Below are 56094 nucleotides of genomic sequence, written 5' to 3'. Positions count from 1 at the left end.
GCGCGCATAGTCGAGCTTCACCATGCGGTCGAGTTCGGCGCTCGTGAAGCCCACGCTTTGTTGCAACGACGGCGGCAGGTTCGCGTTCTTCACGGTCGGCGCGTAGCCCATCGTCTCGGCAAAACCGATCTGCGCACGCGGGTCGAGCATCGCGTCCAGGTAGTTGAAGCCGCACGGCTTGGACTGGGAGTTCTTCGGCACGGCGGCTTCGAACGTCACCGGCACCGCGCCTTCTTTCGGCACCACGTAGTCGATGGGCACGCCCGCCTTCTTCCACTGAAGCGCGCGCGCCTTCCACATGCACGTGAACCAGATGTCGCCGCTCTTAAGCGCCGAGGCCACCGCTTCGTTCGACGGATAGACCTTGGGCTGCTGCGTCTTGCGCAACTCGCGCAGGAACTGCACGCCACCGGCCATATCACCGTCTTTGTGACCGGCCGCGAGCGAACTGCTCACCACGTTGAAGTTGTAAAGAATGTCGGAGAAACCGACTTTGCCCTTGAGCTTGGGATCGAGTGCGGCGGTGAACGAATCGGGCTTCGTGCCGAGCTTTTCCGGGTTGTAGACGATCACCATCGCGCTGAAGATGTGCGGGATCGAGTACGGACGGCGCAGCGCTTCGAGCGTGTTGGCCAGATTCGGTACGAGCTTCGCGTCGACGGTCTCGAGGATCCCCGAGCGGTTGATGTCGTACATGTCGAGGTCGGCGAGACACGCCACGTCGAGCGAGCCGCGACGCGATGCCTTCTCGGCGCGCAGCTTCGTCATGCGTCCAACCTGATCGGCGGAGTCGTACGTCACCTTGCCGCCTGCGGCTTCGATGATCGGCTTGCCGATGTTCTGTTCGAGCAGGTTCAGATAGTCGCCGCCCCAGGTGCCGACCACCACGTTCGGACACGCGTCGGCGGCATACGCCGAGAGAGCATCGAGTCCGAGCGCGGGGGCGATTACCAGACCGGAAGCGGTCTTCAGGAACGTGCGGCGGTTCAGGGCGTGCGTCATGTCGTCATCCTTCTAAACGTCGGCCGTCAAGGGGCCTTGGCATGGATCGAAGCGTGCGTGGAACGTGCGTGGAATGTGCGTAGGTGATGGCTTGGGTTGCAAATCAGGCGTTGAAAAACAGACAGTCGGCGCTCGCGAAGCACGCCTTGAGCGCGCTGCCGGGCGTGTAAAGACGGGCGTCGTCGCGCGCCGTATTCGGCACGTGTGCCACGAGCATTTCGCCTTGCGGGCTCTTGAGCCGAAGCTCCAGCGTCGAGCCGAGATAGATCGTCTGATCGACGGTCACGGGCAGAGCGGTTTCGTGTTGCGCCGGTGCGTCGGTCAGGCGCAGGCGTTCGGGGCGGATGCCCAGCGTCTTCGCGTCGGGTGTCGCGCCCGCCAGCGCAAGGCGCTCGCCCTTGGCGGTGACGAACTGGCCCGCGTCCATCTGCCCGGCGAGGAAATTCATCTTGCCGAGGAAGTTGGCGACGAAGGGATTCGCCGGACGTTCGTACAGCGCGTCGGCCGTGCCGATCTGCTGCACGCAGCCGTCATGCATCACCGCCAGACGGTCGGCAATCGCAAGCGCTTCTTCCTGATCGTGCGTGACGAAGATCGTGGTAAGGCCAAGACGGCGTTGCAGCGCGCGGATTTCTTCGCGCACTTCGGTGCGCAGCTTCGCGTCGAGGTTCGAGAGCGGTTCGTCGAGCAGGAAGACGTCGGGGCGAATGGCGAGCGCGCGGGCGATGGCCACACGCTGCTGCTGACCGCCCGAGAGCTGACGCGGATAGCGCTCGGCGAGCGACGTGAGCCGCACCATGTCGAGCGCTTCGCGAATGCGAGTGGCGCGGTCTGCGGCGGACACACGTCGCATCTCCAGCCCGAACGCCACGTTTTCGGCGACCGTCATGTGCGGGAACAGCGCGTAGCGCTGAAACACCATGCCGGTGTTGCGACGGTGCGGCGGCAGACGCGACACCTCCTTCCCGCCGATCCAGATTTCACCGGCCGTCGGCTCGACGAAGCCCGCGACCATGCGCAGCGTGGTGGTCTTGCCGCAGCCGCTGGGGCCGAGGAAGGCCACGAGTTCACCTTCGGCAATGTCGAGGGAGAAGTCGGCGACGGCAGCGGCGTTGCCGTACTGCTTGCGCAGCGAGCGAAGCGAAACGTTGGCCATGTCAGATCACCTGGCTGAGTTTGACGAAGCGATCGGTGATCAGCATGACGATGCCGAGCAGCACGATCTGCGCCGCAGACACGGCGGCAATCGTCGGATCGAGGTTGAATTCGAGGTATTGCATGATCGCGATGGGCAGCGTGGTCTTTCCCGGCCCCACGAGCGGCAGCGTGAGTTCGAGGTTCTCGAACGACACGATGAAGCTGAACAGCACGGCCGCGACGATGGCGGGGCGCAGCATCGGCAAGGTCACGCGCCAGAGCGTGCGCCACGGGCCCGCGCCGAGGTTGCGCGCGGCTTCTTCGATGGTGCCGTCGATCTGCGCGAGGCTTGCGCCTACGAGCCGCATCGTCCAGGGAATGGTCAGGCAGATGTGGGCGATCACGAGACCGCCGAACGTGCCGACGATGTCCATGTCGAGCGCGTTCTCCGCACGCAGATAGAACAGATAGGTGGCAATGCCTGCGACGATGCCCGGCACGACGAGCGGCAAGAGCAGAACGTTGCCCAGCGTGCGACGCCCGGGGAAGCGGTAGCGGGCGAGCGCGAGCGATGCGGCCACGCCAAGGATGACGCCGCCGATGGCCGCGCACGCGGCGAGTTGCAGGGAGAGCAGGAACCCGTTGGCAAACGCCGCATTGCGCCACGCGCTGACGTACCACGACACGGTATAGCCGCTCGGCGGGAACGTGATGATCGCGTCTTTGAAGAAGCTCAGCCAGACGACGAAGATCAGCGGGCTCAGCATGAACAGGTAGATCAGCGCGATCCCCGCACGCACCGCCCATTGGGTCAGCGGCACGCGCCTCGGGCTGCCTGTCGGTACGCTCGGTAAGCTCGGCAGTCTCGGCACATCGCCCGTCACCCCACTCGGCTCCATCGAAGTCTGCGTCATTGGCACCCTTCCCGGTATCGTGGATTCGATGCAAATTTGCATTGCTCGAAACGTTGATATGCAAATTAGCATATCAAAATCGACATGCAAACCGGTAAGCTGTCAGGGTTTCAACGGATGCGGAGGGGCGATGAACGCGGGGGATTGCGCAGGACAGAGATACGCTTCGCGACGACGGCCAGCGAAGCGTCTGGGCCGAGGCGGTCAGTCGCCCCAGAGCGTGCGCACGGTCGCGAGGGCGCGTTGCGGTGCGTCGGCGGCGGTGCAGTCGACGATGTGACGCTCGGGCATGGAGCGCAACCATGTGAGCTGACGTTTGCACAACTGCCGCGTGGCGAAGACACCCTTGTCGCGCATGGTGTCGTAGTCGGTCTCGCCGTCGAGGTACTCCCACACCTGACGGTAGCCGACGCAGCGCATCGACGGCAGCCCCGGATCGAGGTCGCCGCGCGCGCGCAAGCGTTCGACTTCTTCGACGAAGCCCGCCGCGAGCATCGACCGGAAACGCTCAGCGATGCGCGCGTGTAACACCGAGCGGTCGCCCGGCTCCAGCGCCACCGGCACGAACGCATGCGGCGACGCGGTGTCCGGCGTTTGTTCGGCAAGCCACTGTGACATCGGTTTGCCCGACAACGCGAAGATTTCCAACGCACGCTGAACGCGCTGCGCGTCGTTCGGCGCGAGGCGTGCGGCCGTCACCGGATCGACGCTCGCGAGCCGTGCATGCATCGCTGGCCATCCCTCGCGCGCGGCGTCTTCATCGAGTTTCGCACGCACATCGGCGTCGGCCGAGGGCAATGGCGAGAGGCCTTGCGTGAGCGCTTTGTAGTACAGCATCGTGCCGCCCACAAGCAGCGGGCGACGCCCGCGTGCGGTGATTTCGTCGACGAGGCGCAGCGTGTCTTCGCGGAACTGCGCGGCCGAGTAGGCATCACGCGGATCGATGATGTCGATCAGGTGATGCGGCACGGCGGCGAGTTCGTCGGCGCTCGGCTTGGCCGTGCCGATATCCATCTCGCGATAGACGAGTGCGGAATCGACGCTGATGATCTCCAGCGGGGTGTCCTGCGCGAGCGCCAGCGCGGCAGCGGTCTTGCCGGAAGCCGTCGGGCCCAGCAAGCAGACGATCGGAGTGTTTGCCTTCATGAACCGCTCAACGTCCGCGCATGAACAATTTGTCGAGGTCGCCGAGCGTGAGCTGGTACCAGGTGGGACGTCCGTGATTGCACTGGTCGGCACGCTCGGTCGCTTCCATCTGACGAAGCAACGCGTTCATTTCCTCGTGCGTGAGACGCCGGTTTGCGCGCACCGCCGTGTGACAGGCGAGCGTGCCCAGCAACTCGTGCTGACGCTCGGTGAGCACGCGCGAGCCGCCGTACTGACGCAGATCGGCGAGCACCGCGCGGGCCAGCGCCTGCGCGTCAGCACCGTCGAGCAGCGCAGGGATGGCGCGCACGGCGAGCGTCGTCGGGGACATGGCGGCGAGGTCGAAGCCAAGGGCTGTGAGCGTCTCCTGATGCTCCTCTGTCGTGCCGATTTCCACCGGGTCGGCGAAGAACGTCACCGGAATGAGCAGCGGCTGCACGGGGACGCTGCGCTCGACCAGCGCCTGCTTGAAGCGCTCGTACAGAATGCGCTCGTGCGCGGCGTGCATGTCCACCAGCACGAGGCCGTAAGCGTTTTGCGCGAGGATGTAGATGCCGTGCAACTGGCCCAGGGCGAAGCCGAGCGGCTGTTCGAGCTGCATGGCGGCTGCGGCGTCGGCGACGGTGTTGCCGCCGGAGGCCGACAGTGCGTCGGCAAGGCCGCCAGTGAGTGCTGCGCCGTCCGTCGTCCCCAAACCACCTGCGCTACCGTAAGCCGGTGACGGTGCATCCGTCACGCCCGGCTGACCGTACGGACGTGCTGCGGGCGGCGCTGTGCGTCCGAAAAGATTGTCGTAGACGGACATCGGCTGAGGCACTGGCAGCGAGCCTTGCTGCGCGCGCGCGTTCCAGCTGCTGCCGCCCGGCGTGCCGAAGCCGCCCGCCGGACGTGCGCCGAACCCACCGCCCACGCCACCACCGAGACCGTTCAATCCCCCTGCCGCACCCGGACCGGCGGCGAGACCGCCACCTTCGGTCAGATGTGCCGAGTGCGTCGCGCCACCGCTGCCCGCCGCCCGCGCGAGCGCACGTTGCACCGCGTGGAACACGAACTGGTGGACACTGCGGGCATCGCGAAACCGGACTTCGATCTTCGACGGGTGAACGTTGACGTCCACCAACTGCGGCGGCAGTTCGAAGTACAGCACGTACGCCGGATAGCGATCGCCGTGCAACACGTCTTCATAGGCGGCGCGCACGGCGTGCGTGAGCAGTTTGTCGCGCACGAAACGGCCGTTCACAAAGAAAAATTGCTGGTCGGCGCGGCCACGGCTGGCGGTGGGCAGGCCGACGAAGCCCGACAGACGCAATTCCGCCGCGCCTTCATCCAGCGCGAGGTGGGCGTCGGCGAAGTCGTTGCCCAGCACGCGCGAGACCCGCGTGGCGGCGTCCGACGCGTTCCAGTGCTCCACGGCGCGGTTGTTGTGCAGGATGGAGAAACCGACGTCCGGGCGCGCAAGGGCGCTGCGGCGGATCACGTCCATGCAATGACCGAACTCGGTTTGTTCGGTCTTCAGGAATTTGCGGCGCGCGGGCGTGTTGAAGTAAAGGTCGCGAACGTCAACTGTCGTGCCGACCGGACCGGCCGCCGGGGTGAGGGCCCCGGTGTTGCCGTCGATGGCGGTTGCGTGCGGCGCGTCGATCTGACGGCTGGAGAGCGTGAGCTGCGCCACCGAGGCGATGGAGGCCAGCGCTTCTCCCCGGAATCCGAGCGTGAGCACCGACTCTAGTTCGTCTAGCGTGCGAATCTTGCTCGTCGCGTGGCGGGTCAGCGCCAGCGGGAGTTGCTCGGCGGACATGCCGCCGCCGTCGTCGGTAATGGCGATGCGGCGCACGCCGCCTTCTTCGAGTTTGACCTGGAGCGCACGGGCCCCCGCGTCGAGGGCGTTCTCCAGCAGTTCCTTGACCACTGACGCCGGACGCTCGACCACCTCGCCCGCGGCGATCTGGCTGATGAGCTGATCGGGCAGCACGCGGATGGCGCGCGCGGGCGCGAGGCCCGCTGGCATTGGGCCGGGACGGCGTTCCGGGGTGTCGGAGGAAGCGCTGCCGGGCGCGTTGGCGGCAGGGTCTTGCGCTTCAGGGGCGGGGGTCGGGGTGGCAGACATGGGAACCATTATAAAGGCTGCTCTCAAAGACATAGGCCGGGCGCCGTTTCGCCGTGTGACACGTGATTTAATGCCTCCCTGGGCGCCCCATCGGTGCGTTTTTTGTCATTTTTCCGTCTTTAATTGGCAACTAATTCGACTGTGGGATGCTGGTATGATGCGACTCGTCGCGCGCCCGCAGGGACGGGCCGGCGTCCTTTATCTTGAGGAATCGACTTGGATACTTTGGTGCAATTGCTGGAGATGGTGCTCCATATCGATAAACATCTTGGGGTGTTTATCGATCAGTACGGAAATTGGGTGTACCTGTTCCTGTTCATGATCGTATTCGTGGAAACGGGGCTGGTGCTGTTCCCGTTCCTGCCGGGCGATTCCCTGCTGTTCATCGGTGGCGCTTTCGCAGCCACCGGGGCCATGGATCCGTGGCTGCTCGGCGTGCTGCTGTTCATCGCTGCGGTGACGGGCAACACGCTCAACTACTGGATCGGTTCGAAGATCGGGCCGCGCGTATACGAGAAGAACTGGCGTTTTCTCGATCGCGACGCGCTGCGCAAGACGCACGACTTCTACGAACACCACGGCGGCAAGACTATCGTGATGGCGCGTTTCGTGCCGGTCGTGCGCACGTTCGCCCCGTTCGTGGCCGGCGTCTCGGCCATGCCGTGGACGCGCTTCCAGCTTTATAACGTGCTGGGGGCAGCGATCTGGGTGGTGCTGCTCGTGGGGGGCGGCTACCTGTTTGGCAACCTGCCGCTGGTCAAGCAGTACCTGAACGTGATCGTGCTGGTCGGTATCTCGGCTGCGGTTGTGCCCATCGCGCTCGGCGCAGTGTGGAAGTTGTTCACGCGCGGTCGCCGTAGCAATACGGCGCAAGGGCAGAGCAAGTAAGCCAGTCGATTTGCCAGGAAGCGGCGGACGTTCGTCACTCCCCGAAGCAATCCGAGTCAGTAAAAAAATGGCGCGTCCGGTTTCGGACGCGCCATTTTTTGTTGGGGCGCAGAGGCTTCGCGTGCTCAGGCCGTGCGGTTCTTCGCGATGGGCGGATTCTTCGAGAAGTAGGTCCGGATCCCCTTGAGCAGCGCGTTTGCGAGCCGTTCCTGATAGGCCGGATCGTTCAGATACTGCTCTTCCTTGGGGTTGCTGATGAAGGCCGTCTCGACCAGCACCGACGGAATATCCGGTGCCTTGAGCACAGCAAACGACGCCTGTTCGACGTTCTTGCTGTGCAGACGATCGGCCACGGTGCCGATCTCGGCGAGCAACGCGGTGCCGAACACCTTGCTGTCGCGGATCTGCGCCGTGGTCGACATATCGAGCAGCGCGTGCGCCACCGTCCGGTCGTTGGTCTTGATGTTGACGCCCCCGATCAGATCCGAGGCGTTCTGCGTCTTCTCGAGCAGCCGGGCGGTCGCGCTCGTCGCGCCCCGTTCCGACAGCGCGAACACGGAAGCCCCGTTGGCGGAGGGCGACGTGAAGGCATCGGCGTGAATCGACATGAAGAGATCGGCATCCACACGACGTGCTTTCTGCACGCGCACGCCGAGCGGCACGAAGAAGTCGGCGTCGCGCGTCATCATGGCGCGCATGTTCGGTTGCGCGTTGATCTTGTCGCGCAACCGTTTGGCAATCTGCAAGACCACGACCTTTTCATACGTGCCGCTGCTGCCGATCGCCCCGGGGTCTTCCCCGCCATGGCCGGGATCGAGGGCGATGGTGAGCAGCCGCGCCGTCTTCTGAGCGCGCGGTGGCGGTGGCAGATCGTCGGTGTCGTCGTCGTTGCGCTGAGCGAGCGGCGGTGTCTTGTCCGGGGTGGCAGGCGTAGCGGGCGTGGGGCCGGGGCGTGCCGGACGCGGCATCTGACCTTGCTGCGCATACCGCTGGAAGAACGCTTCGCTCTCTTCGGTGCTTGGGGTGCTGGCATTGCCCGAGGTCTGCGGCGGATGCGAATTCTGCGCAAGCGCCTGCGCCTTGTTGGCGGTTTGCGCGAGCAGCTCCATGAGCGGATCGGGCTCGACGGCCGGGTACAGATCGAACACGGTGCGGTACTTGTAGCCCGCCACCGGCGGCAGCGTGAACGACTGCGGCTTCACACCCGCCTTCAGATCGAAGACCATGCGCATGACACCGGGTTTGAACTGCCCCACGCGTACCTGGGCGATCTGCGGATCGTTCGGCTGGATCTTGGCGACGAGGTCGCGCAGCGCCGGACTCAGATCGACTTCGTCGAGATCGATGACGAAGCGGTTCGGACTTTCCATCAGTTGCTGCTGGAATTTGACCGGGTTGTCGGTCTCCAGCGTGACACGTGTGTAGTCCCTCGCAGGCCAGACGCGCACGGCCACGATGGCGTTGGCGAACGCGAAGCGGGGGCCGGTGAGGGCGAGAATCAGGGTCGAAGCGCCTGCGCGCAAAGCGCGGCGGCGGCCGGCGTTGGGCGATGAGGCGTCGTCGGTACGGGCGAAGCGTTTGATCAGCATGAGTTCAGGCAAGCAAGACCGGCCGGCGTGTAGGCGCTCGTCGTGAGACGGCGGGCGTCGCCAACTGGTTCCAGCCAAAGGCGCAAATCAGGGGTGCCAAGGAGTCCTTCGGCTTTTTCCGGCCACTCGACCAGGCACAGGGCGTCGCCTGCAAAATGCTCGCGAAAGCCCGTGTCGTGCCATTCGGCCGGATCGGCAAAGCGGTACAGATCGAAATGATAGACCGGCAACACGCCTTGTGGTGTGTCGATGTTGTATGGTTCACACAACGCGTAGGTGGGGCTTTTGACGCGTCCGGCGTGGCCCAGCGCGCGCAACAGCGCGCGTACGAAGGTGGTTTTGCCCGCGCCGAGGTCACCCGAGAGTTGCACGTGCAGGCCCGCATGCGCGGCGTCGGTATGCGCCATGCGCTCAACGACAGCGCGTGCGAACGCCGCGCCGAAGGCCTCGGTGGCGGCTTCGTCCGGCAGCGCGAAGATGCGTTCGCCCAGTGGCGGCGGCGCAGAGGAGTCGGGCATGGCGGGCATTGCGTAAAATGGAGTCGATGAAAGCTTCCGTGATTTTCCCCGCTACCGCCGCACAAGTCGAGCCATCGGCACCTCCGAATTCGCAGGAAGTGTCGCCCTCGCGCGACATTGCGACGCCGTCGGCCGCCGCTTCGACCCTCGATCAGCAGGGTCTGGCCTCGCTTGCGATGCAAATCCGCGTGTGGGCGCGCGAGCTTGGCTTCGCTCACGTGGGCATCACGGACATCGACCTCTCGCATGCCGAAGCCGGTCTGCAACAGTGGCTCGACGACGGCTGTCATGGCGACATGGACTACATGGCGGCTCATGGGATGAAGCGCGCACGGCCCGCTGAACTGGTGCCCGGCACGGTGCGTGTGATCAGCGCCCGAATGAACTATCTCCCCAGCGACACCGATCTCGCGCAGTGGCGCAAGCGCGAAATGGCGCGCGCCGACATGCCGGGCGAAGCCGTCGTGTCGATCTATGCCCGCGGACGCGACTATCACAAGGTGGTGCGCAATCGTCTGCAACAACTGGCGGATCGCATCACGCAGGCCATCGGGCCGTTCGGCTATCGCGCGTTCACTGATTCCGCGCCGGTGCTGGAGGTCGAACTCGCGCAGAAGGCGGGGCTCGGCTGGCGCGGCAAACACACGTTATTGCTCTCGCGCGACGCGGGCTCGCTGTTCTTCCTCGGCGAAATCTTCGTCGATGTGCCACTGCCGGTCGATGGTGACGATAGTGACGATAGGCACGACGGGCATGAAGACGGCAGCGGCCATGACGGCGTCCACCCGAATACCGGCATGGACCGCGGCGAGCACTGCGGCCAGTGCCGTCGCTGCCTCGACGTCTGCCCGACGGGCGCGATCACCGAAGCGTTTCGCGTCGATGCACGTTTGTGCGTGTCGTATCTGACCATCGAACACAAGGGCGCAATCCCCGAGCCGCTGCGTGCCCGGATGGGCAACCGTATTTACGGGTGCGACGACTGCCAGCTTTACTGTCCGTGGAACAAGTTTGCGCAGCCGTCGCCGCTGCCCGATTTCGCCCCTCGCAACAAGCTCGACAGCGCGTCGCTCGTCGAACTGTTCGCGTGGACCGAAACGGAATTCATGGACCGGCTCGCGGGCAGTCCGATTCGTCGCATCGGTCACGAGCGATGGCTGCGCAATCTCGCCGTCGGCCTGGGCAATGCGCTGCGCGAGACGCCCGATGCCGATGCCCGCCTTCCCATGCGCGATGCGTTGCTTGCGCGTCGCGATCATCCCTCCGCGCTGGTGCGCGAACACGTCGAGTGGGCGCTTGCCCAGGAAGGAGTTCCGGTTTGAGCCTGTCTGAGCGCACGCAAGTTTCCGAGCCGATGCTCACGCGCAGCACGTCGCTCATCGACCAGTTCTGCGACACGATCTGGCTCGAAGACGGCCTGTCGCGCAACACGCTCGACGCCTATCGTCGCGATCTGCGTCTGTTCGCGCAGTGGCTGGCGGACGAAGCGAAGGCACCGGACGCAGCAAATGGCGCGGATAAATTGCACGAGACCCCGCACGACACCCCGCACCACACCCTGCCCGCAATGTCCCTCGACATCGTGGATGAGGCGGCGCTCTCGGCCTATCTCGCGTGGCGTCGCGAGAGTCTGGCGAGCAGCGTGAACCGGCGTCTGTCCGTCTTCAAGCGTTTCTATCAGTGGGCGCTGCGCGAGCACCTCGTACAGCAGGACCCGTGTTTGCGGATTGCGTCGGCCAAACGGGCGCAGCGTCTGCCGTCGACCTTGTCGGAGGCGCAGGTCGAGGCGCTGCTCGCCGCGCCGGATCTCACACAACCGCTCGGCTTGCGCGACCGCGCCATGCTGGAACTGATGTATGCGAGTGGCCTGCGCGTGTCAGAACTGGTCGCGCTCAAGACCATCGAAGTGGGCCTTAACGAAGGCGTGCTGCGGATCTTCGGCAAGGGCGCGAAGGAGCGACTGGTGCCGTTCGGCGAAGAGGCGAACGGTTGGCTCACGCGATATCTGGCGCAGAGTCGAGGGTTGTTGCTCGCGGGTCGCGCCTGCGACACCCTGTTCGTGACGCAGCGTGGCGAGGGGATGACGCGTCAGGCATTCTGGTATCTGATCAAGCGGTACGCGCTGCAAGCCGACATTCGCGCGCCGCTCTCACCGCACACGCTGCGGCATGCGTTCGCGACGCATCTGATCAACCACGGCGCCGATCTGCGCGTGGTGCAGTTGTTGCTCGGCCACGCGGACATCTCGACTACGCAGATCTACACGCACGTGGCGCGCGAACGCCTCAAGTCGCTGCACGCTCAGCATCACCCACGCGGGTGACGGCCGCGAGCGCGTCGCGCAAGGTCAGAGCATTGCCCTGAGCTTGTGCTTGAGCACCTTGCCGGTCGATGCGGCGGGCAGGGCGTCCAGTACCCGAATCTGCGCGGGACGCTTGTATGGCGCGAGTCGCTGTGCGGCCCATTGCGCCAACGTTTCGACGTCGATCTCATGGCCCGGACGCGCCTCCACGAACGCCACGACCTGCTCGTTACCCTCGTCCGCGTCGTGTGCATCGGCGGGTCGCCCGAGCACCGCGACCTGAAGCACGTCAGGATGACTCGCCAGCGCTTGCTCGACTTCGATCGGATAAACGTTAAAGCCCGAATGGATGATGAGTTCCTTCGCGCGTCCGGCGAGAAACAATGCGCCGTCCGCGGCACGCCGGGCGAGATCGCCGGTGCGCAGCCAGCCGTCTTCGGTGACGGTCGCGGCCGTCAGTTCCGGCGCGCGGTAGTAACCGAGCATGACGTTCGGTCCGCGCACCCACAATTCGCCGACCTCGCCCTCGATCACATCCTTGCCGTCGAGTCCCACGATCCGCACCGCGACGCCCGGAATGACGTGGCCGACGGAGCAGTCTTCGCGGGGTGCGTCGAGCAAGGTCTGGGAGACGGTCGGGCTGCTCTCGGTCAGTCCATAGCCGTTGTGGATGGGCAGGCCGTAGAACGCTTCGACACGCGCCTTGAGCGCAGCGTCGAGCGGTGACCCGCCGGAGTAGACGAAGCGCAGACGCGGGGCAACGAGCGTCGCACCAGGCGGGGCGCCCTGCGACGTCACATACGCCATCAGGCGCGCATGCATGGCGGGCACGCCTTGCAGAATCGTCAGTCCGTCGTGCGCGAGTGAGTCCAGCGCCGCCTCGGGGGTGAAGCGCGCGGCGAGGCGCAACGTGCCGCCCGCGTACAACGTCCCGAGACACACGGATGTCAATCCGTAGACGTGCGAGATCGGCAGCACGCCATAGGCGATGTCGTCCGCACCGACCCGTCGCAACGTGCTCGACACGGCCGCAATGAACATCAGATTGCGATGCGACAGCCGCACGCCCTTGGGCGCGCCGGTCGTGCCCGTCGTGTAAATCAGCGCCGCGCACTGTTCGGACGGGTCGCTTTGCACCGGCTCGGCCACGCTCGCGGGATCGACGTCGGACACCGCCAGCGCGCCCAGCGCCAGTTCGGTCCAGGCGACCTTGGCGGCATCGGTGCGCGCGTGTGCGGCAGCGTCCGGAGAGGCGTCTATGGCGTAGACGGCACAGCGTGGTTGCGCGTGCTCGCGAATTACCCGTAACTCGGCGGCAGAGAGGCGGGCGTTGCAGAGCAGCGGCCATGCGTCGAGCGACGCTACGGCGAGCAGCAGCACCACATACGCGATGCCGTTCTCGCCGACGAGCATCACGCGGTCGCCCCCTCTGACGCCATGCTCGCGCAAGCGCGTTGCACACATGCTCACGGCATGCGTCAGTTCACCGTACGTCATTCGGCCGAAGTCGTCGATCAGTGCGATGCGCGACGGCGTTTGCGTGGCGATGCGCGCTGGCAGGCTATCGATGCGGGCGGGCAAGTCGGCGAGGAACGCGCTCAATGACGCTGCCGGGGACGCCGCGCCGGCGTCGGTCGGCAACGGAAGCTGGGGCGATAAATGTGAGGCAGGCATGGCGGCATTGTAATGCCCGATGAAGCGATTGCTTACAATCCGTATATTGCGAACCCAAATTCACCCTGCACGGCCTCGAAGGGCCACCGTTTCCGACTGCATTCTCAAGATATGAAATCCAGGGCAACCGCCGAGACCCCGGCGACCAAACAGCTGCGCGAAGCCAAGGTCGCGTTCCAAAGTCACTTCTACGACTATGAAGCGCATGGCGGCACGCGTGTCTCGTCGCAGGCGTTGCAAGTGCCGGAGCATGTCGTGATCAAGACGTTGGTGATGGAGGACGAGGACGCCAATCCGCTTATCGTGCTGATGCATGGCGACCGTCAGGTGTCGACCAAGTCGCTGGCGCGTCAGGCGGGACGCAAGCGAATCGAGACATGCAAACCGGAAGTCGCTAACCGTCATTCGGGCTTTCTGGTCGGGGGGACGAGCCCGTTCGGCACACGCAAGCGCATGCCGATCTACATGGAGGCGTCGATTCTCGAACTGCCCGAGATATACATCAACGGTGGACGTCGCGGCTACCTGGTCTCGATGTCCCCGTCGGAGATCGTGCGGGTGCTTGCCCCCACGCTCGTCAACGTCGCGCTCGCCGACTGAATGCCCGCCTGATCGTGTGACTGCCATCGGCAGTCATTGCGCATACCTCGATGTGCCTGGAACGTCTTTACGGATTCAGCCATTTCAACGCCACTGAGCGAAATCTGACTTGTCAGATTTCGCTCGCCTGCGCTCGTTTCTAAGATGGGGTCTTCGGTTCGGCAAGAGCGGCTACGTGAGTCAGCGTAGCGTTGCCGTCAACATGACCACGAGTGCAGGGAATGGAAATAGATGACGCGATTCGCCGCGCGACGGATTTCGTGAAGCGGGTCCGGATGGCGGGAACTCGACGAGTCGGGCGAACGACAGGAACAATAGCGGGCACGGCGCTGGTGTCGCCGCTATCGGCGCTATCGGCAATAGCGGCCGTCACCATGCTGACGACGATGCCGACGACGGCGATCGCCAACGTCACCGTCTCGCCCATTGCGAGCGTGATTGCCAGCGGTCAGCAGCAGGTCGGCGTTATCCGGATTACGTCGCAATCGACGCAAGCGCAATACGTCGATGTGTCGGTCAGGCGCATTGTCGAGCCCGCGACACTGACCGAGCATGAAGTCGCCGTGAATATCGAGCAGGGCGACGGGCTGGTCGCTTCCCCGGCGAAATTTGTCCTTGCCGCAGGCGCGACCCGGCTGGTGCGTGTGGTTGCGCTGGGGCGACCTTCGGTGGAAGCTGCCTACCGCGTCTATTTCCGCCCCGCGACAGCACCGGACGACGCCCCGGCGACACCCGCGCCGGGCGAGTTCGAGCACGACGTGAACGTGAATTTCGTGTGGGGCGCGCTGGTCCGCGTCGAACCGGCGAAACGCGTTCCCGGCCTTGCCGCGACTGAAGACAACACCGGCCTCAGGAACACCGGCAATGTCCGCGCCCATGTGCTGGCGATGGGCCGATGCACTGGCGCGGCCGAGAACACCTGTCAGTGGCATGACGTCGGCCGCAGTGTCTATCCCGGCATGACCCACCCGATTCCCGACGCACTGCGCGACGCGCAGGTGCGTATCCGATATCGCGTCGATGGCGTGACGAGCGAACAGGTCATGGATTTGCCCCGAGCGCCGTAGCCCGATTCGATGAGGCCGCAGAGCCTCATTTTCATCCGGTCGGCCTATCGGGCCGAACCGGGGACATCCACCCCGCATCAAGCAGATCAAGGAATTTCAAATATGAAGACGTTCAAGCAATTCGCTGCCGTGATGACGCTGGTCGTTCCGATGGCCGCCGCTCACGCGGCGGAAGTCGTCATCGACCTGAGCGCAAACATCGATCCGACGCTGTCGGTGCTTCAGGCGAATGGCAGCCCCATGCCGCAGAATCTCGACCTCAGCTACAACGCGGCGACGCGTGACATAGCGGCGCCGACGATCCAGACGCGTCTCTTTACCAACGATGCGACCCAGAATATCCAGGTGCGACTCGGTACCGCCTCGTCGCTCGTTCATGCGACCAATAGCACTGTCGCAGCCATTCCGCTGACGGTGCAACTGGATGGTCGGACGATCACGACCGCTGCGACCACGTTCAACGCCAGCGATGTCTGGTCGGGGAGTGGGGGGGGCGAGTCGCGCACGCTGGCGCTGACGGTCGCGGGGCGCGCGCCGGGGACGGATGCGCCCGTCGCCGGTCGGTACGTCGGCCGTCTTGATATGGTGATCCTGGCGTCGGCTGCCGCCGGTACCTAAGACAACGGCCGATAAGTAGACGGACGCAGACACGCCGACGTGCGTGTCTGTTCCCTCTCATCGATCATGCAAACGCTTCGTCGTGCCTGTCTCGCCTGTTTGTCGTGGTTCGCCGTGTCCCACGATCCGGCCCATGCCAATCCTCGCCAGCCGGTGCCTGCCGGGTTCGAGGACATTGCGCTTGGTCAGGTCGAGCATCTGGAAGTCCGCCTGCTCGGGCAGTCGCTCGGGCTGTTCCCGGTCTTCGTTCGTCCCGACGACGTGCGTCTTGAAACACCCGAAGCGCTCGCGCAGGCGATCGACGAGCGAATGGAGATCACGCGTGGCGACCCGGCGGTGGTGTCGTTAGCGTCGTTGATCGAAGCCCTTGCCCGACCGATGTCCCGAAATGGTCATCTCGCCTGCGATGACGTGGGTACGGGCACAGAATGCCGCTATCTGGAAACCGACTCGGCGGGTGTCATCCTCGACGAAAGTCAGGGAACGCTGGAACTCTTTCTCTCCAGGGCATGGCTTCCGGCGAAGCGCGCCTACGGCCCCGAATTCCACGTCAATTCGCCCGGCAGCGAGAACGCGCTGATTCACGCCCAGATCGTGAACGCGGCGACGACCGATCGTTACCGCAACCTCACCGTCATGGGCAATGGCGCGCTGGGCATCTCACCCGCCAGTTATGCCGGTTTTTCCTGGTCGCTCGTGCATTCGAGCTACGTCCGGCGTCACGGCGATGCGAACGCCGTCCCTGCCACGAGCGCATCGTCGTTGGGCGGCACGCAAGCGACGCTCGACAGCCTCTATTACCGCTACGATCTCGGCCCCCGGCATTACGTGCAGTCGGGGCGTATGGATCAGCGCAATCTGTCCAGCACGCAAGGCGGTAGTTTCGGCTTCACCCTACTGCCTGTGAGCCGTTTCGATGGCGCACGGATCGGTACCTCTCAGGCTTACGTGAACGAGGCGGCCGAATCGCTGGGATCGTCGCTGACGGTGTTGCTGACGCGCGAGGCGCGCGTCGACGCCTATCGCGGTCACGAGTTGCTGGGCAGCGCCTATTTCCCGGCGGGCGTGCAGCAGTTCGATACCCGCTACTTCCCGCAGGGCAGTTATCTGATCACCCTGCGCATCTTTGAGGGCGATACGCTGGTTCGTACCGAAACGGCGCCCTACACGAAGGTGGGCGGTGGTGCGTCGGCGAAGGGTACCCAATGGTTTGTGCAGGCGGGGCGAGTCGTCGATCGGCAGGGCCATACGCGTCATTCGGAACAACAACGGCACGGACAGCGATTCACGTTTCAAACCGGCCTTCGAACCGGCTTCGGCCCGGGCTTTACCGTCACGAGCGGTCTCGTGTGGTTGCAGTCGAGTGCCTACAACGAGACCCAGATCGGGTGGCAACGCGAGTTCGCGTTAGGGCGTCTGACGACAACGGCGGCATTGCTGAGCGGCACGGACGGCGCGCGCGGCAACATGCAATCCGTCTCGTTTTCCAATGGCGTCGGGGTCAGCCTGTATCGCTATCAGATGCGCGACGCGGCGTGTCGTGGCAGTGCCACGGCGGCCGCTGCCGCCGGAACTCATTTCGGCTGCTACGACGTGCTCAATGCGAGTGCCTCCACGCCGCTGGGGAAGTGGCAGGCAGTCGCCGGATACAGCGAGAGCCAGTCTTTCGGACAACGTCGCCCGTGGGTCGCAGATGGACCGGAGGACCCATGGCCCGGTGCAGATCGCGGTGGCGGCGTGTCGCGGACCCTGCAAACCGCACTCAGTCGTTCGTTCCGTTGGGACAAGCTCGTGATCAACACGCGTGTGGGTGGCTATCACCGACGGCAGGACGGGATGGCGCGACGGGAAACCGGGGGCTTCGCGAGCGTGTCCTTAAGTGTGCATCGCCCGGCCGCAGCCGGTGAGCGTCGGTCGACCTATGCGAGCGCAGGGGCCGATGTGCGCACCGGCGGGGAGGGCAACCGCAGTGCAACGACCGATTATCACGGGACGTACTCGATGGTCTGGGACGACGCGTCGCGTCGGGAACTGATGCTGAGCCTGAACGCCAACGAGCGGGGGGCTGGTAATGCGACCTTGCGGGGAGCGATCGACGGTCGATACGGTGACGCGCACGCGGCCGTCTCGCGTAGTTTGCTGCGTTCCAACGGCGTGGGTGGCGACGGGCAGAGTTCGTTCGTCGGTGGGTATGCGTCGAGTTTTGCGGTGTCGCGGGCGGGCTTACGGGTGGGCCCGGCCATGCTCTCGGGCGAGCCGCCTGCTGCAGTCGCGCTGGTGGTCGACGGTCTCGACGAGGACGACTCCACTGGCGGCGCAGCTGCGATGTTGCAGGTCGGAGGACGTTCGCTGCCGGTCGATTTCGGGGCATCGGCACTGAGTCCCGTCAGTGGATACCGCGCGCACAAGGGCGAAGTCTCCGAGGCGCATGAGGGTGAGACCGACCATTCCGTGGGGCTCGTGCGCGGTGCGGGGCAGTACGACTACTTCCTGACACCGGGGCGGTTGAAAGTGCACCGTGTCGCAGCAGGACGGGTCTATACGTACGTCGGACGCGCCGTGGGGCCGGATGGCCTCTCGATGGAAAACGCGCGTGTCCTGAGCGTGGTTGCGCCGCCGCTCGATGCGCAAGGCACGTTCCTGGTCGAGTCGCAGCAACGTCTCACACATCTCTATTTGCTGGATGGCGCTCAGCCGATGCGCTGCGAACTCACAGTGACCGAACGGCAGGACGTGATTCACCTGACGGGCGTCACGCAGTGCGACCACGTCGCTCAACAGGCACTGCCGGAATCGCTGCGAGCGCAGTTGCGCGTTCGGCGTCTGCTCGGCGAAGCGCCGTCGCGTCCGCGTCAACAGGCGGCTGTGCGAGGCATCGGGATCGACGAGCATTGAGTTGGGACGAGTGCGATGTGCGAAACGACGCAAAGCATGACGGAAAACACAGCTAAAGAGGAAAGCCGTGCGGATGGTTGGGGCACTCAGAACGGAGTCAACGAGATGAAGCATGAGTTTGCGCGCGTGATCCGACGGGTGACGTGCCTCGCCGCTTTGGTGGGGGCGATGGGGATGGTGTGTCCGGCTTTCGCACAGATATTGCCGTCGGATCACCATCAGAGCGTTTCGTTGACGTTCGATCGATCTTCGGTTCCCGACAGTTGGATCTTTCGTCGGCAGCACAACACGCATTACACACCGGGCAACGGCATTGGCTCGCGCACGGCACATGTTTGCCGCTCGAACGTCGATACGACCCTGGGGGCTTGTCCCGTTAGGCCAGCCAACGTGTTCGCGCCGACGCCTACATCAATCACGCTGCGATTCATGGAAGAGCGTTCCAAGCTTCAGGTAGATCTGGTTGTGGGTGCGATCAAGGTCATTACCGTGTCGGGCAGTACCTGTACCCACGTCAATACACCGTTTCACAGTAACCGCGACCGTGGCAGATGTCAGGCAGGTCCCTACGATGTGTCGCGATATACGTTGTCGATAAGTCGCGCCGAATTGCAAAAAATTCCGGTTGGCGGTCTCTGGCGTGCACGCCTGGAGTTCTATGTCCGGGAACTTGAAAACCCGGTACCGAGCGCCACCCACAGCTATGACATCGAGCTTCGGGTGACGGATAACCAGAACGCGCAAATTTACTTTCCGACGCTATCGAGCATTTCGCCTCGTGTTGCGCTGGATCTGAGACGCCGCCCCGGTCCCAACTTCGTGCCGATCGTGTATGGCGGGAGGTCGGTCGACATGTGCTTCTACGACGGGTTCGGCTCGAACTCCCCCGGCGCATTACGTGTGCGTGCCAGTGACGCACGTGCGAATTTCCCCGCGAGACCTCCCGGAAACGGATTGCTCGTGAGACGAGGGACCGACGGCTCGCAACCTCGGCAACGAATCGAATATCGGGTCGGACTGACGTATGCCGGTGCGCACCGGTGGGTGAATGTCGGCGACACCGTGGGCACGTCTTTCACCTCGGTGGCGCAGGCGCCGATTCGCATTGTGCGGTTGCCGGGGATTCCGGCGCCGGTGGCCTGTACGCCGGGCACGCTCGCCTTCGAGGTTGTGCCGTTCGTCGAAAGAGAGAAAGACGCAGGAAGTTTCGAGGGGCCGCTCAGAATCGAGATGTTCGTCGACGCTGCGCGAATGTGACCGAGGACGTCGAAGAGCAGGTCAGGCCGCGTCGACGTCGCTTATGGAGCGCATGACCGGCGCTTCATCTTGCAGGTCGGCCTGTAGCGCGAAGCGAAAGAGCTGCGCATCGCATTCGACACCGAGTTTGCGCATGACACTGCGCTTCTGCGCGCTGACCGTCTGCTTGGTTCGATAAAGCTTTGCGGCGATGGCGGTGATCGACATCCCCGAAACGTACATGCGTAGCACCTGCACCTCGCGCTGACTCAGCAATGTCGTACGAGACTCGGGCGCCGCGCCTGCGGGCGTTGCACGACGCGCCTGGCGCAATCCGTCATGGACCGCATGGACGGCTGCAATAACGTCGTCGATGCTTTGCGATTTGCAGAGTGTCGATGCGACACCGAGATCGGTAATCTGGCGCGCCATCGGCGCGTCTGTCATCGCCGTCAGCACCAGAATTCGGACGCAGGGAAACTTGCGACGCAACGTTGCGATCAGCGGCAGGCCGTCGCCGTATTTGCCGCGGGGCATGGTGGGATCGATCACCAGAACGTCGCACGGGGACCGACGCAACAGTTCGATGACGCCCGCCCCGTCGTGTGCGGCGCCAAGCACTTCCAGCGTGGGCCATTTGCCGAACGCATGTGCCAGTCCCGCAATGACGACCGGATGATGGTCAGCGATTGCGACGCGAATCTTAATCACTTTTCTATCTGCCTCCCCAGCGCGGGCCTGCACAGTCCGCATGCGAGAATGACCGGCGTCTGTAAATGTCAGTTCCGCAATCTGCGGTGCATGAGGCGAGTTGGCGTAATTTCCCAAAAAGGTCGAGGCCCGGCGCGCAACCCCGTGTTTGCCAGAATGGGGCGACTCGGCGTCTCAAGTAGAATGGCGGCCATTACAAGTCCTCCACTCGCACGAAGTTCATGGCCACACTGGTTTTTATCGTTCTCGCGTATCTGATCGGCTCGGTGCCGTTTGCGGTGATCGTCAGCCGCACGATGGGCCTCGCGGACCCGCGCAGTTACGGCTCGGGCAACCCGGGCGCCACGAACGTACTGCGTTCGGGCAACAAGAAGGCCGCCATCCTGACGTTGATAGGCGACGCACTCAAGGGCTGGCTCGCGGTTTATCTGGCGGAACGCTTCGCCGACGCCTGGGGTGTGGGCGATTTCGGACTGGCGGCAGTGGCGCTCGCCGTGTTCCTTGGCCATTTGTACCCGGTGTTCCTGCGTTTCGCCGGTGGCAAGGGCGTGGCGACGGCCGCAGGCGTGTTGTTTGCCGTCAGTCCGATGCTGGGTCTGGCGGTGATGGCGACGTGGCTGATCATCGCGATCTTTTTCCGCTATTCGTCGCTCGCCGCGCTGGTCGCGGCCGTGTTTGCGCCCCTTTACTACGTCTTCATGTACGGCTTCGGGCCGTACTCCCCGGCGGTGATCGTCATGGCGATCCTGCTGATCTATCGCCATCGCGCGAATATCGGCAAGCTGATCGCAGGCAAGGAAAGCCGCATCGGGCAGAAGAAGTCGTGACCGGATCGGGCGGATGGACTGCCCGTCGCGCGAGCGTCGGCCCAATAAAAAACCCGCAGCGAATCTGCGGGTTTTTTGTGTCCGCCTTTCCGGTGGGCCAACGTGTGGGCCGGAAGACGGGGCAATCGACGCGGTAACGCTTAGTCGCGGAAGTTGTTGAAGTCGAGCGGCGTGTCGGTGACATCCTTGCGCAGCAGCGCCATTGCGCTTTGCAGGTCGTCGCGCTTGGCGCCCGCGACGCGAACGCTGTCGCCCTGAATGCTCGCCTGCACCTTCATCTTGCTGTCCTTGATGATGCGCACGATCTTCTTGGCCAAGTCGCCTTCGACGCCCTTCTTGACCTTCACGACCTGCTTGACCTTGTCGCCACTGATTTTCTCGACCTTGCCGTAGTCGAGAAAACGCACGTCGACGTTACGCTTGGCCATCTTCGCGACGAGCACCTGCGTGACCTGATCGAGCTTGAAGTTGTCGTCGGCGAAGAGCGTGAGTTCCTGCTCCTTGTGCTCGACGCGCGAGTCCGATCCCTTGAAGTCGAAGCGCGTCGAGATTTCCTTGTTGGCCTGCTCGATCGCGTTCTTGACCTCTACCATGTTGGCTTCGCTAACCACGTCAAACGATGGCATCTGGCTCTCCTGAATTCCTAAGGGTTCGTGAAATGGCACGCAGGCGTGCCGTGTAAGGCCGGCGGGCGGCCGCGCCGCGGCCGGTGCCGTCGGCGTCGTCGGCGTCGTCGTCGGTATAATGATGCGCAAAATTCTTTCGCCCGACATTGTAATTCAGCCGTCGGTCCCGCGTCCCCCTCCGGACGATGTCCGGCACGGCGACACCCACTGGTCTGCCCATATTCCATGCTTCAGTTGCAACGCGACGTCAGCCTGCGCGAATTCAACACCTTCGGTCTGCCCGCCACTGCCCGCTACGTCGTGACCATCGACAGCGAAGCGGCGCTGCTCGACGCGCTCGCCTTGCCCGAACTGGCCGGACTGCCGCGTCTCGTGCTCGGCGGCGGCAGCAACCTCGTGCTCACGCGTGACTTCGACGGCGTGGTGCTGCGCATGGCCATTCGTCATCGCGAACGTCTGCCCGACAATCCCGCAGATCCGTGCGCGCGCTATGTGCGCGGCGGGGCGGGTGAAGTCTGGCACGATTTCGTCGACTGGACGCTCTCGCAAGACTGTCCCGGCCTGGAAAACCTGGCGCTGATTCCCGGCACGCTGGGGGCCGCGCCGATCCAGAACATCGGCGCCTACGGGCTGGAACTCGCCGAGCGCTTCCATGAAGTGCGTGCGCTCGATACGACGACCGGGGCGTTCGTCACATGCTCGCGCGACGATTGCGCTTTCGGCTATCGGGATTCGCTGTTCAAGCGCGAACCGGGCCGCTACATCATCGTGGCCGTGACGCTGCGCCTGCCGCAGCCCTGGCACGCCGTGACCGGGTATGCCGACGTGTCGCGAACACTGGCCGATGCCGGTATAGCAGAACCCGATGCGCGCCAGATTTTCGATGCGGTCGTCGACATTCGCCGCCGCAAGCTGCCGGATCCCGCGCAACTTGGCAACGCCGGAAGCTTCTTCAAGAATCCCGTCGTGGACGCCGCCACGTTCGAGGCGCTTCGCGCGCGTTTCCCGCAGGCGGTCGGCTATGCGCAGCCCGACGGCGCATGGAAGGTCGCCGCCGGATGGCTGATCGATCAGTGTGGCTGGCGCGGCAAGACCGTCGGAAACGCGGGCGTGCACGAGCGCCAGGCGCTGGTGCTCGTCAATCGCGGAGGGGCCACGGGGGCCGATATCGTGGCGCTGGCCCGCGCCGTGCAGGCCAGCGTTCGGGAACGCTTCGGCATCTCGCTCGATCCCGAACCGCTCATGCTTTGATGGCGGTGGCGTCCGGCAGACGTTGCAGATAATCGCGCTTCAGATCCACCGTGGAGCGCACGCCGACGTCGTCGAAATGCGCCGCCAGCCAGCGCTCGGCGGCCTCGCGACCCCGATCGCGCAGCGTCGTGAGGAAGTGCCAGTCGGTGACGAATTTCGTCGACGAGGACAAGTCGTAAAGCTCCTTGTCCGCGCGAATCGAGTGGATCAGCGGGTACTTCAGACGATCGCGAAACTCCGGCTTCAGCCATCCCTCGTCGAGCAGCTTGTGCACGAACGAGATCGCGCGGAATTCGCGTTGCAGCGACGCGTTGAACGTGATCTCGTTCACGCGGTTCATGATCTGTCCCGGCAGCACCGGCTTCTCCTTGCGCTCGATCGGGTTGATATGCACGATCAGGATGTCGCTCGTGAGCGTCTCGTAATAGAACGGGTACAGGGGCGGGTTGCCGAGATAGCCCCCATCCCAGAAAAAGTCCTCGTCGATCTTCACCGGTTTGAACAGCCACGGCAGGCAGGCAGACGCCATCGCCACGTCGAGCGTGATCTCATGCGTGCGGAAGATGCGGATGTTGCCGGTGCGGATGTTCGTCGCGGAGACGAACAGATGCGTCGTGGTGCTCTCGCGCAGGCGCTCGAAATCGACTTGCGCTTCGAGTACGGTGCGCAGTGGATTGATCTCGGCCGGCGGTTGTGCGAAGGGCATCATCCACTGCTGCATGCTCTGCATCCAGTCGTGCCAGACGGGATACTCGGTCGGACGCCCGTTGAGCCAGCTGAAGACGGTTTGCGCCCAGGCGGTGGCCGACGATCCGGCTTGCGAAACGCCCAGCCAGAAGCTATGCAACGCCTCGCGGGCCTTCTCGCGCGGATCGACGTTGGGACGGTCGAGCAGACCGTGCGCGAGCACCACGGCGTTCATCGTGCCTGCGGACGCGCCGCTGATACCTTCGAATTCCAGACGTCCGTCTTCCAGCAGCTTGTCGAGCACCCCCCACGTGTACGCACCGTGCGCGCCACCGCCTTGCAGGCCGAGGTCGATGCCCTTGCGTCCACCGTTGTTGCGCCGGGCGCGGGAGGACTTCGCTTTCGCGCTAGCGCGGTGGTCGTCGGGGGGAAGCAACGGGACGTCCGTCGGTTCGAGGTCCGGCTGGGTGTCGGACGCTTCCGATGGGCCGGGCCGCGTGTGTAACGCTTCTGCCGACGTCAGAGGTGACGCTGCAGACGTATCGAGCGCGGGTAAGGGCGTGTGGGGCGTGTGGGACGAGCGGGGCGTGTGAGGCACGTGCGCGTCAGACGATTCAGGCACATCGGACGCTTGGCCGGCAGCAGGGTTGGCCGATTCGGGAGGCAGTCGCGACATAGTGGGAAGCGGCGCCGGGCCGCGCTGAACCGGCGAGAGGGCGATGACGCGGGAGACCCCGCGCCGTCGCGATGCTGGCCGGACGGTTAGCCGTAATGGCAAACGTAATCGAGCGTCTCCACGACCTCGATATCGAACTTGCTATTGCCCGGCACGGAGAACTCCTGACCGGCAGCGTACTCTTGCCACTCGGTCTGACCTGCCAGACGAATGCGGCAGCGGCCGCCCGTGACTTCCATGATCTCAGGCGCATCGGTACCGAACTGGAGCGTGGCCGGGAAAATCACACCCAGCGTCTTGCGCGTGCCGTCCGGGAACAGGACGGTGTGCGAAACGCACTTGCCGTCGAAGTACGTGTTGGCGCGCTTGATTACGGAAACGTTGTCGAACTGAGTTGCCTGAGGTGCAATTTGCGTCATGACCGAATGCTGTGTCGAATGCGAGCGAATGCCGCGATGGAGAGTCAATATGCCGGGCCGGTGGGGACCAGGCGTAAATTCATGCTAGCACGTTTCGAGCGTCCACCCGGCGGAATTTTGTGCAATGCACAACGAAATTGCACCAATGTGGTGCTCGTCAATGCAAATACCGAAATGCTCTGATGGGCGGGGCGCTGTGTCGTATCGCGATGAAGCGCGCGGCATCACGAGAATGCCGACGGTGCGCGTCAGCGATGATAGCGGAACGCTAATCGCGGTGGGGTAACGAAAAACCGCCCGGACGGCATTGCGCCAGTCCGGGCGGTATCGCCGGGCCGAGGGCTCCGGCGGACCTGCGTGCGCTGCGTCGTGTGCGCTGGAGGCGTCAGACGCGGCCCAGCATCAGGAACTCCATAAGCGCCTTCTGCACGTGCAGACGGTTCTCGGCTTCGTCCCAGACGACGCTTTGTGCGCCGTCGATGACATCCGCAGACACTTCTTCGCCTCGGTGGGCCGGCAGGCAGTGCATGAAGAGGGCGTCGGACTTCGCGCGCTGCATCAGGTCGGCGTTCACGCACCATTGAGCGAACGCGGCCTTGCGGGCCTCGTTTTCCGCTTCGTAGCCCATGCTGGTCCAGACGTCCGTCGATACGAGGTCGGCCCCTTCGCAGGCGGCGCGCGGATCGTCGAACTCGCGCACGAACGGGCGGCTCGATTCGGCCACCATTGCCTGATCGAGGCGGTAGCCCGGCGGCGTCGAGATATTGAACTGGAAGCCGAAGATCTCGGCGGCCTGAATCCACGTGTACGACATGTTGTTGGCGTCGCCGATCCACGTGACCGTCTTGCCCTTGATCGGGCCGCGATGCTCGTAGTACGTGAAGATGTCCGCCAGCACCTGACACGGGTGGTATTCGTTGGTCAGGCCGTTGATGACCGGCACACGCGAATGTTGGGCGAAGCGCTCGATGATCTCCTGGCCGAACGTACGGATCATGATGATGTCGGTCATGCGGGAGATCACCTGGGCGGCGTCTTCGATCGGCTCGCCGCGACCGAGTTGCGTGTCGCGGGTGTTCAGGAACACGGCGTGACCGCCCAACTGGTGGATACCGGCCTCGAACGACAGACGCGTGCGGGTCGAGCTCTTCTCGAAGATCATCGCCAGCGTGCGGTCGTGCAGCGGGTGGTAGGTCTCGTAGTTCTTGAATTTCTTCTTGAGGATGCGGGTGCGCTCGAGCACGTAGTCATACTCGTCGAGCGTCAGATCCGAAAACTGAAGGTAATGCTTGATGGGTTTGGCGGTGGTCATTTGGATGTTCTGCTGGAGGCCGATCCCGCGTGCGTTCACCGCGAATTTGCTGGGAACTCGAACGCGTTCGGCACGACGAACAAGCCTTGAGGCCTGTCCCCCGGTCAGGCTCGTGAAGGTGTTCTACCGGTTGCTGGCTTCAGGGGAACAGGCCGTAGTCTACCAAATCGTTTTGTCGTCACACGAAAAGCGTATGATCGAGCCCGCTGCTGCACAGCCGAAAACGGCTGGCAAGACCGAAAAAAACATCCGCAGTAATGGTGGGGGACAGGTTCCAGTCTTATATAAGATATAATACTGGCTCTGTCGGCCACGCTACCCGCGTACGGCTGGCCAGGTGTTTTTTGAGGTGATTGAGCGATATGACCGACCAGGTTTCCGCGCGCGAGTATTTCATTCAGGGGCTGACTCTGGATGGCAAGAAGTTTCGTCCGAGTGACTGGGCGGAGCGTCTGTGCGGCGCCGTGTCGTTCTGCGGCCGAAGCAATTCTGGCCCGAACGCATACATGCAGTACTCCCCCTATGTGCGTCCGACGATGGTGGGTGACGTCAAATGCGTCGTTGTCGATGAGCGACTGCGCGAGATCGAGCCGAGAATGTTCGATTTCGTGATGAGTTTTGCGCGTGACAACGGGTTGCAAATGACGGAAGCCTGCTTCGTTCCCGACGTCAAATAAATCCCCCTTGGCCGTTGTCGGCCTGACGTGAGTGCCGGACCTTCGGCCCTACTCACCGTCGCTTCGGCACATCTCTGCCATTCCGGCACATTCCCCTTTCCGCTAATTTCCCGTGCTGCTCAACGCGCCCGGCAGCATTGCGCGTTTTGTTTGGCACAACGATGGGGAATGAACGAGGGGGAATGCAAATGCGATCCAGAATAGAAAAAAGCCCGCATAAAGCGGGCTTTTTAGTGTTCCGATCGTAGTCGGAACCGGCAAGCAACTTGTAGTGCTTTGCAGCTGAGCTGTCTTATTGCTGACTGACGTCTAACGTCGGTCCAACTGAGACAGGTCTAGCTTAGGCAGCAGCCGACATCGCCTTGATGGCGGCCGACAGGCGGCTTTTTTGACGAGCAGCGGTGTTCTTGTGAACGATCTTCTTGTCAGCGATGATGTCGATCGTCTTTGCCGAAGTGCGCAGCACTTCCTTGGCAGCGGCCTGATCGCCAGCGGCGATAGCCTTGCGAACAGCCTTCACAGCCGTGCGCAGACGCGAACGCAGCGCCGAGTTGTGGGCGTTGATTTTAACGGTTTGACGCGCGCGCTTGCGTGCTTGTGCGGTATTTGCCATGTTCTGTGAATTCCTTGAATTGCTCCGCCTGATGCGGCTTCTATGCAGTTTGGCTCGGCTCCCTGGGAGACACGGTGGCCAGGAAGCAATCCATTGACTTCGAAACCGACGATTATAGCCGAAGCCTAACGGAAATTGCAACTTCTTTGCTGCAATGCTGTGCGTATAATACGCGCAACATGAATTTGCTCAAAGCTCTCGCTACGGTCAGCGGTTTTACGATGCTTTCGCGCATCACCGGACTGATTCGTGAAATTCTTATCGCACGCATGTTTGGCGCCGGGCCCATGACCGACGCCTACAACGTGGCGTTCCGTATTCCCAATCTGCTGCGCCGCCTGTCCGCTGAAGGGGCGTTTTCGCAAGCATTCGTCCCAATTCTGGCCGAATTCAAGTCGCAACGTAGCGAAGAAGAGACGAAAACGCTCGTCGATTCCGTGACGACCGTGCTTTTCTGGGTGCTCCTGTCCATCACGATTGCCGGCGTGCTCGGCGCGTCAGGCGTGGTCTACGCTGTGGCGACGGGCCTGTCGCGCGAAAACGGCACGTTCGACGCCGCCGTCTTCATGACGCGCGTGATGTTCCCCTATATCACACTGATCTCGATCACGACGCTCGCCGCAGGCGTACTCAATACGTGGCGTCAGTTCTCGATGCCCGCCTTTGCGCCGGTGCTGCTCAACGTCAGCTCGATCGTGGCGTCGCTGTGGGTGGCGCCGCATCTGGAGACACCGGTCTACGCGCTCGCATACGCAGTGATCGTCGGCGGTGTGTTGCAACTGGTCATCCAGCTCCCGGCGCTCGCCCGGATCGGCATGTTGCCCCGCATCACGCTCAATATTGCGGCGGCGCTTCGCAACGCGGGCGTCAAACGGGTGCTTGCCAAGATGGTGCCGGCCACGCTGGCGGTGTCCGTCGCCCAGGTCAGCCTGATCATTAATACGAATATTGCGTCGCGACTGGCGCAGGGCAGTGTGTCTTGGCTGGCGTACGCGGACCGTCTGATGGAATTTCCGACGGCGCTGCTGGGCGTGGCGCTGGGCACGATTCTGCTGCCGAGTCTGGCGCGCGCGCATGCCGATGACGACCCCGCCGAATATTCCGCATTGCTGGACTGGGGCCTGCGTCTGACCTTCCTGCTGGCAATGCCCAGCGCCGTTGGCCTGTTCGTTTATGCCGAGCCGCTCACCGCGACCCTGTATCAGTACGGGCGCTTCGATGCGACCGACGTCGTGATGACGGCGCACGCGCTCACCGCTTACGGTGTCGGCCTCGTCGGCCTGATCCTCATCAAGATTCTCGCGCCGGGCTTCTACGCCAAGCAGGACATCAAGACGCCGGTGAAGATTGCCATCGTGGTACTGATTGCCACGCAGCTCTCGAACGTGCTTTTCGTGCGCTGGTTCGCCCATGCCGGGTTGTCGCTGTCGATCGGCGTCGGCGCATGCATGAACGCCGCGCTGCTTTTCGCGGGACTCTATAAGCGAGGCATTTACCGGCCGGCGGCGGGGTGGCGTTTGTTCTTCGTCCAGCTGCTCGCGGCGTGTCTGATCCTGGCGGGCGTGCTGCTGTGGTTCACGCAGAGCTTCGACTGGGTAGCCCTGGGGGCGCGCCCGCTGGCGCGCATTGCCTTGCTCGGTGCGAGTCTGGTGCTATGCGCCGTGGTGTATTTCGGGGCATTATTCCTCATGGGTTTCAACTTCTCGTTCTTCCGTCGACGCACCCGTTCCTGATCCTGACGATCCATTAGCGGGCCGGTCGCGGCGGAACTCACGGATACCGCATGGCGAATCGAATTCTGGAGTATTTTGCTGCGCTGGTTGCGTCCGACGACGGCCTGCCGTTGACCGAAGCAGCCATTGCCATCGCGCAGGACGTCTATCCCGATCTCGACGTGCAGGACACGCTCACCCAGATCGATGCGCTGGCTGCACGTCTGGCCAAGCGCCTGCCGCCGGACGCCGGGCCGTTGCAAAAGCTGCAACTGCTCGATCACTTCTTCTTCCGCGAACTTGGTTTCACCGTTAATCAGAACGATTATTACGATCCGGACAACAGCCACCTGCATGCGGTGCTGGATCGCCGTCGCGGTATTCCGATTTCGCTCGCCGTGCTGTGTATGGAGATCGGTCATCAGATCGGGCTGCCGTTGCGTGGCCTCTCGTTCCCGGGGCACTTTCTGCTGCGTCTCGCGGTGCCTGCCGGGGATGTCGTCATTGACCCCATTTCGGGCAATTCGCTTTCGCCGCAACGCCTGCTCGAAATGGTCGAGCCTTATCTGAAGCACTATCGGGACGAAAGCGCCGAGCCGATCCAGGAACTGGCGTTGTGGGCGTTGCTGCACCCGTTCCTGGAGCCCGCGACGCCGCGCGAGATTCTGGCGCGCATGCTTCGTAATTTGCGGGCCATCTATACGCAAAACGAGCGGTGGGAACGGCTGTTGGCGGTGCAGGAGCGTATGGTGCTCGTGCTACCCGATCAGCCCATCGAGAAGCGCGATCGCGGACTGGCGTATGCGCGTCTGGGTCTGGTGCGTCCGGCGCAGGACGACCTGGAGTGGTATCTGAGCAAGCGTCCCGAAGCGGACGACGCCGACGCGATTCGTCAGGTACTTGACGACCTGAGCCGCCGTCCGGGCAGCCACGGATAAGGTCCGCGCCACAGCGTCATCCATAAAAAAAACGCCAGCCGCATTCACCGGCTGGCGTTTTGACGTCGGGCGTGGATCCGCACACGCCCTGCACTTTGCTATACCGACTGCATCGACAGCTCTTGCACTTCGCGCTTGAGCCCCGGTTTGTACCCGAAATGGAAGAACACTTCGGCCATGAGGAACATCGGGGCGATAAAAATCTGGAAGAGGTTATCGAGCAGGGCGGGCTTGCGGCCTTCGTAATGGTGGCCGATCAGTTGAACGATCCAGCCGCCGACGAACAGCACACCGAAGACGGTGAGCGCCCAGGGCCATGGAAGCTTCGCCAGATGTTGCGTGAGCGCCAGCAACACAGCGAAGAACGCCGTCATGGCGAGCGCGAGCGGGACATCGAGCAGGAAGTAGTACATCAGCAGGACCAGCACGATCACGTGCGTCGCGTTCAGGCCGCTGGGGCCGAGCGGCACCCACGAAAACGCCTGCATCACCGCGAGGATGATCATGGGAACGCCGAAGAAATGCGTGAGACGGTTCTTGGGACTGCGGTGATAGCGCTGATAGAACGACATCTGTTGCGCCAGTGATTTCATGCCAGCCTCCTGCCTCGGGGGACGACGGGGGGAACATCTGAGCACCGGCTGGAGCATGAAAACCGGCGTCTTGAGCCGACCGCAATCTGCGTCCGGCATTCCATTGTAGTCATAGTCCGGACGACTTTTTGGTGCGCTGCGACAAAGTGTGCACAGCGCGTCATTCGCGCCATTCCCTGCGCTTTACCGACCGCCGATGCGCTATTTCGGCTGCATGCGAATCGCGCCGTCCAGACGGATCACTTCGCCGTTCAGCATCGGGTTGCGCACGATCTGTTCGACCAGCATTGCGTATTCGGCGGGCCGACCGAGTCGCGGCGGAAACGGCACCATCTGGCCGAGCGACGCCTGCACTTCGGCGGGCATGGCGAGCATCATCGGTGTTTCGAAAATGCCCGGCGCGATGGTCATCACGCGAATACCGCTGCGCGAGAGATCCCGCGCGACCGGCAGCGTCAGGCTGGCCACGCCGCCTTTCGATGCCGCGTAGGCGGCCTGTCCCATCTGGCCATCGTAAGCGGCGACCGACGCCGTATTGACGATCACGCCGCGCTCGCCTTCGCCGTTCGGCTCACCCTGACTCATCGCCGTGGCTGCGAGGCGAATCATGTTGAAGGTGCCGATCAGATTGATCTGAATGACGCGAGAGAATGCGTCGAGCGGGTGGGGGCCGTCGCGCCCGACCGTCTTGCTGCCGATGGCGATACCCGCGCAGTTGACGAGCCCGCGCAACGTGCCGAGTGCCTGCGCGGCTGCTACAGCGGCCTTGCCGTCGTCTTCGCGGGTGACGTCGCATTTTACGAACTGGCCCCCAAGCTTCTCGGCGAGTGCTTCGCCTTCGTCGACACTCACATCGGCGAGTACGACCTTCGCGCCAAGTCCTGCAAGCCAGCGCGCCGCTGCCGCGCCGAGTCCTGAGGCGCCACCGGTGATCAGAAACACATTGCCCTGAATTTCCATGCGTCATCCTCCATTGGCAAAAAAGGCGGCGCAGTCTGAACTGGCCGCCTTCTTCTGTGGCGTTACTGACGGGGCATAACCCCTTGCCGGACCGCGCGCGTTGCGAACAACACGGAGTCGCGGGGCGGCATCGACCGATGGACCCGGTCGCCTTACTTCAGTGCGTCGAACGCGCGCGCGCGGATTTCATCCACGCTGCCCTGGCCCGAGATCTTGCGGTACTGCGGTGCCTCGACGATCGCGCCCGGGCTGCCGTGCTTGGCCCAGTCCGAATAGTAGGCGACCAGCGGCTTGGTCTGCGACTCATACACTGCGAGGCGCTTCTTGACCGTTTCTTCCTTGTCGTCGTCGCGCTGGACGAGCGGCTCGCCGGTCACGTCGTCGACGCCTTCGACCTTCGGCGGATTGAACTTGATGTGGTACGTGCGGCCCGACGCCGGGTGCGTACGACGGCCGCTCATGCGGGTGATGATTTCGTCGAACGGTACATCGATTTCGAGGACGAAGTCGATGGCGACGCCGGCTTCCTTCATGGCTTCCGCTTGCGCGATGGTGCGCGGGAAACCGTCGAACAGATAACCGTTCTTGCAATCGTCGGCGCTCAGACGTTCCTTGACCATGCCGATGATGACGCCATCCGGCACCAGATCGCCTGCATCCATGAAGCGCTTGGCTTCAAGGCCGAGTTGCGTGCCTTCCTTGATCGCGGCGCGCAGCATGTCGCCGGTCGAGATTTGCGGGATGCCGAATTTTTCTTTGATGAAAGTGGCTTGGGTGCCTTTGCCGGCCCCGGGTGCCCCCAACAAAATCAGACGCATCGATGACTCCTGAAAGTTTGTGATTTGTGAATGCTGTGCGTGCGGCAGGCAGGTGCGTCTCCGGTGCTCTGCGGCGGTTGCGGGTCCTGTGACCGGCAAACCGCGCTGCGCGCAGACGTCGCGCCCGGCAGTGCGCAACGCGCGCGACCGGGGGGTCTGCTCGCGAGAATCAGAGCGATTATGCCACGTCATGCCCGCCCGGCGGCGTTTTGCAGACGGCCCGGTGTCGCGCCGGTGCGATTTCCGGGACGCGCGCCGACGTCAGTTTTTCAGCAATGCGCGCACGCGTTCGAGGTCTTCTGCCGTGTCGACGCCCGGCAGCGGCGCGTCGTCCGTCACGAGTACGGCAATACGCTCGCCGTGCCAGAGCGCACGCAATTGCTCCAGCGACTCCGCTGTCTCGATGGGGGCTTGCGGCAAACTCGGGTAGCTGCGCAGGAACTTGGCGCGATAGGCGTACAAGCCGATGTGACGAAAAACCGGCGTCGTGGCGGCGGGCAACGTGGCGACGCTCGCGAGTCCGGCGGACCACGCGTCACGCGACCAAGGAATCGGCGCACGCGAGAAATAGAGCGCGCGGCCATGCGCATCGAGCACGACCTTGACGACGTTCGGAGAGAAGATCTCTGCGTTGTCGGTAATCGGATGCGCGGCGGTCGACAGCGCGCATTCAGGGTGTTCGGCCAGATGGGCCGCAACGGCGTGCACCAACCGCGGATCGATCAGCGGCTCGTCGCCCTGCACGTTGACGACGATGGTGTCGTCCGGCCAGCCCTGCGCCACGGCGACCTCGGCCAGACGGTCGGTGCCCGTCGGGTGGTCTGCACGCGTGAGCACCACGTCGAAACCGTGCGCGGATACCGCATCGACGACGCGCTGTGCGTCGGTCGCGACGACCACCTGACGCGCGCCCGATTCGCGCGCACGTTCGGCGACGCGCACGACCATCGGCTTGCCGCCGATATCGGCGAGCGGCTTATTGGGCAGACGCGTCGACGCCAGGCGCGCAGGCACCACGGCGACAAAGTCCGTAGTGGCGGCGGTAGTGGCAGCGACACCTTGGGTGCCGGCACGCAACGTCGTGTCGCTCACGATGCAGACTTGTCGTCGTTGATCGGAACGGGCGTGCCTTCGACGGACTGACGCGCTTCGTCGGCCAGCATGACGGGAATGCCGTCACGAATCGGATAAGCGAGCTTGTCTGCGTGGCAAATCAGCTCCTGGGCTTTTTTATCCAGCTCCAGTGGGCCCTTGCACAACGGGCAGACGAGAATCTCAAACAGTCGGTTGTCCACGCAATTTCTCCACTACCAGTGATACGAGGCGCGCATCGAGCGCTGCCTCGGCAGGTACGGCCCACACACGCGGGTCGGACCAGGTGACGCATTTTACTGCATCCTTTTCGGTGATCAGGATGGCGTCCGCGGCCACGCCGTCGAACGGATTGGTCGCAAAGTCGTAATGATCGGGCAACGCCAGCGTCTCGATCTGCAATCCTGCCGCGCGCAATGCCGCGAAGAACCGCTCCGGTGCACCGATGCCAGCGGCCGCCAGCACGCGCTTGCCTGCAAAGTGAGACAGCGCGCGGGTGAGCGACGGCTGGCTGACGCACCATGCGTCGCCCAATGCCAACGTCAGGCGCCACGTGTGGGGCCAATCCGGCAGCGTTCGGTCATACGGATCGTTAATGAGGTTCACGTCTCGTCGTCGCGACAACGGCTCGCGCAGCGGCCCCGCCGGGAGCAGAAAGCCATTGCCACTGAGCCGATGATCGAAGACGGCGATTTCGACGTCGCGTGCGAGGGCGTAATGCTGAAGACCGTCGTCGCAGACGATGACGTCGCATTCGGGATGCGCAGCCAGTAACGCCCGCCCGCCTTCCACGCGCGATGGCCAGACCCAAACGGGCGCGCCGGTTCGTTTCGCGATCAGCAGCGGTTCGTCGCCAACGGCTTCCGGACGTGCCGTTGGCACGACTTCCGTCGGCCGCGTCAGCGTCGCGCCGTAGCCTCGCGAAAGTACGCCGGGCGTGTAGCCGTATTCACGCAACGCGCCGACCAGTGCGATGACGGTCGGCGTCTTGCCCGTGCCACCCACCGTCAGATTACCGACCACGGCGACCGGGACCGGGAGCCGTGTCGACGTTTTCCAGCCACGGCGAAAGCCCATGCGCCGCCACGCAGCAATGCCGCCGAAGATCCAGGAGAGCGGCCACAGCAGCCAGGCGGCAAGCCCCCGGCGTTGCCATTGTGCCGTGACCCAATGGACCACCGAGCCCGACAGACGAGGCACGAGGGCGCGTGCACGCACACCTTTCGCGGTATCTGGCGGTCGTGGCGTTTGTCGTGTCATCGGGACGGTTGCGCAGGTGCGCCGTGCGCCGTCGTCGAACGGGCGGCGAAGGTCAGTCGCGACAATCCGGCCTCACGCGCGGCCTCCATCACATTGATGACGGACTGATGCGCGCTCTTGGCGTCGGCGTTGATGATGATGACCGGCGGCTCCGCGCCGGTATTGGCGGGGCCGGCCGCCTGACGCAGCGCGGCCGTCAGGCTGGCAACGTCGCGTTGCGCCAGCGCATGCCGGTCAATCGCGTAACTGCCGTCGGCACCTACCGAAACAACAATCTGGCGCGGCGGCACGACCGCTTTTTCCGCGTCCGCCGTGGGCAGATTGACCTTCAGCGCGGTGTAGCGCGTGTAGGTCGTCGTGACCATCAGAAAGATCAGAATGACGAGCAGCACGTCGATGAGCGGGATCAGGTTGATCTCCGGCTCGTCGCGCGTGGAGAGACCTCGACGGAAATTCATCGCATGTCTCTCGAATCAGTGCCGCGGCAGCGTGGCATCGAGGAAATGGACCGCCTGCGTTTCGAGTTCGACGAGGAAGGCGTCGACGCGGGTACGGTAGTACCGATAGAAGATCATCGCCGGAATCGCGATCATCAGCCCGAAGCCGGTGTTGTAGAGCGCAACGGAAATGCCGTGCGCCAGTTGGGCCGGATCGGTGCCGGTTGCGTCCTGCGCACCGAAGATCTCGATCATGCCGATCACCGTGCCGAACAGACCCATGAGCGGTGCGACCGAGGCGATGGTGCCCAGCGCAGGCAGAAAGCGCTCCAGTTCGTGGGCGACGGCACGTCCCGTTTCCTCCAGCGCCTCTTTCGCGCCTTCGCGCGGGCCCTGCGGATTGTGAGCGACGTAGCGCACGCCGGTTGCGAGCACACGGCCCAGCATGGAACCGCGCGCCAGTGCTTCGGCGGCGTCTTGTCTGCCAGCGCCACGGCGCGCGAGCGCGATCGCATTTTCGAGTACGCCGGTCGGCAGCACGCGTGCGCGGCGAAGCGACAAGGCGCGCTCGACGATCAGGGCGAGGGCAATGACGGAAGCGATGAGAAGTGGCCAGATGGGCCAGCCGGCGGCCTGGATGACGGCGAACAAAGAGACCTCTTGCTTGTTGCGGGGGATGGGCAAACGAGTCCGAACTGTAGCGTGCAGGGGGGGGATGGGCAAGCACCGTTTTCCACACCTGACGAGCACAAGGATGTGGACAACCTTTGGATACTCTCAGCAACTCTTTGACGCGGTGGAACTTTTTAGTTCGTGATGAAAAAATGAGCAATGAGCGGTTTCAGAAATGAACACCTCCGCGAGCTCACAAATCCCAAGATCATCGCGTCAGCCTGTGGATAACTATGTGTACATGTCGGCCTCTGAAGATATATCTTGTCGTGTGTCACACAAACATGCCTTTTTACGCCGTGAAAGTCTCTCGCAAAGCCCGATAAATCAAGGGTTTGCACCCGGCGTGTAGGAATTGTCGGGCATCCCGGCGCGAAAACCCTTAAATTAGCGGGCCTGTGGACAGTTTTTCGTCAGCGCATACGCATGAACCTATCTTTCGATGACGCCCGGCCCACCGGTGGTGCGGATCGCGTACTCAGTGTTTCGGATTTGAACAAGGCCGTTGCCGGCGTGCTGGAGCGGAGTTTCCCGTTGGCATGGGTCAGCGGCGAGATTTCCAACTTCACGCGCGCCGCCAGTGGCCATTGGTATTTCTCGATCAAGGACGCGCAGGCGCAGATGCGTTGCGTGATGTTCCGCGGTCGCGCGCAGCATGCGGATTTCTCACCGAAGGAGGGCGATCGCGTCGAGGTGCGTGCGTTGCTCTCGATGTATGTGCCGCGCGGCGAGGTACAACTCAACGTCGAAGCGATCCGGCGTGCGGGGCAGGGCAATCTTTACGAGGCGTTCCTGCGTCTGAAGGAAAAACTCGCCGCTGCCGGGCTGTTCGATGCCGGGCGCAAGCGTGAGTTACCGCGTTATGCCCGTCGCGTGGGCGTTGTCACGTCGTTGCAGGCGGCCGCCTTGCGTGATGTGCTGACCACGCTCGCGCGTCGCGCCCCGCATGTGAGCGTCATCATTTATCCCGCGCCCGTACAGGGGGCGGACGCCGCCACAAAACTCGCGGCGGCGCTCGATGCGGCCAATGCGCGCCGCGAAGTCGACACCCTGCTGTTGTGCCGGGGCGGTGGGTCCATCGAGGACCTCTGGGCGTTCAACGAAGAAGTGCTGGCGCATGCCATCGCGCGCAGCGAACTGCCGGTGGTTTCCGGCGTCGGGCATGAAACCGATTTCACGATTGCCGACTTTGTGGCGGACGTGCGTGCGCCCACGCCCACGGCGGCGGCCGAACTCATCTCGGCGGCGCGCGACGAGTGCCTGCGCGAGGTCGATCGGGAGCGTCAGCGCCTGAGCCGTGCAATGCGTCGCACGCTGGAGCAGCGCGCCCAGCAACTCGACAGCCTGTCGCGTGCGATGGTCTCGCCGCGCGAGCGTCTGGCGCGCCAGCGCGGAGAACTGGCGCATCTGGCCGATCGCATGCGCCACGCCCTCGAACGCCCGTTGGCCCAGCGTCGCAGCCGATTCGAGATGTTGCGACTGCGTCATGCGCGGGCTGTGCCGGATGTCGCGTCGCAACATGAGCGCGTGGCATTGCTCGAACAACGTCTTCAGACGGCCATGTCGCGCCGTGCCGAGCGCTCGGCGCAACGCCTGACCGACGCCACTGCGCAACTTGAACTGCTTAACCCGCGCCGCACGCTGCAACGCGGATACGCCGCAGTCCTCGATGCAAAGGGCCAGCCGCTGCGGGACCCTCGAAAACTTCAGCGTGGCCAGCACGTGACCATGCACCTGGCAGACGGGGCGGCCGATGTGGGCATTGGTGATGTCCAGGTCAGGCTAGACGATACTTTTTAGTCGGCATGGTTCGGCAAAGCAGTCGAATCGCAGGCATCGTGCGTCGATTAGCCGGGATCGGCAAACAATCGTCACATTGATCGGGCAGAGTGCGGCGAACCAAGTACCCGTTGGGTTTGCGGGGTTTTCGCATCTGCCCTAGAATCGATGGCTCCGGATAACGCAAAATCGGGTTCCCCTCAGAGCACAAAGGACAATTGCCATGGAACACAAGCTCCCTGAACTGCCGTACGCCATCGATGCGCTGGCGCCGACCATCTCCAAGGAAACGATGGAGTATCACTACGGCAAGCACCACCAAGCCTATGTGACCAACTTGAACAACCTGATCAAGGGCACCGAATTCGAAAACGCCAGCCTCGAAGACATCATCAAGAAGTCGTCGGGCGGCGTGTTCAACAACGCAGCACAGGTGTGGAACCACACCTTCTTCTGGAACACGCTGTCGCCGAAGGGCGGTGGTGCACCGACCGGTGATCTGGCCAAGGCCATCGATGCCAAGTTCGGCTCGTTCGACGCCTTCAAGGAAACGTTCTCGAAGTCGGCCGTGGGTAACTTCGGTTCGGGCTGGACGTGGCTCGTGAAGAAGGCCGACGGTTCGGTCGACATCGTGAACACCAGCAACGCTGCCACGCCGCTGACCGGCGCCGACAAGCCGCTGATCACGATCGACGTGTGGGAACACGCCTACTACATCGACTACCGCAATGCCCGTCCGAAGTTCGTCGAGGCATTCTGGAACCTCGTCAACTGGGACTTCGCCGCGAAGAACTTCGCGTAATCGACGTTCCCGGAATTTGCCGGCCGACACAGAGTCGACTTCAGTGAGCCTTCGCTGAAGAGCACGTCAGACGCCCAACCCGAGCGTCTGGCGTCACCGGCAAAACTCAACATGCTGTCTGCAATATCGACGCACGACCTCGGCGCTTGTTTCACCGCATTCGCTGCCGTATCGCTGTAGCACTCCCTTCCTGCATCAAAACGCCTCACGCCCTCATCGTTCTACATACGATGTCGCGTCGGTGAATGTCGTCTTCCCGTAGTCACGCTCCGATTGCCTTGCCGATGTGCAGACCTTCGCACCGCAGGCGCGATGTCCCTCTTCGTATTCAAAGGTCGCCGGATGACGGGCTTTTGCGCTGCGCTTGATCGACGTCAACATTCATACGCAGGCACGTCGTTAGAGTGAACCCTTCAATCCGAACGGACAACGTATGCCAGACCCTGCGCCATCGCACGAGGCCGCCACGGCCACTGCGGACTTAGCGATCGCCCCCCGATGTGCCGACGCATTTCAAGACACCCCCCCTCGCTTCTGGCTCGCCGATCCGCAACTGATGCGCAGCCTGCCACCCGCCGCCTGGACGCTCTTTCGTCTGGCCGAATACAAACGCGGTGGGACGGCCACCCACATGTGGCGCGTCGGCGCGCTCGCATGGAGATTCGCGCAGGGGCTAGGGATGTCCGCCGTCAGGGCGCAGGCGTTGGGGCTGGCGGCGGCGCTGCATGACACCGGCAAACTTTGCATTCCGAACTCGATTCTGGAGAAGCCGGGCAGGTTGTCGCCTGACGAGATGTCGACGATGCGTATGCATCCGCAGTTGGGGGCCGAGATGTTGACCGCCATCGGCGGTGCGGCATGCGAGTTGGCGGCCACGGTAGCGCGCACGCATCATGAACGTTACGACGGCACCGGCTATCCCTACGGGCTTTCCGGCAACCGCATTCCGTTGGCAGGACGCATTGTGGCGTTGGTCGACGTTTTCGATGCACTCGCCAGCCATCGTCCGTATCGTGCGGCGTTGAGTCCGGCGCAGATCGTCGGCGCGATGCTCGCCGAGCGTGGACGTCATTTCGATCCGTGGTTGCTGGATCGTTTTCTCGAGCAATCGCTCCGGGCAGCGCTGGACATATCCAACGGCGCCCGCTAGCGGAACAGGGACCGCCGACCACTTAAGACTTACCGCTTGCGCGCCGAACGAAGGTTGCGCCACCCGGCGTTGGCGCAACAGGGGAGGGCGGAAGACAACGATCAGCGCGGCAGGTTGGAGATCTTCGAACCTGCCTTGATGTTCTTCTTCGCAAACCAGCCTTTGTTCATCTCGAGTGCGTATCGCACAGCAGCACGCGGGCAATGGTTGTCTTCCGTTTGCGGTTCCATGTCTTCGATGTTCACGATCGTGCCGTCGTCCGCAAGAAATGCGATGGACAGCGGCAGATCGGTGTTCTTCATCCAGAAGCAGTGACCGGCGCTTTGCTCGAACACGAAGAGCATGCCGGCATTGTCGGCCATGGCTTTGCGATACATCAGGCCCTGTTCGCGGTCTTTCTCGTTCGCGGCGACTTCGGCCTTGATGAGATACATGCCCGCAGAGAGTTGCACGGTCGGGAATTCCCCGGGCTGCTTGATTTGTGCAGCGGCGCTGGCCGGGGCGAGCGCCATGACGGCGGCGATGCTGGTGAACGTGGCGCTGGCGGCGAGCGCGGCCAGTTGACGCGAAATCCGGATCACAAAAGACTCCTGAGAAGATCGGGGGGACGTCAAGAATACGGTCGGACGACAGTGGAAATGCCGCAGCAATTTCGTCGGAAATCCGGCGAATCAGTCTCACGCGGATAGCGGCTCATTGTATCTGCCGGACGAAAAAAAAGCAGGTTGCACGAGCAACCTGCTTGTTACCGTCCGTTGCGCAGGCGTGCTGCGCGACGCGGTACTTACTTGCTTGCAGCGGCCGGAGCTTCGGCGCCAGCAGCCTTCTTCGACGACTTCTTGGTCTTCTTGTGGGTCGACGACTTCTTCTTGGCAGCCGGCTTGCTAGCAGCAGCCGGAGCAGCCGTGTCGGCAGCAGCCGGAGCAGCAGCTTGGGCGAACACGCCCGTTGCGAACAGGCCAGCGACCAGGGCAGCGATCAGTTTTTTCATGAGATTCCTCGTTTGGAGCTCGATGTTTAAATGGTGTACTCGTTGACCCGCGAAGTGAGTCATCTCCTTTAACGTCCCGTCGGGACATCGGTTGACAACCCGCTCGCAGATTTTTTCGACGACAAGTATTACGGCTTATTACCGGTGACCGGTTGGCTCACCGGCTTCTTGGCGTGCTTCTTGTGGTGATGCTTTTTGTGCGTGGTCTTCTTGGCCGACGTGGCATGGTCAGCCGCCGGAGCAGGCGCTGCTGCTGCGGGCGCCGCCGGAGCGACAGGCGCCGTTGCAGGCGCCGATTGTTGGGCCATCGCGGCGCCGGACACGATCAGGCCGGCGGTCAGTGCGAGCAGCAGTTTGTTCATGATGTGGTTTCCTCGTTTCGGTAGTGGTGCGTATGTTGCGCACCTGTTCCCTCAACGAGATGGTCGACGGCTGCGTTGACCGGAAAGTGTAAGTATTTGTTGCGGCAGTTCGCACCACTGGCCCGGTACAAGGTTTAACGAAAAGACGTCGACCGGGCCGATGGCCACGCGCACGAGCCGAAGCGTCGGTTTGCCAACGGCAGCCGTCATGCGCCTGACCTGGCGATTCTTGCCTTCGACGAGTTTGATCTCGAGCCAGTGCGTCGGAATGCTGGCGCGGTAGCGGATCGGCGGATTGCGCGCCCAGAGATGCTCTGGCTCGGGGATTTCCCGCGCTTCGCACGGCAGCGTGACGAAGTCGCCCAGATCGAGGCCGCCACGAAGACGAACCACGGCCGTTTCGTCGTACGCCCCTTCGACCTGCGCCCAGTAGGTCTTGGGCAGCTTTCGTTCGGGCTCCGCAATGCGTGCCTGCAAGCGGCCATCGTCGGTGAGCAGCAGCAAGCCTTCGCTGTCGGCGTCGAGGCGGCCCGCCGGATAGACGTCGGGAAGATCGATACACTCGGCGAGCGTCGGGCGCGTCGGATGCGGCGAAAACTGGCAGATCGTACCGAAAGGCTTATTGAGTGCGAGGAGTGTCATACCGGGTGATGGCGAGGGGGCCGTGGAAGCTGGTCAGCGGCGACATGTTAATGCATAATCGAAAACGTCACTCTTATGTCTTATATAAGACTTGGTTTGTGTCACACGCATGTCGAAGCGCTATGACTAAAATAAGGCAGCGCTGCGCAGGGGCGGCCCCGTATCGACCACAATGCAGTTTCGTGGTGCGCATGTACCGACCGCTCATGCTGTCCGACGCAAGCCATCTGATGCTCGCATTCCGATCCATCCAATTGGAGCCCCACCATGTCGTATCAGCACATCAAGATCCCCGCAGGCGAGAAGATCACCGTCAACAAGGATTTCTCCCTGAGCGTGCCGGACAATCCGATCATTCCGTATATCGAAGGTGACGGCACGGGCGTGGACATTACGCCGGTGATGCTCAAGGTCGTCGACGCGGCGGTGGAAAAAGCTTATGGCGGCAAGCGCAAGATCAGTTGGATGGAGATCTATGCGGGCGAGAAGTCGACGCGCATCTATGGTCCGGACGTGTGGTTGCCCGACGAAACGCTTCAGGTCGTGAAGGATTACGTCGTGTCGATCAAGGGGCCGTTGACGACGCCGGTCGGTGGCGGCATTCGTTCGCTCAACGTGGCGCTGCGCCAGCAACTCGATCTGTACGTGTGTCTGCGTCCGGTGCAGTACTTCAAGGGTGTGCCGTCGCCGGTGCGTCAGCCGGAGAAGATCAACATGGTGATCTTCCGCGAGAACTCGGAAGACATCTATGCGGGCATCGAATGGGAAGCCGAATCGGCGGGCGCGAAGAAGTTGATCGCGTTCTTGCAGAACGAGATGGGCGTGAGCAAGATTCGCTTTCCGCAGACGTCGGGCATTGGTGTGAAGCCGGTGTCGCGTGAGGGCACCGAGCGTCTGGTGCGCAAGGCCATTCAGTACGCGATCGACAATAACCGCGACACGGTGACGCTCGTGCACAAGGGCAACATCATGAAGTTCACCGAAGGCGCGTTCCGCGACTGGGGTTATGAACTCGCGAAGAAAGAGTTTGCAGCGACGGAGATCGACGGCGGTCCGTGGTGCAAGGTGAAGAATCCGAAGACGGGCAAGGAGATCACCATCAAGGACTCGATTGCGGACGCCTTCCTGCAGCAGATTCTGCTGCGTCCCGCCGAGTACGACGTGATTGCCACGCTGAATCTGAATGGCGATTACGTTTCCGACGCACTCGCTGCGCAGGTCGGTGGCATCGGTATCGCGCCGGGCGCAAACCTGTCCGATTCGGTCGCGATGTTCGAAGCGACGCACGGCACCGCGCCGAAGTATGCGGGCAAGGACTACGTGAATCCGGGCTCGGAGATTCTGTCGGCGGAGATGATGTTGCGTCATATGGGTTGGACCGAGGCTGCGGACCGCATCATCGCGTCGATGGAAAAATCGATTCTGTCGAAGAAGGTGACGTACGACTTTGCCCGCTTGATGGAGGGCGCTACGCAGGTATCGTGCTCCGGTTTCGGCGACGTGATGATCGAGAACATGTAACGAAGCTGTCGCTGGGCGAGTCGCCCTGCAACGACCTACGCAAACCCCGGCGCTGCGACGCGCGTCGGGGTTTTTTTGCGGGATGAACGCGGAATCCAGCCATAGGTAAGCGATTCGTCTTGAATCGCCCGGCAAATCCGAATAATCCCGAAGGAGGTGACGGCGTCACCGGATCACGATGCGCGTTGTGACGAGATGGTCACCTGTGTTGGGCGCGCGGCTGCCGAACTCGCGGGGGAAGCCGACGCGCCATGTCACGACGTCGGTGCCCGGCACATCGCCAGCCTGATACCAGACGATCATGCCCGAGAACTTCATGTCCTCGCATCGCTGTCCCTTCGGGACGGTGTAACTGATCCACTCCGGGGCCACCTCGCCGAGCGTAGGACGCGCGTCGAGTTCGAAGGTCGGCGAGCCCATGTCGCGGCACAGCACGCTGTGATTGGTCTGCTGCCAGATCATGACCTTTTGACCGACGGCCGCTTCCACCTCCAGCGTTGGTGGCGGGAAGGGGGAGTTCGGCGCTTCGGCGCTCGCTGCACTCGCCCCGAGGGCACACGTCACCCACACGGCGCTCCACAGCCCGCGCAGCAAAGTTTGCCCATGCGCAATGCTTGGCACGTGCAATGCACGCGATGTACCCAATGCCCTTCCGGCGGTGTCCATGATGGATCTCCCACCCCCCGTGGCAGCCAACGCAGGGGCGTTCTCTTCCCCGAAAACCGCGTCGTCAGACCTTTTCATTACAGTGCACGGACGACAACAACGCAAGGTGCGGTCAATCCTGGGTCGCGTGCTACGCTTTTAACGTTGTCAAAGCCAAGCGCTTAGACGCCGGTTCGACGATGACGCGTACCGCTATCTGCACTATCGCTGAGAGGACGAAGATGAAGGTCAACCGCATTGTTGCGAATCTCGCCGCGCCGGCGCCACAGGCGCTGCAAGCGGCGCAGCGCTTTTACGGCGAGGTGCTGGGACTCGATTTGCTGATGGACCACGGCTGGATTGCGACCTATGGCAATGCGTCGAAGATGTCCGTGCAGATGAGCGTGGCGACCGAAGGCGGCAATGGCACGCCGGTGCCGGATCTGTCCATCGAAGTGGATGACGTCGACGAGGCGCTTGCCCGTATGCGCGAAGCAGACGTCGCCATCGAATACGGCCCCGCCGACGAGCCATGGGGCGTGCGACGCTTCTACGTCCGCGATCCGCTTGGGCGTCTGCTCAACATCCTCGCGCATCGCTGACAGCCGCTCGCATTACGGGGGCGTTGGACGCAGAACGTGTTGGCGTCGCTCACCGTGTCACTGCTTTACTTCGACTTTCCAGCCTAGGCACTCCATCGCCAGTCGAAGCGCGCCGCAAGTTGTTGTGCTTCGAACGCTTGCGCCACGTGATCGACAAACACGCGCGTGCGCAACGGCAGCAGCTTTTTGTTCGAGTAGTAGATGGACACGCCGCTGTACTCGTCGAACCATCCCGGCAGTAGCCGCTCGATACGGCCGTTCGCGAGCATCGGGGCGGCGTGCGGCATGGGCAGGAGCGCCACGCCATAGCCCAGCGCAACGGCATGCGCCATTGCCTCGGGATCGTCGAAGATCATCCGCGTTCGGGCTTCGACGGTGACACGCTCATCGTCGACGTTGCGCAAGTCCCACGCGCGCAAACGTCCCGTCATGCCGGAGCGCCGGATCACCGCGTCGAACGTGCTCAGGTCGGATGGGTGCGTTGGCGCCTTGCGTCCCGCCATATAGGCGGCGGACGCGCACATCACCGCATAGGTCGGCGCGAGATGCCGCGCGATGACGCCTGGCGTCAGTTCGATGCCGCCGCCAATGGCCGCATCGAACCCTTCGCCGACAACATCCACGCTGCGATTGTCGAAACGCCAGTCGGGCACGATGTCCGGATAGCGGGCGAGAAAGTCGCCGAGCATCGGGACGAGATATTCACGCCCGAACGAATGCGCCACGCTCACCTTGAGTGTTCCCGACGGCGCGCTCTCGCGCTCGGCCGCCCGTGAAAACGCATCGGTCAGCGCCTCGAACGGGCTGTCGACGTCAAGCAGGAATCGCTCGCCGCCAGCGGTCAGCGTCAGGCTGCGGGTGCTCCGATGGAACAGTCGCAAGCCAAGCTGCGCCTCAAGTCGCGCCACGTTCTTGCTGACGGCGGCAGGCGTCATACCCAGTCGACGGGCGGCCGCCGAGAAGCTGCCCGCGCGGGCGCTAAGCACGAACGATTCGATCAGATGCAGCGCGTCCATCCGTTATCTATTCCGTAGGGTTGAAAGTGATGATAGGCATTATGGTCTAGTTTGTGGGTAATGCGTAGCCGATACTGCGTTCACTTCCTAACCCAGTGGAGCAACATCATGGCAACGAACTTTCAAGGCAAGGTGGCATTCGTGACGGGCGGCTCGCGCGGTATTGGCGCGGCGGTCGTGCAGCGACTCGCCGACGACGGCGCAGCGGTCGCCTTTACGTATCACGGCTCGAAGGAGGCCGCCGAAGTGCTGGCTGCCCGTATTCAGGCGGCGGGCGGCCGGGCGATTGCCCTGCAGGCGGACGTCGCAAACCCCGAATCGCTCACGCGTGCGGTGAACGATGCGGCGCGACAACTTGGCAAGATCGACATTCTGGTGAACAACGCCGGTGTCTTCTCGATGGGCAACATCGCCGACCTGGCGCTCGACGAGTTCGATCGCATGCTCAACATCAACGTGCGTGCGGTCTTCGTCGCGGCCAAGGCGGCGCTCGCGCACATGGGCGACGGCGGGCGCATCATCAACATCGGCTCATGCAATGCCGAGCGCATTCCGTTCCCCGGTTTCGCCACGTACGCGATGAGCAAGTCGGCGCTCGTCGGTCTCGTGAAGGGGATGGCGCGTGACCTCGGTCCGCGTGGGATTACCGTCAACAACGTACAGCCGGGTCCGACCAACACGGACATGAACCCGGCCGCTGGCGAGCATGCCGGCAGCATGCACGACGTGATGGCGATCAAGCGTCACGCGCACCCGGCGGAAATCGCGGCGATGGTGGCGTATGTCGCCAGCGAAGACGCCGGTTTCGTGACGGGCGCGAGCCTGACCATCGATGGCGGTTTCAACGCCTGAAGATCGGGATACGCGGGATACGCGGGACACGCCAACTGGGAGACGTCGGATTTTCACGTCTCCCGTCGGCGCGCTGTAAGCGTAAGAAATGCAACGGACTTCAGGGCTTCGGAGACGTTCGTAAGGGCTGCGAAGGCACGTTGTCCCGAAGGGAAGTCGCTTCGAACGCCGCGTCACTGAAGGCTTCGGTGAATGTCACCCGCAGGTCGGCCATCGTTGGAACGTCGACGTCGACGTATTACCGCCGTAACGCGACGTAAGCTGGCTCACCGTCCCACGTAAACTCACGCGCCGAACGTCGATCTAGACTGCGCGCATGAAGGTCGTTCACCTCTCCCACACGCCGGTGGCGGGCAGTCCGGGCAATATCGTCGCGGCACTGAACCGGCACACCGACATCGCGGCGCGGCATGTTGTCTACAACGCAGCGGCGTACGCGTCGCGCACATTCGCCGTCGATCTCGACTGGCAGCGTCAGCGTGAGGAGGCGCTCGATGTCATTGCCGAGGCGGACGTCATCCACATCCATCAGATTTTCCCGATGGAAACGACGTTCGGCGCGGATCTGCTCACGCGTTTCGGCCACAAGAAGCTGATCCGTCAGTTTCACTCTGCCCCCGAACTCTGGTCCCGCGACGACGTTGTGATGCGCGAGCGCATCGTCAATGATCCGCTCCCCCAACTCGTGATTGCGCAGGGGCCGGAGCGCTTCTATCCGTTCGCGCGCGTCGTGCCCAATATCGTGCCGCTCGACGACGCACGCTATCTGCCGCATCCCGAATGCGCGGGAGAGACGGGACGGCCGGTGGTCGTGTTCTCGCCAAGCGGGCGCTCGTCCGGATGGCGCAAGCGCTGGGAGACGAAGGGGGCGCCGCAGACATTGCGTCTGCTGCGAAAACTCGAACGCCGTGGGCTGTGCGAGGTTCGACTCGTCACCGGAACACCGCATGACGAGTGTTTGCGAATCAAGCAACGCGCTGCGATCGCGCTCGACGAATGCGTGACGGGCAACTATCACCTCTCCGGGCTCGAGGCGTTATCGCAAGGCAAGCCCACGCTGGGACATCTCGACAATCGCGTGCAGTCGCAATTGCGTCGTCTCACGGGCGCATGCGATTTGCCCTGGGTCGACGTGCCGCTCGAAGCGGCCGAGGCACCGCTGGTGGAGTTGCTGACAAGCGCGGTGTTGCGCGCGGAGATCGGCGCGGCCTCGCGCAAATGGATGGAAACCTACTATCACGACGCCACCCTGGTGGGGCACTACCGTCAGGCCTATCTCGATCTGTTCGAAGCCCCCGGGCGCTTCGGCGAGCGCCGCATCGACGATGCTGCGCAATGGCTCGGCGTTTGCCTGCCGAATCTTCGCTGGCGCGCGCGTCGCAATGCCAATGCATTCTGGCGCGGGCTGTGGGAAACGTGGCACGGGCGCTGAGCCGTCACTGGCGGCCGCTCCGTCGCTTCTTCGTCGCGTTCTCGTTACTCCGAGAACAATTCGAACAGCAGCGAGCGCATCCACTGACTCGCTGGCTCCCGGTGATATCGCGCGTGCCAGAAGAGATTGATCTGCACGTCGGGAATGTCGAGGGGATGGTCGACGTAACGCAAGCCGAAGTGCTGGGCGCTGCGTTGCGCAAACTTCTCCGTCACGGTCGCGATGAGATCCGTGGCATGGAGGATGTCGGCCAGCGCGACGAAGTGAGGCACGCGCAACCGGATGTTGCGTTGCACGTGAGCGCGCGCCATGAACTCGTCGACCTGCCCGTGGCCGGTGCCTGCGGCCACCACCATCACTTGTTCCGAGCGCTCGAAGTCTTCGCGCGTTATGCGTGCCGTCGACGTCTTCTTCGATCGCGCAGACGTCGTCACGCGATCGAGCGGATGCCCGGGGCGAAACATGCACACGTACTTCTGCCGGAACAGACGCCGCTGAAAAAACTCCGCCGAGAGATCAGGCAGATGCCCGACGGCCAGATCCACCTGACCCGCCGCCATCTCCTCGCGCAGGTTCACCGCCGTATTGCGCACCGTGCTGACTGTAATGCCCGGCGCGCGCTCCCCTAAGGCGTGCATTAGCTTCGGCAGGAAATGCACCTCGCCGATATCCGTCATCGCAATCTGAAACGCACGCTGGCTCGTGGCGGGATCGAACGCCAGTTGGCGGTTGAACACGCCGTGCAGCGCGTCGAGCGCTGCCGCGACCGGTTCGGCCAGCTCGGTGGCCATGGGCGTGGGCAGCATGCCCCGCGACGTGCGGATGAAAAGCTCGTCATTGAACAACTTACGCAGACGGGCGAGCGAATTGCTGACGGCCGGTTGCGTCACGCCGAGGGCTTCGGCGACGCGGGATACGCGTCGTGCGTTGTAGAGGTGCTGGAAGACGACCAGCAGGTTCAGATCGACAGCATGCAAGTCCATAGCGAGTCCATGAGCGTCCTTGCGTGTCAACAAGACGCAAAGCGCTGACGTCGGCAAAATCACTGAAATTTATAGGGCATATAAACGAGATTCTATTGGTTTATATCGATCGTTGCGCGATGCTTCTTGCAAACGGCGTCTTAACGCCATCGGCGGTGCCCGGAAGGCACCGTCAGAACGGAGACAATCCCCATGCAAGTTTACGTGCAGCCGCTCGGCGAGCGACTTGACGTCGCCTCGGGCGACAACCTTCTGAAAGTCCTGACCGATCGCAACATTCCGGTGTCGTATAGCTGCCTGTCCGGCCGTTGCGGGACATGCATGTGCCGTGTGGTCTCGGGGGACGTGCGTGAGGCGCAGGGCGTCGAGTACCGTCATCACGACGAAGGCCGCGCAGACGAACGCTACGTGCTCGCCTGCCAGTCGACGCTTCATGGCGATTGCGAAATCGAGTTGCCCCCGCTGGACGAAGTCGTGGTGCATCCTGCAAAAATTCTCAAAGCAACGGTGCTCGCCATCGAGTCGCTGACCCACGACATCAAGCGCCTTTTACTCAAGCCATCCAAGCCGCTCAGCTTCTCGCCAGGGCAATACGCCACGCTGCAATTCACACCGGCGCACATCCGTCCGTATTCGATGGCCGGACTCGACGCCGACGACACGCTCGAATTCCACATTCGCCGTGTGCCCGGCGGCGCGGTCACCGGTTATGTCGACGAGCAACTGAAAGTGGGCGACGCCGTGCGTGTCTCCGGGCCGCTGGGTACGTCGTATCTACGTACGCGTCACGACGGCCCGATGCTCTGCGTCGCAGGGGGCACCGGTCTTGCGCCCGTGTTGTCGATCGTGCGCGGCGCGTTGGCCAACGGCATGACCAATCCCATCGAGATTTACGTCGGCGCGCGCTCTGCCGAAGACGTCTATGGGCTCGCGTGGTTGCGCGAACTCGCGGCGCGTCGCGACGGCATTCGTTTGCACGTCGTGACGACGGTGGCGGCCTCATCTGCGCCTGGCGCGCAGGCGAGCGCCGCGTCGGCATACCGCACCGGGCACGTGACCGATGCGCTCGCCGCCGATTTTGCCGCCCCCCACGCCCTTGTCGGCTGGCGCGCCTATTTGTGCGGTGCCCCGCCGATGGTCGACGCGGCGACGCGTCTGCTTCGCGAGCGCGGCATCGACAGCGCCCACATCTACGCCGACGCGTTTTACGCAAAGGCTGCGTGATTTCAGCCTTCACCGCATTCACAGCTTTCACCGCTTCTCTGCGTTCCCCGCATTCCTCAGGAGACAAACGTGACGACAACGCCCCAGACCGGATTCGATCCGGCGCCCTGTGCCGATCATGATGCCGCCGGACACACGTCGACTACGTCGGATATCTGGCCCGCCGAGGGCGCCAGCCGCATCCCGTTTCGCGTGTATACGGATGAGCAACTGCACCGTCGCGAACTGGAGCAGTGCTTTTACCGCCAGCACTGGAACTACGTCGGACTGGAAGCCGAAGTGCCGAATCCGGGCGACTTCAAGCGCACGGTGATCGGCGAGCGCTCCGTCATCGTGACGCGCGACGCGGGCGGCGAGATCAATGTGGTTGAGAACGTATGTGCGCATCGAGGCATGAAGTTCTGCCGGGAGAAGCGCGGTAACCGCACCGATTTCCACTGCCCGTACCACCAGTGGAACTACGACCTCAAGGGCAACCTGCAAGGCGTACCCTTCCGGCGCGGCGTGAAGCAGGACGGTAAGGTCAACGGTGGCATGCCGAAGGATTTCCGGCCGGAGGATCACGGACTCACGAAACTCAGGGTCGCCACGCGCGGCGGGGTGATCTTCGCGTCGTTCGATCACGACGTCGAATCGCTCGAGGACTTCCTGGGGCCGGATATTTGCGCGTACTTCGACCGGCTGTTCGACGGACGCAAGCTCAAAATTCTCGGCTACAACAAGCAACGCATTCCGGGTAACTGGAAGCTGATGCAGGAAAACATCAAGGATCCGTATCACCCGGGGTTGCTGCACACGTGGTTCGTCACCTTCGGCCTCTGGCGCGCCGACAACAAGTCGCGGCTGGTGATGGACTCGCATGGACGTCACGCGGCGATGGTTTCCACGCGCGGACAGGGCGGGGGCGGCGAGGTGACGTCCGGGGTGTCGAGCTTCAAGGCGTCGATGGCGCTCAACGACACGCGCTTTCTCGACATCGTGCAGGAAGACTGGTGGAAGGGGCCGACGGCGGTCCTCATGACACTGTTTCCCAGCGTCATCCTTCAGCAGCAGGTCAATTCGGTGTCCACGCGCCATATCCAGCCGCGCGGCCACGACGCATTCGACTTTGTGTGGACGCACTTCGGATTTGAAGACGACACCGAGGAAATGACCCAGCGGCGACTGCGTCAGGCCAATCTCTTCGGCCCGGCGGGGTTCGTGTCCGCCGACGATGGTGAGGCCATCGAGTGCTCGCAGGAGGGATTCGCGCAAAAGCCGTGGCATCGCGTGCTGGCCGAGTTGGGCGGCACGGGCGTGGAAAACACCGAGCACATGGTCACGGAAACGCTGATTCGCGGCATGTACGCCTACTGGCGTCGCGTGATGGGCGTCTGAACGATATCTGGGGAGACGATTCGATGGTGGATTTTGCAACGTTTCAGGCCGTGGTCGAGCTTAATGCGGCCTACGCGGCGGCGCTCGACGCGCAGCAGTGGGACGCGTGGCCCGAGTTCTTTCTGAACGAATGCGTCTATCGCATTCAGCCGCGCGAGAACTTCGACATGGGCCTGCCGCTCGCCACGCTCTCTTTCGAGAGCAAAGGCATGTTGCGCGACCGCATCTACGGCATTCGAGACACGCTGTTTCACGACCCGTACTACCAGCGACACGTGATCGGGGTGCCCTCGATTCGTGCGCAGGACGTCGACACGCTGCACGTCGAGGCGAACTACGCCGTGTTTCGCACGAAGCCCGACCAGCTCACGGACATCCTGTCGGTCGGTCGGTATCTGGACATCGTGAAACGCACGGACGACGGCTGGAAATTTGCGTCGCGGCAATGCATTTTCGACAGCGAGATGATTCCCAACTCGCTGATTTACCCGATCTGACAGCACCGACAGGACTGACAAGAGGACATCATGAGCGGCAACTGGATTGAGGCGGCGTCACGCGACGCGATTCCCGAGGACGATGTCGTCGGCGTGGTCGTCGGCGGACGCGATATCGCGCTGTATGGCGTGGACGGCGACGTGTTCGCTACCGATAACGTATGTACCCACGGCAATGCACGACTGTGCGACGGTTTCCTTGAGGGGCACGAGATCGAGTGTCCATTGCATCAGGGAAGATTCGACGTGCGTACGGGCGCGGTCATGTGCGCGCCGCTGACCGACGCGGTCAGGACCTACCCGATCCGCATCGAGGCCGGAAAAGTCTACGTCGATCTGGGGTGATATCCCCAGTGCCCGGTCGCTTCGGGTGCCGACTTTAGTGGAAAGTGTCCAAACGGGCCGCCTACCGAGCGGCCCGTGGCATTGGTGGGCCAGGTATCGCCCGGACCGGCGGGCAGGCGCAGATGTCGGGGTGCCTCGTCGAAGGGGCGAACGAAATGAACCGTTCGATTCAAAAAATTCAACGATGGGCTGGGCGGTGTATCGGATGTTCAGTCTTTTCACCGCAAGCGGCGCTTTGGAATTCGTTAAAAGACTGTTTTTTTCGACACTTAACGTGCGTCATTTCTGTGCATCGGTGGGCACAGGTGGCTGCGTAGGATTACTTAGTCAATTCAGGTAACTGCGTAATTGATTTCCGCAATTCGAGATCGGTAAGGAGTATTTTAATAACGGAGTGGAATGTTGCGATGAATATAGTTTTATAAGTGATTAAACGCAGCTTAATAACGTAAAGATTCGCCGACGGAGCGGAAAGTTGCGCGTGCTTTGCATGCAAAAACGGATCCAAAATATGTGAACGTTTCGGACGCATTGTTGCGGTGCAATAAAAAACCCGGCCGAAGCCGGGTTTCTAATGCTGCGAACTGCTGGCTCAGTTCGGAGCCGTGATGTTCGAAGCCTGCTTGCCCTTCGGGCCTTGGACGACCTCGAACTGAACCTTCTGACCTTCCTTCAGGGTCTTGAATCCATTCATCTGGATCGCCGAGAAGTGAGCGAACAGATCTTCGCCACCTTCGTCCGGCGTGATGAAACCAAAACCCTTGGCATCGTTAAACCATTTGACCGTACCGGTTGCCATACAAACTTCCCCTAAACAATTACGACTACTACATATCACCGCAACAACGAGCACATCTGAAAAACCCGCCGGCTGGCGGCGGCTTCTTAGGCTCACCCAGGCATCTTTTCTTTTAAACCACTTATAGAGGAAAAGCGCCAGTTCGATTGTTTTCGCTAACTACCAATAGTGTCAAGCCCTTTTTGAACGATAGAAGTTACGTTCGATCAGGTTTTACCCTTATATCTTGGAGGGTATAAGACGTGCGGAGACACGCCCTTGAAATTTGGGTTAAGCTGACTCATATGGGTGTGGCACCCCCGGTGGTCGGGGCTGCAGCGCCTTGCTGGACAACGCACGCGCTGATCGACGAGTGTTGGCATGCCGGTGGACGACCGGACGGCAGGCGGCATTGGGGATCCGATGGCTTCCTGCACCCGAGAGTTGTTTAGAATCCACGTATGGCAACCTTACCGACAACGCATGACGACACCGTACAGGAGCGGCAAGAGCAACAGCTCAAGCCGCCGTCCATGTACAAGGTGGTACTGTTGAACGACGATTTCACCCCGATGGAGTTCGTGGTGATGGTCATTCAGGAATATTTTAATAAGGACCGGGAATCTGCCACGCAGATCATGCTCAAGGTTCACCGCGAGGGCAGGGGAGTTTGTGGGGTCTTTACGCGCGACGTCGCGGCGACCAAAGTTGAGCAAGTTGTTAGCCATGCAAGGCAGTCCGGGCACCCGCTGCAGTGCGTGATGGAGGAAGCATGATTGCCCAGGAATTGGAAGTCAGCCTGCACATGGCGTTTATGGAAGCGCGCCAGGCACGACACGAATTCATCACGGTTGAGCACCTGTTGCTTGCCCTGTTGGATAACCCGACCGCAGCCGAAGTTTTGCGCGCCTGTGCGGCTAATCTCGACGATTTGCGACAGAACCTGCGCAACTTCATCGCGGATAACACGCCGACAGTGCCGGGCAGCGACGAGGTCGACACACAGCCCACGCTCGGATTTCAGCGCGTGATTCAACGTGCCATCATGCACGTTCAGTCCACTTCCAACGGCAAGAAGGAAGTCACGGGCGCGAATGTGCTGGTCGCCATTTTCGGTGAGAAGGACTCCCACGCGGTCTACTACCTGCAACAGCAGGGGGTGACGCGTCTGGACGTCGTCAACTTTATCTCCCACGGCATTACCAAGACCGGCGCGTCCGGCGAGTCGGCCAAGGCTGGCGAAGGCAGTGCCGAAGGGGAAGAGGGCGCCAACGCCAAGGAAAGCCCGCTCGCTCAGTACACCCAGAACCTGAATCAGATGGCGCGCGACGGCAAGATCGATCCGCTCATCGGCCGGGAATCGGAAGTCGAGCGCGTGGTGCAGGTGCTGTGCCGCCGTCGCAAGAACAATCCGCTGCTCGTGGGTGAAGCCGGTGTGGGCAAGACGGCGATTGCCGAAGGCCTCGCCTGGCGCGTCACGCGCGGCGAAGTGCCCGAGATTCTGCAGGACGCCACCGTCTACTCGCTGGACATGGGCGCGCTGCTCGCCGGCACGAAGTATCGCGGTGACTTCGAGCAACGTCTGAAGGCGGTGCTCAAGGAACTCAAGGAGCGCAGCAACGCGATCCTGTTCATCGACGAAATTCATACGCTGATCGGCGCAGGCGCTGCGTCGGGCGGCACGCTCGACGCGTCGAACCTGCTCAAGCCTGCGCTCTCTTCGGGCCAGCTCAAGTGCATTGGCGCCACGACCTTTACCGAGTATCGCGGCATCTTCGAAAAGGACGCTGCGCTGTCGCGTCGTTTCCAGAAGATCGACGTGAACGAGCCGACCGTCGAGCAGACGGTGCAGATTCTGCGCGGCCTGAAGTCGCGTTTCGAAGAGCACCACGGCGTGAAGTATTCGTCGAGCGCACTGTCGGCCGCCGCCGAGTTGTCGGCCAAGTTCATTACCGACCGTCACCTGCCGGACAAGGCCATCGACGTGATCGACGAAGCAGGCGCTGCGCAGCGGATCCTGCCGAAGTCGAAGCAGAAGAAGACCATCGGCAAGGGTGAGATCGAGGAAATCGTCTCGAAGATTGCGCGGATTCCGGCGCAAAGCGTGTCGGCAGACGACCGCGGCAAGCTTCAGACGCTCGATCGCGATCTGAAGAGCGTGGTGTTCGGCCAGGACCCTGCCATCGACGCCCTGTCCGCGGCGATCAAGATGTCGCGCGCCGGGCTGGGCAAGACGGACAAGCCGATCGGTGCGTTCCTGTTCTCGGGCCCGACCGGTGTCGGCAAGACCGAAGTGGCCAAGCAACTCGCGTTCACGCTGGGCATCGAGCTGATCCGCTTCGACATGTCGGAGTACATGGAACGCCACGCGGTGAGCCGTCTGATTGGCGCGCCGCCGGGCTATGTGGGCTTCGATCAAGGCGGTTTGCTGACGGAAGCCGTCACGAAGAAGCCGCATTGCGTGCTGCTGCTCGATGAAATCGAGAAGGCGCATCCGGACATCTTCAACGTGCTGCTTCAGGTCATGGACCACGGCACGCTGACGGACAACAACGGTCGCAAGGCCGACTTCCGCAACGTCATCATCATCATGACGACGAACGCGGGGGCCGAGACGATCAACCGTGCGAGCATCGGCTTCACGAACGAGCGTCAGGCCGGCGACGAGATGGCCGACATCAAGCGCATGTTCACGCCGGAGTTCCGCAACCGACTCGATTCGATCATCAGCTTCAAGCCGCTCGACGAGCAGATCATCCTGCGCGTGGTCGACAAGTTCCTCATCCAGCTGGAAGACCAGTTGCACGAGAAGAAGGTCGAGGTTGTCTTCACGGACAAGCTGCGCACGTATCTTTCGAAGAAGGGCTTCGATCCGCTCATGGGCGCGCGGCCGATGCAGCGTCTGATTCAGGACACGATTCGTCGCGCGCTGGCGGACGAGTTGCTGTTCGGGCGTCTGACGAGCGGGGGCCGTGTGACTGTCGATCTCGACGAGAACGATCAGGTGCAACTGTCCTTCCCGGAGGACGGCAATACCAAGGCTCAGCCGGAAGCTGCCGAAGTCGAGTAATCGACCAGGCACTGTCGCAAAGAAAAGCGCCGCGAAATGCGGCGCTTTTCTT

General features: G+C 62.8%; 56 protein-coding genes (1 of these 56 running past the window's edge). 26 read left to right on the top strand and 30 right to left on the bottom strand.

The genetic code is table 11. The features are described from left to right. The 5 genes from MB84_RS19720 to mutL all read right to left on the bottom strand — a co-directional run. Positions 1–1002, bottom strand: partial view of an extracellular solute-binding protein gene (locus tag MB84_RS19720; RefSeq protein WP_046292993.1) — the 5' portion only. The gene continues 63 nt to the left of window position 1, outside the view; 1002 of the gene's 1065 nt are visible here — the first part of the coding sequence; the start codon lies at positions 1000–1002; its stop codon lies off the left edge, out of view. A 103-nt stretch (positions 1003–1105) separates the two neighbouring features. Then, entirely contained in the window at positions 1106–2158 is a 1053-nt protein-coding gene (locus MB84_RS19715; protein WP_046292992.1) for an ABC transporter ATP-binding protein, read from the bottom strand. 1 nt (position 2159) lies between these two features. After that, positions 2160–3053 carry an ABC transporter permease gene (locus MB84_RS19710; protein ID WP_046292991.1) on the bottom strand — a complete coding sequence of 298 codons (894 nt, stop codon included), beginning with the start codon at positions 3051–3053 and terminating at the stop codon, positions 2160–2162. A 204-nt stretch (positions 3054–3257) separates the two neighbouring features. Continuing rightward, entirely contained in the window at positions 3258–4199 is a 942-nt protein-coding gene (miaA, locus tag MB84_RS19705) for a tRNA (adenosine(37)-N6)-dimethylallyltransferase MiaA (protein WP_046292990.1), read from the bottom strand. Between the two features lie 7 nt (positions 4200–4206). Further along, on the bottom strand, positions 4207–6306 hold the full coding sequence (gene mutL, locus MB84_RS19700) for a DNA mismatch repair endonuclease MutL (RefSeq protein WP_084009884.1): 2100 nt from the start codon (positions 6304–6306) through the stop codon (positions 4207–4209). Between the two features lie 216 nt (positions 6307–6522). Here mutL and MB84_RS19695 point away from each other — a divergent pair, with 216 nt between their 5' ends. Next, a complete protein-coding gene (locus MB84_RS19695; protein WP_046292988.1) occupies positions 6523–7194 on the top strand; it encodes a VTT domain-containing protein in 672 nt (223 codons plus the stop codon). 125 nt (positions 7195–7319) lie between these two features. On the opposite strand, the gene MB84_RS19690 is transcribed toward MB84_RS19695, so the two are convergent. Then, positions 7320–8795 carry an N-acetylmuramoyl-L-alanine amidase gene (locus tag MB84_RS19690; protein ID WP_157122794.1) on the bottom strand — a complete coding sequence of 492 codons (1476 nt, stop codon included), beginning with the start codon at positions 8793–8795 and terminating at the stop codon, positions 7320–7322. Further along, positions 8777–9310 carry a tRNA (adenosine(37)-N6)-threonylcarbamoyltransferase complex ATPase subunit type 1 TsaE gene (gene tsaE, locus MB84_RS19685; protein ID WP_157122793.1) on the bottom strand — a complete coding sequence of 178 codons (534 nt, stop codon included), beginning with the start codon at positions 9308–9310 and terminating at the stop codon, positions 8777–8779. Before tsaE ends, MB84_RS19690 begins: the two co-directional genes overlap by 19 nt. A gap of 167 nt (positions 9311–9477) precedes the next feature. Between tsaE and queG the strand changes: the two genes are divergently transcribed. Continuing rightward, positions 9478–10623: a tRNA epoxyqueuosine(34) reductase QueG gene (gene queG, locus MB84_RS19680; protein WP_245725578.1), complete on the top strand. Its 1146-nt coding sequence runs from the start codon at positions 9478–9480 to the stop codon at positions 10621–10623. Positions 10624–10655: 32 nt separating this feature from the next. Further along, positions 10656–11624, top strand: coding sequence for a site-specific tyrosine recombinase XerD (xerD, locus tag MB84_RS19675; protein ID WP_046292986.1), 969 nt, complete (start codon positions 10656–10658; stop codon positions 11622–11624). Between the two features lie 24 nt (positions 11625–11648). Here the strand turns inward: xerD and MB84_RS19670 are convergent, their stop codons facing one another. Next, positions 11649–13277, bottom strand: coding sequence for a class I adenylate-forming enzyme family protein (locus MB84_RS19670; RefSeq protein ID WP_046292985.1), 1629 nt, complete (start codon positions 13275–13277; stop codon positions 11649–11651). 111 nt (positions 13278–13388) lie between these two features. Between MB84_RS19670 and MB84_RS19665 the strand changes: the two genes are divergently transcribed. The 5 genes from MB84_RS19665 (at position 13389) to MB84_RS19645 (ending at position 19714) form a co-directional block, all read left to right on the top strand. Beyond that, the gene (locus MB84_RS19665; protein ID WP_084010067.1) at positions 13389–13877 is read left to right on the top strand and encodes an aminoacyl-tRNA deacylase; all 489 of its coding nucleotides are present in this window, start codon (positions 13389–13391) and stop codon (positions 13875–13877) included. Positions 13878–14098: 221 nt separating this feature from the next. Beyond that, complete coding sequence (locus MB84_RS19660; protein ID WP_084009882.1) at positions 14099–14944, top strand: fimbrial protein TcfA; 846 nt, start codon at positions 14099–14101, stop codon at positions 14942–14944. 102 nt (positions 14945–15046) lie between these two features. Further along, on the top strand, positions 15047–15562 hold the full coding sequence (locus tag MB84_RS19655) for a CS1 type fimbrial major subunit (protein WP_052652598.1): 516 nt from the start codon (positions 15047–15049) through the stop codon (positions 15560–15562). Positions 15563–15676: 114 nt separating this feature from the next. Next, positions 15677–18457 carry a TcfC E-set like domain-containing protein gene (locus MB84_RS19650; RefSeq protein ID WP_169835029.1) on the top strand — a complete coding sequence of 927 codons (2781 nt, stop codon included), beginning with the start codon at positions 15677–15679 and terminating at the stop codon, positions 18455–18457. A gap of 105 nt (positions 18458–18562) precedes the next feature. Continuing rightward, positions 18563–19714: a CfaE/CblD family pilus tip adhesin gene (locus MB84_RS19645; RefSeq protein ID WP_169835028.1), complete on the top strand. Its 1152-nt coding sequence runs from the start codon at positions 18563–18565 to the stop codon at positions 19712–19714. Positions 19715–19735: 21 nt separating this feature from the next. Here MB84_RS19645 and MB84_RS19640 read toward each other — a convergent pair whose 3' ends face one another. Further along, on the bottom strand, positions 19736–20404 hold the full coding sequence (locus tag MB84_RS19640; RefSeq protein ID WP_169835027.1) for a response regulator: 669 nt from the start codon (positions 20402–20404) through the stop codon (positions 19736–19738). A gap of 221 nt (positions 20405–20625) precedes the next feature. Here MB84_RS19640 and plsY point away from each other — a divergent pair, with 221 nt between their 5' ends. Continuing rightward, positions 20626–21231, top strand: coding sequence for a glycerol-3-phosphate 1-O-acyltransferase PlsY (plsY, locus tag MB84_RS19635; protein ID WP_046292981.1), 606 nt, complete (start codon positions 20626–20628; stop codon positions 21229–21231). 140 nt (positions 21232–21371) lie between these two features. Here plsY and MB84_RS19630 read toward each other — a convergent pair whose 3' ends face one another. Beyond that, positions 21372–21857 (bottom strand): YajQ family cyclic di-GMP-binding protein, encoded by a 486-nt coding sequence (locus MB84_RS19630; RefSeq protein ID WP_046292980.1) that lies wholly within the window; start codon positions 21855–21857, stop codon positions 21372–21374. 225 nt (positions 21858–22082) lie between these two features. On the opposite strand from MB84_RS19630, the gene murB reads away from it, so the two are divergent. Then, positions 22083–23108, top strand: coding sequence for a UDP-N-acetylmuramate dehydrogenase (gene murB / locus MB84_RS19625; protein WP_046292979.1), 1026 nt, complete (start codon positions 22083–22085; stop codon positions 23106–23108). On the opposite strand, the gene MB84_RS19620 is transcribed toward murB, so the two are convergent. From MB84_RS19620 to argF, 3 genes are all read right to left on the bottom strand, one after another. Beyond that, positions 23098–24231: a patatin-like phospholipase family protein gene (locus MB84_RS19620; protein WP_084009880.1), complete on the bottom strand. Its 1134-nt coding sequence runs from the start codon at positions 24229–24231 to the stop codon at positions 23098–23100. The two genes, murB and MB84_RS19620, sit on opposite strands and share 11 nt — an antisense overlap. Before the next feature lie 326 nt (positions 24232–24557). Continuing rightward, positions 24558–24890: a pyrimidine/purine nucleoside phosphorylase gene (ppnP, locus tag MB84_RS19615; RefSeq protein ID WP_046292978.1), complete on the bottom strand. Its 333-nt coding sequence runs from the start codon at positions 24888–24890 to the stop codon at positions 24558–24560. Positions 24891–25275: 385 nt separating this feature from the next. Then, entirely contained in the window at positions 25276–26202 is a 927-nt protein-coding gene (gene argF / locus MB84_RS19610; RefSeq protein WP_039404085.1) for an ornithine carbamoyltransferase, read from the bottom strand. Between the two features lie 362 nt (positions 26203–26564). On the opposite strand from argF, the gene MB84_RS19605 reads away from it, so the two are divergent. Next, entirely contained in the window at positions 26565–26879 is a 315-nt protein-coding gene (locus MB84_RS19605; RefSeq protein WP_046292977.1) for a DUF3579 domain-containing protein, read from the top strand. 340 nt (positions 26880–27219) lie between these two features. On the opposite strand, the gene rpsT is transcribed toward MB84_RS19605, so the two are convergent. Further along, complete coding sequence (rpsT, locus tag MB84_RS19600; RefSeq protein ID WP_039367301.1) at positions 27220–27492, bottom strand: 30S ribosomal protein S20; 273 nt, start codon at positions 27490–27492, stop codon at positions 27220–27222. Positions 27493–27626: 134 nt separating this feature from the next. Between rpsT and murJ the strand changes: the two genes are divergently transcribed. Both murJ and MB84_RS19590 read left to right on the top strand, forming a co-directional pair. Further along, positions 27627–29225: a murein biosynthesis integral membrane protein MurJ gene (murJ, locus tag MB84_RS19595; protein WP_425415918.1), complete on the top strand. Its 1599-nt coding sequence runs from the start codon at positions 27627–27629 to the stop codon at positions 29223–29225. Between the two features lie 50 nt (positions 29226–29275). Further along, the gene (locus MB84_RS19590; protein ID WP_046292976.1) at positions 29276–30142 is read left to right on the top strand and encodes a SirB1 family protein; all 867 of its coding nucleotides are present in this window, start codon (positions 29276–29278) and stop codon (positions 30140–30142) included. Positions 30143–30240: 98 nt separating this feature from the next. On the opposite strand, the gene MB84_RS19585 is transcribed toward MB84_RS19590, so the two are convergent. The 8 genes from MB84_RS19585 to MB84_RS19550 form a co-directional block, all read right to left on the bottom strand. Continuing rightward, positions 30241–30735, bottom strand: coding sequence for an Mpo1 family 2-hydroxy fatty acid dioxygenase (locus MB84_RS19585; RefSeq protein WP_046292975.1), 495 nt, complete (start codon positions 30733–30735; stop codon positions 30241–30243). 201 nt (positions 30736–30936) lie between these two features. Beyond that, a complete protein-coding gene (locus MB84_RS19580) occupies positions 30937–31695 on the bottom strand; it encodes an SDR family NAD(P)-dependent oxidoreductase (RefSeq protein WP_046292974.1) in 759 nt (252 codons plus the stop codon). Positions 31696–31847: 152 nt separating this feature from the next. Next, positions 31848–32513, bottom strand: coding sequence for an adenylate kinase (adk, locus tag MB84_RS19575; RefSeq protein WP_046292973.1), 666 nt, complete (start codon positions 32511–32513; stop codon positions 31848–31850). A gap of 261 nt (positions 32514–32774) precedes the next feature. Beyond that, entirely contained in the window at positions 32775–33590 is an 816-nt protein-coding gene (gene kdsB / locus MB84_RS19570) for a 3-deoxy-manno-octulosonate cytidylyltransferase (protein ID WP_046294019.1), read from the bottom strand. Between the two features lie 11 nt (positions 33591–33601). Then, complete coding sequence (locus MB84_RS19565) at positions 33602–33808, bottom strand: Trm112 family protein (RefSeq protein WP_046292972.1); 207 nt, start codon at positions 33806–33808, stop codon at positions 33602–33604. Then, entirely contained in the window at positions 33789–34805 is a 1017-nt protein-coding gene (lpxK, locus tag MB84_RS19560; RefSeq protein WP_046294018.1) for a tetraacyldisaccharide 4'-kinase, read from the bottom strand. Before lpxK ends, MB84_RS19565 begins: the two co-directional genes overlap by 20 nt. A 56-nt stretch (positions 34806–34861) precedes the next feature. After that, complete coding sequence (locus tag MB84_RS19555) at positions 34862–35323, bottom strand: ExbD/TolR family protein (protein WP_046292971.1); 462 nt, start codon at positions 35321–35323, stop codon at positions 34862–34864. Between the two features lie 15 nt (positions 35324–35338). Beyond that, positions 35339–35953, bottom strand: coding sequence for a MotA/TolQ/ExbB proton channel family protein (locus MB84_RS19550; RefSeq protein WP_046292970.1), 615 nt, complete (start codon positions 35951–35953; stop codon positions 35339–35341). Between the two features lie 447 nt (positions 35954–36400). Here MB84_RS19550 and xseA point away from each other — a divergent pair, with 447 nt between their 5' ends. The 3 genes from xseA (at position 36401) to MB84_RS19535 (ending at position 39705) form a co-directional block, all read left to right on the top strand. Further along, entirely contained in the window at positions 36401–37774 is a 1374-nt protein-coding gene (gene xseA, locus MB84_RS19545) for an exodeoxyribonuclease VII large subunit (RefSeq protein WP_046292969.1), read from the top strand. Between the two features lie 202 nt (positions 37775–37976). Beyond that, the gene (sodB, locus tag MB84_RS19540; RefSeq protein WP_046292968.1) at positions 37977–38555 is read left to right on the top strand and encodes a superoxide dismutase [Fe]; all 579 of its coding nucleotides are present in this window, start codon (positions 37977–37979) and stop codon (positions 38553–38555) included. Positions 38556–38988: 433 nt separating this feature from the next. Continuing rightward, entirely contained in the window at positions 38989–39705 is a 717-nt protein-coding gene (locus MB84_RS19535; protein WP_084009877.1) for an HD-GYP domain-containing protein, read from the top strand. Positions 39706–39806: 101 nt separating this feature from the next. On the opposite strand, the gene MB84_RS19530 is transcribed toward MB84_RS19535, so the two are convergent. The 4 genes from MB84_RS19530 to MB84_RS19515 all read right to left on the bottom strand — a co-directional run bounded on the left by MB84_RS19530 (position 39807) and on the right by MB84_RS19515 (position 41700). Beyond that, a complete protein-coding gene (locus tag MB84_RS19530) occupies positions 39807–40286 on the bottom strand; it encodes a DUF192 domain-containing protein (RefSeq protein WP_411829223.1) in 480 nt (159 codons plus the stop codon). Positions 40287–40489: 203 nt separating this feature from the next. After that, positions 40490–40696, bottom strand: coding sequence for a hypothetical protein (locus tag MB84_RS19525; protein WP_046292967.1), 207 nt, complete (start codon positions 40694–40696; stop codon positions 40490–40492). Between the two features lie 128 nt (positions 40697–40824). Beyond that, a complete protein-coding gene (locus MB84_RS19520) occupies positions 40825–41058 on the bottom strand; it encodes a hypothetical protein (protein ID WP_046292966.1) in 234 nt (77 codons plus the stop codon). Positions 41059–41109: 51 nt separating this feature from the next. Further along, positions 41110–41700, bottom strand: a complete 591-nt coding sequence (locus MB84_RS19515; RefSeq protein ID WP_046292965.1) for a pseudouridine synthase — start codon at positions 41698–41700, stop codon at positions 41110–41112. Positions 41701–41967: 267 nt separating this feature from the next. Here MB84_RS19515 and icd point away from each other — a divergent pair, with 267 nt between their 5' ends. Beyond that, on the top strand, positions 41968–43221 hold the full coding sequence (icd, locus tag MB84_RS19510) for an NADP-dependent isocitrate dehydrogenase (protein WP_046292964.1): 1254 nt from the start codon (positions 41968–41970) through the stop codon (positions 43219–43221). A gap of 165 nt (positions 43222–43386) precedes the next feature. Here the strand turns inward: icd and MB84_RS19505 are convergent, their stop codons facing one another. Then, positions 43387–43887 (bottom strand): hypothetical protein, encoded by a 501-nt coding sequence (locus MB84_RS19505; RefSeq protein WP_046292963.1) that lies wholly within the window; start codon positions 43885–43887, stop codon positions 43387–43389. A 221-nt stretch (positions 43888–44108) separates the two neighbouring features. On the opposite strand from MB84_RS19505, the gene MB84_RS19500 reads away from it, so the two are divergent. After that, a complete protein-coding gene (locus tag MB84_RS19500; protein WP_046292962.1) occupies positions 44109–44468 on the top strand; it encodes a VOC family protein in 360 nt (119 codons plus the stop codon). Positions 44469–44551: 83 nt separating this feature from the next. On the opposite strand, the gene MB84_RS19495 is transcribed toward MB84_RS19500, so the two are convergent. Then, positions 44552–45484, bottom strand: a complete 933-nt coding sequence (locus MB84_RS19495; protein WP_046292961.1) for a LysR family transcriptional regulator — start codon at positions 45482–45484, stop codon at positions 44552–44554. Positions 45485–45592: 108 nt separating this feature from the next. Between MB84_RS19495 and MB84_RS19490 the strand changes: the two genes are divergently transcribed. Both MB84_RS19490 and MB84_RS19485 read left to right on the top strand, forming a co-directional pair. Continuing rightward, positions 45593–46336, top strand: coding sequence for an SDR family oxidoreductase (locus MB84_RS19490; RefSeq protein WP_046292960.1), 744 nt, complete (start codon positions 45593–45595; stop codon positions 46334–46336). Between the two features lie 316 nt (positions 46337–46652). Beyond that, the gene (locus tag MB84_RS19485) at positions 46653–47768 is read left to right on the top strand and encodes a glycosyltransferase family protein (protein ID WP_046292959.1); all 1116 of its coding nucleotides are present in this window, start codon (positions 46653–46655) and stop codon (positions 47766–47768) included. Between the two features lie 44 nt (positions 47769–47812). Here the strand turns inward: MB84_RS19485 and MB84_RS19480 are convergent, their stop codons facing one another. After that, positions 47813–48751 (bottom strand): LysR family transcriptional regulator, encoded by a 939-nt coding sequence (locus tag MB84_RS19480; RefSeq protein ID WP_046292958.1) that lies wholly within the window; start codon positions 48749–48751, stop codon positions 47813–47815. Positions 48752–48943: 192 nt separating this feature from the next. On the opposite strand from MB84_RS19480, the gene MB84_RS19475 reads away from it, so the two are divergent. From MB84_RS19475 to MB84_RS19460, 4 genes are all read left to right on the top strand, one after another. Continuing rightward, positions 48944–49975, top strand: a complete 1032-nt coding sequence (locus MB84_RS19475; RefSeq protein WP_046292957.1) for a 2Fe-2S iron-sulfur cluster-binding protein — start codon at positions 48944–48946, stop codon at positions 49973–49975. A 153-nt stretch (positions 49976–50128) separates the two neighbouring features. Next, on the top strand, positions 50129–51352 hold the full coding sequence (locus tag MB84_RS19470; RefSeq protein ID WP_046294015.1) for an aromatic ring-hydroxylating dioxygenase subunit alpha: 1224 nt from the start codon (positions 50129–50131) through the stop codon (positions 51350–51352). A gap of 23 nt (positions 51353–51375) precedes the next feature. Further along, the gene (locus MB84_RS19465; protein ID WP_046292956.1) at positions 51376–51849 is read left to right on the top strand and encodes an aromatic-ring-hydroxylating dioxygenase subunit beta; all 474 of its coding nucleotides are present in this window, start codon (positions 51376–51378) and stop codon (positions 51847–51849) included. Positions 51850–51879: 30 nt separating this feature from the next. Continuing rightward, positions 51880–52194, top strand: coding sequence for a non-heme iron oxygenase ferredoxin subunit (locus MB84_RS19460; protein WP_046292955.1), 315 nt, complete (start codon positions 51880–51882; stop codon positions 52192–52194). Positions 52195–52786: 592 nt separating this feature from the next. On the opposite strand, the gene cspD is transcribed toward MB84_RS19460, so the two are convergent. After that, positions 52787–52993 (bottom strand): cold shock domain-containing protein CspD, encoded by a 207-nt coding sequence (gene cspD, locus MB84_RS19455; RefSeq protein ID WP_039400870.1) that lies wholly within the window; start codon positions 52991–52993, stop codon positions 52787–52789. A 440-nt stretch (positions 52994–53433) separates the two neighbouring features. Between cspD and clpS the strand changes: the two genes are divergently transcribed. Together clpS and clpA are read left to right on the top strand one after the other, a co-directional pair. Next, positions 53434–53748 (top strand): ATP-dependent Clp protease adapter ClpS, encoded by a 315-nt coding sequence (clpS, locus tag MB84_RS19450; protein ID WP_010807118.1) that lies wholly within the window; start codon positions 53434–53436, stop codon positions 53746–53748. Further along, entirely contained in the window at positions 53745–56042 is a 2298-nt protein-coding gene (clpA, locus tag MB84_RS19445; protein ID WP_046292954.1) for an ATP-dependent Clp protease ATP-binding subunit ClpA, read from the top strand. The genes clpS and clpA overlap by 4 nt, the downstream gene beginning before the upstream one ends. Positions 56043–56094: the final 52 nt, after the last annotated feature.

It is taken from the genome of Pandoraea oxalativorans (assembly GCF_000972785.3).
Taxonomy (GTDB): Bacteria; Pseudomonadota; Gammaproteobacteria; order Burkholderiales; family Burkholderiaceae; genus Pandoraea; species Pandoraea oxalativorans.
The sequence above is the reverse complement of the archived record's forward strand: the minus strand, read 5'-3'. Positions and strand labels throughout refer to the sequence as shown.

Excerpts from the sequence above, each read along its gene's own strand:
- clpS (WP_010807118.1), top strand. The coding sequence starts at position 53,434 with ATGGCAACCTTACCGACAACGCATGACGACACCGTACAGGAGCGGCAA.
- MB84_RS19535 (WP_084009877.1), top strand. The coding sequence starts at position 38,989 with ATGCCAGACCCTGCGCCATCGCACGAGGCCGCCACGGCCACTGCGGAC.
- queG (WP_245725578.1), top strand. The coding sequence starts at position 9,478 with ATGCAAATCCGCGTGTGGGCGCGCGAGCTTGGCTTCGCTCACGTGGGC.
- MB84_RS19645 (WP_169835028.1), top strand. The coding sequence starts at position 18,563 with ATGAAGCATGAGTTTGCGCGCGTGATCCGACGGGTGACGTGCCTCGCC.
- MB84_RS19605 (WP_046292977.1), top strand. The coding sequence starts at position 26,565 with ATGACCGACCAGGTTTCCGCGCGCGAGTATTTCATTCAGGGGCTGACT.
- plsY (WP_046292981.1), top strand. The coding sequence starts at position 20,626 with ATGGCCACACTGGTTTTTATCGTTCTCGCGTATCTGATCGGCTCGGTG.
- MB84_RS19655 (WP_052652598.1), top strand. The coding sequence starts at position 15,047 with ATGAAGACGTTCAAGCAATTCGCTGCCGTGATGACGCTGGTCGTTCCG.
- MB84_RS19460 (WP_046292955.1), top strand. The coding sequence starts at position 51,880 with ATGAGCGGCAACTGGATTGAGGCGGCGTCACGCGACGCGATTCCCGAG.
- MB84_RS19480 (WP_046292958.1), bottom strand. The coding sequence starts at position 48,751 with ATGGACTTGCATGCTGTCGATCTGAACCTGCTGGTCGTCTTCCAGCAC.
- MB84_RS19520 (WP_046292966.1), bottom strand. The coding sequence starts at position 41,058 with ATGAACAAACTGCTGCTCGCACTGACCGCCGGCCTGATCGTGTCCGGC.
- argF (WP_039404085.1), bottom strand. The coding sequence starts at position 26,202 with ATGACCACCGCCAAACCCATCAAGCATTACCTTCAGTTTTCGGATCTG.
- MB84_RS19670 (WP_046292985.1), bottom strand. The coding sequence starts at position 13,277 with ATGCCTGCCTCACATTTATCGCCCCAGCTTCCGTTGCCGACCGACGCC.
- mutL (WP_084009884.1), bottom strand. The coding sequence starts at position 6,306 with ATGTCTGCCACCCCGACCCCCGCCCCTGAAGCGCAAGACCCTGCCGCC.
- xerD (WP_046292986.1), top strand. The coding sequence starts at position 10,656 with ATGCTCACGCGCAGCACGTCGCTCATCGACCAGTTCTGCGACACGATC.
- sodB (WP_046292968.1), top strand. The coding sequence starts at position 37,977 with ATGGAACACAAGCTCCCTGAACTGCCGTACGCCATCGATGCGCTGGCG.
- murB (WP_046292979.1), top strand. The coding sequence starts at position 22,083 with ATGCTTCAGTTGCAACGCGACGTCAGCCTGCGCGAATTCAACACCTTC.
- MB84_RS19580 (WP_046292974.1), bottom strand. The coding sequence starts at position 31,695 with ATGGAAATTCAGGGCAATGTGTTTCTGATCACCGGTGGCGCCTCAGGA.
- MB84_RS19660 (WP_084009882.1), top strand. The coding sequence starts at position 14,099 with ATGGAAATAGATGACGCGATTCGCCGCGCGACGGATTTCGTGAAGCGG.
- clpA (WP_046292954.1), top strand. The coding sequence starts at position 53,745 with ATGATTGCCCAGGAATTGGAAGTCAGCCTGCACATGGCGTTTATGGAA.
- MB84_RS19555 (WP_046292971.1), bottom strand. The coding sequence starts at position 35,323 with ATGAATTTCCGTCGAGGTCTCTCCACGCGCGACGAGCCGGAGATCAAC.
- MB84_RS19515 (WP_046292965.1), bottom strand. The coding sequence starts at position 41,700 with ATGACACTCCTCGCACTCAATAAGCCTTTCGGTACGATCTGCCAGTTT.
- tsaE (WP_157122793.1), bottom strand. The coding sequence starts at position 9,310 with ATGCCCGCCATGCCCGACTCCTCTGCGCCGCCGCCACTGGGCGAACGC.
- MB84_RS19505 (WP_046292963.1), bottom strand. The coding sequence starts at position 43,887 with ATGGACACCGCCGGAAGGGCATTGGGTACATCGCGTGCATTGCACGTG.
- MB84_RS19500 (WP_046292962.1), top strand. The coding sequence starts at position 44,109 with ATGAAGGTCAACCGCATTGTTGCGAATCTCGCCGCGCCGGCGCCACAG.
- MB84_RS19525 (WP_046292967.1), bottom strand. The coding sequence starts at position 40,696 with ATGAAAAAACTGATCGCTGCCCTGGTCGCTGGCCTGTTCGCAACGGGC.
- MB84_RS19490 (WP_046292960.1), top strand. The coding sequence starts at position 45,593 with ATGGCAACGAACTTTCAAGGCAAGGTGGCATTCGTGACGGGCGGCTCG.
- MB84_RS19715 (WP_046292992.1), bottom strand. The coding sequence starts at position 2,158 with ATGGCCAACGTTTCGCTTCGCTCGCTGCGCAAGCAGTACGGCAACGCC.
- ppnP (WP_046292978.1), bottom strand. The coding sequence starts at position 24,890 with ATGACGCAAATTGCACCTCAGGCAACTCAGTTCGACAACGTTTCCGTA.
- MB84_RS19710 (WP_046292991.1), bottom strand. The coding sequence starts at position 3,053 with ATGACGCAGACTTCGATGGAGCCGAGTGGGGTGACGGGCGATGTGCCG.
- rpsT (WP_039367301.1), bottom strand. The coding sequence starts at position 27,492 with ATGGCAAATACCGCACAAGCACGCAAGCGCGCGCGTCAAACCGTTAAA.
- MB84_RS19475 (WP_046292957.1), top strand. The coding sequence starts at position 48,944 with ATGCAAGTTTACGTGCAGCCGCTCGGCGAGCGACTTGACGTCGCCTCG.
- MB84_RS19495 (WP_046292961.1), bottom strand. The coding sequence starts at position 45,484 with ATGGACGCGCTGCATCTGATCGAATCGTTCGTGCTTAGCGCCCGCGCG.
- MB84_RS19485 (WP_046292959.1), top strand. The coding sequence starts at position 46,653 with ATGAAGGTCGTTCACCTCTCCCACACGCCGGTGGCGGGCAGTCCGGGC.
- MB84_RS19590 (WP_046292976.1), top strand. The coding sequence starts at position 29,276 with ATGGCGAATCGAATTCTGGAGTATTTTGCTGCGCTGGTTGCGTCCGAC.
- adk (WP_046292973.1), bottom strand. The coding sequence starts at position 32,513 with ATGCGTCTGATTTTGTTGGGGGCACCCGGGGCCGGCAAAGGCACCCAA.
- icd (WP_046292964.1), top strand. The coding sequence starts at position 41,968 with ATGTCGTATCAGCACATCAAGATCCCCGCAGGCGAGAAGATCACCGTC.
- MB84_RS19465 (WP_046292956.1), top strand. The coding sequence starts at position 51,376 with ATGGTGGATTTTGCAACGTTTCAGGCCGTGGTCGAGCTTAATGCGGCC.
- cspD (WP_039400870.1), bottom strand. The coding sequence starts at position 52,993 with ATGGCAACCGGTACGGTCAAATGGTTTAACGATGCCAAGGGTTTTGGT.
- MB84_RS19585 (WP_046292975.1), bottom strand. The coding sequence starts at position 30,735 with ATGAAATCACTGGCGCAACAGATGTCGTTCTATCAGCGCTATCACCGC.
- MB84_RS19630 (WP_046292980.1), bottom strand. The coding sequence starts at position 21,857 with ATGCCATCGTTTGACGTGGTTAGCGAAGCCAACATGGTAGAGGTCAAG.
- MB84_RS19665 (WP_084010067.1), top strand. The coding sequence starts at position 13,389 with ATGAAATCCAGGGCAACCGCCGAGACCCCGGCGACCAAACAGCTGCGC.
- xseA (WP_046292969.1), top strand. The coding sequence starts at position 36,401 with ATGAACCTATCTTTCGATGACGCCCGGCCCACCGGTGGTGCGGATCGC.
- miaA (WP_046292990.1), bottom strand. The coding sequence starts at position 4,199 with ATGAAGGCAAACACTCCGATCGTCTGCTTGCTGGGCCCGACGGCTTCC.